At 75.1% G+C, this 57,180-nt stretch carries 48 protein-coding genes (1 of these 48 only partly in view); 23 read left to right on the forward strand and 25 right to left on the reverse strand.

What is annotated here, in order from left to right; translation table 11 throughout:
* Positions 1–88 precede the first annotated feature (88 nt).
* Positions 89–2,485 (reverse strand): ATP-binding cassette domain-containing protein, encoded by a 2,397-nt coding sequence (locus ABT048_RS32645; protein ID WP_350525180.1) that lies wholly within the window; start codon positions 2,483–2,485, stop codon positions 89–91.
* Positions 2,486–2,696: 211 nt separating this feature from the next.
* Complete coding sequence (locus ABT048_RS32650) at positions 2,697–3,110, reverse strand: VOC family protein (RefSeq protein WP_350525181.1); 414 nt, start codon at positions 3,108–3,110, stop codon at positions 2,697–2,699.
* 359 nt (positions 3,111–3,469) lie between these two features.
* Between ABT048_RS32650 and ABT048_RS32655 the strand changes: the two genes are divergently transcribed.
* Entirely contained in the window at positions 3,470–3,790 is a 321-nt protein-coding gene (locus ABT048_RS32655; RefSeq protein ID WP_350525182.1) for a hypothetical protein, read from the forward strand.
* A 187-nt stretch (positions 3,791–3,977) separates the two neighbouring features.
* Here ABT048_RS32655 and ABT048_RS32660 read toward each other — a convergent pair whose 3' ends face one another.
* The 5 genes from ABT048_RS32660 to ABT048_RS32680 all read right to left on the reverse strand — a co-directional run bounded on the left by ABT048_RS32660 (position 3,978) and on the right by ABT048_RS32680 (position 7,786).
* Positions 3,978–4,298, reverse strand: coding sequence for a hypothetical protein (locus tag ABT048_RS32660; protein WP_350525183.1), 321 nt, complete (start codon positions 4,296–4,298; stop codon positions 3,978–3,980).
* Between the two features lie 80 nt (positions 4,299–4,378).
* On the reverse strand, positions 4,379–4,606 hold the full coding sequence (locus ABT048_RS32665) for a hypothetical protein (protein ID WP_350525184.1): 228 nt from the start codon (positions 4,604–4,606) through the stop codon (positions 4,379–4,381).
* Positions 4,607–4,687: 81 nt separating this feature from the next.
* Complete coding sequence (locus ABT048_RS32670; protein ID WP_350525185.1) at positions 4,688–4,957, reverse strand: hypothetical protein; 270 nt, start codon at positions 4,955–4,957, stop codon at positions 4,688–4,690.
* Positions 4,958–4,987: 30 nt separating this feature from the next.
* A complete protein-coding gene (locus ABT048_RS32675; protein ID WP_350525186.1) occupies positions 4,988–5,179 on the reverse strand; it encodes a hypothetical protein in 192 nt (63 codons plus the stop codon).
* A 96-nt stretch (positions 5,180–5,275) separates the two neighbouring features.
* On the reverse strand, positions 5,276–7,786 hold the full coding sequence (locus ABT048_RS32680) for a cyanobactin maturation protease PatG family protein (RefSeq protein ID WP_350525187.1): 2,511 nt from the start codon (positions 7,784–7,786) through the stop codon (positions 5,276–5,278).
* A 679-nt stretch (positions 7,787–8,465) separates the two neighbouring features.
* Here ABT048_RS32680 and ABT048_RS32685 point away from each other — a divergent pair.
* The 8 genes from ABT048_RS32685 (at position 8,466) to ABT048_RS32720 (ending at position 21,394) form a co-directional block, all read left to right on the forward strand.
* Entirely contained in the window at positions 8,466–9,101 is a 636-nt protein-coding gene (locus ABT048_RS32685; protein ID WP_350525188.1) for an AfsR/SARP family transcriptional regulator, read from the forward strand.
* Positions 9,102–9,335: 234 nt separating this feature from the next.
* Positions 9,336–11,135 (forward strand): acyclic terpene utilization AtuA family protein, encoded by a 1,800-nt coding sequence (locus ABT048_RS32690; RefSeq protein ID WP_350525243.1) that lies wholly within the window; start codon positions 9,336–9,338, stop codon positions 11,133–11,135.
* Complete coding sequence (locus ABT048_RS32695) at positions 11,132–12,730, forward strand: acyl-CoA carboxylase subunit beta (RefSeq protein ID WP_350525189.1); 1,599 nt, start codon at positions 11,132–11,134, stop codon at positions 12,728–12,730. The genes ABT048_RS32690 and ABT048_RS32695 overlap by 4 nt, the downstream gene beginning before the upstream one ends.
* Positions 12,731–12,770: 40 nt before the next feature.
* A complete protein-coding gene (locus ABT048_RS32700; RefSeq protein WP_350525190.1) occupies positions 12,771–14,801 on the forward strand; it encodes an acetyl/propionyl/methylcrotonyl-CoA carboxylase subunit alpha in 2,031 nt (676 codons plus the stop codon).
* A 14-nt stretch (positions 14,802–14,815) separates the two neighbouring features.
* On the forward strand, positions 14,816–15,988 hold the full coding sequence (locus tag ABT048_RS32705; RefSeq protein ID WP_350525191.1) for an acyl-CoA dehydrogenase family protein: 1,173 nt from the start codon (positions 14,816–14,818) through the stop codon (positions 15,986–15,988).
* 364 nt (positions 15,989–16,352) lie between these two features.
* Entirely contained in the window at positions 16,353–17,951 is a 1,599-nt protein-coding gene (locus tag ABT048_RS32710; RefSeq protein WP_350525192.1) for a 4-coumarate--CoA ligase family protein, read from the forward strand.
* An 88-nt stretch (positions 17,952–18,039) separates the two neighbouring features.
* Entirely contained in the window at positions 18,040–18,660 is a 621-nt protein-coding gene (locus tag ABT048_RS32715; protein WP_350525193.1) for a TetR/AcrR family transcriptional regulator, read from the forward strand.
* 148 nt (positions 18,661–18,808) lie between these two features.
* Complete coding sequence (locus tag ABT048_RS32720) at positions 18,809–21,394, forward strand: SpoIIE family protein phosphatase (protein WP_350525194.1); 2,586 nt, start codon at positions 18,809–18,811, stop codon at positions 21,392–21,394.
* Between the two features lie 100 nt (positions 21,395–21,494).
* Here the strand turns inward: ABT048_RS32720 and ABT048_RS32725 are convergent, their stop codons facing one another.
* The 8 genes from ABT048_RS32725 to ABT048_RS32760 form a co-directional block, all read right to left on the reverse strand.
* Positions 21,495–23,138 (reverse strand): MFS transporter, encoded by a 1,644-nt coding sequence (locus tag ABT048_RS32725; protein WP_350525195.1) that lies wholly within the window; start codon positions 23,136–23,138, stop codon positions 21,495–21,497.
* A gap of 98 nt (positions 23,139–23,236) precedes the next feature.
* Positions 23,237–23,833: a TetR/AcrR family transcriptional regulator gene (locus tag ABT048_RS32730; protein WP_350525196.1), complete on the reverse strand. Its 597-nt coding sequence runs from the start codon at positions 23,831–23,833 to the stop codon at positions 23,237–23,239.
* 190 nt (positions 23,834–24,023) lie between these two features.
* Entirely contained in the window at positions 24,024–24,416 is a 393-nt protein-coding gene (locus tag ABT048_RS32735; RefSeq protein ID WP_350525197.1) for a cell division protein SepF, read from the reverse strand.
* A 283-nt stretch (positions 24,417–24,699) separates the two neighbouring features.
* Complete coding sequence (locus ABT048_RS32740; RefSeq protein ID WP_350525198.1) at positions 24,700–25,215, reverse strand: DinB family protein; 516 nt, start codon at positions 25,213–25,215, stop codon at positions 24,700–24,702.
* A gap of 74 nt (positions 25,216–25,289) precedes the next feature.
* A complete protein-coding gene (locus ABT048_RS32745; protein ID WP_350525199.1) occupies positions 25,290–25,985 on the reverse strand; it encodes a TVP38/TMEM64 family protein in 696 nt (231 codons plus the stop codon).
* 173 nt (positions 25,986–26,158) lie between these two features.
* A complete protein-coding gene (locus ABT048_RS32750; protein ID WP_350525200.1) occupies positions 26,159–26,704 on the reverse strand; it encodes an RICIN domain-containing protein in 546 nt (181 codons plus the stop codon).
* Between the two features lie 23 nt (positions 26,705–26,727).
* Positions 26,728–27,498 (reverse strand): dienelactone hydrolase family protein, encoded by a 771-nt coding sequence (locus ABT048_RS32755; RefSeq protein WP_350525201.1) that lies wholly within the window; start codon positions 27,496–27,498, stop codon positions 26,728–26,730.
* A gap of 92 nt (positions 27,499–27,590) precedes the next feature.
* Positions 27,591–28,832, reverse strand: a complete 1,242-nt coding sequence (locus tag ABT048_RS32760) for an MFS transporter (RefSeq protein ID WP_350525202.1) — start codon at positions 28,830–28,832, stop codon at positions 27,591–27,593.
* 181 nt (positions 28,833–29,013) lie between these two features.
* Between ABT048_RS32760 and ABT048_RS32765 the strand changes: the two genes are divergently transcribed.
* The 6 genes from ABT048_RS32765 (at position 29,014) to ABT048_RS32790 (ending at position 34,880) form a co-directional block, all read left to right on the forward strand.
* Positions 29,014–30,204 (forward strand): ROK family transcriptional regulator, encoded by a 1,191-nt coding sequence (locus ABT048_RS32765; RefSeq protein WP_350525203.1) that lies wholly within the window; start codon positions 29,014–29,016, stop codon positions 30,202–30,204.
* Positions 30,205–30,423: 219 nt separating this feature from the next.
* Positions 30,424–30,840: a TOBE domain-containing protein gene (locus tag ABT048_RS32770; protein WP_350525204.1), complete on the forward strand. Its 417-nt coding sequence runs from the start codon at positions 30,424–30,426 to the stop codon at positions 30,838–30,840.
* A gap of 62 nt (positions 30,841–30,902) precedes the next feature.
* Complete coding sequence (locus ABT048_RS32775) at positions 30,903–31,640, forward strand: glycerophosphodiester phosphodiesterase (RefSeq protein ID WP_350525205.1); 738 nt, start codon at positions 30,903–30,905, stop codon at positions 31,638–31,640.
* A complete protein-coding gene (locus ABT048_RS32780; protein WP_350525206.1) occupies positions 31,637–32,746 on the forward strand; it encodes a winged helix DNA-binding domain-containing protein in 1,110 nt (369 codons plus the stop codon). The genes ABT048_RS32775 and ABT048_RS32780 overlap by 4 nt, the downstream gene beginning before the upstream one ends.
* Positions 32,747–32,837: 91 nt before the next feature.
* Positions 32,838–33,920 (forward strand): AI-2E family transporter, encoded by a 1,083-nt coding sequence (locus ABT048_RS32785; protein WP_350525207.1) that lies wholly within the window; start codon positions 32,838–32,840, stop codon positions 33,918–33,920.
* Between the two features lie 72 nt (positions 33,921–33,992).
* Positions 33,993–34,880 carry a Vgb family protein gene (locus ABT048_RS32790; protein WP_350525208.1) on the forward strand — a complete coding sequence of 296 codons (888 nt, stop codon included), beginning with the start codon at positions 33,993–33,995 and terminating at the stop codon, positions 34,878–34,880.
* A 72-nt stretch (positions 34,881–34,952) separates the two neighbouring features.
* Here the strand turns inward: ABT048_RS32790 and ABT048_RS32795 are convergent, their stop codons facing one another.
* Genes ABT048_RS32795 through ABT048_RS32805 form a run of 3 tightly spaced genes read right to left on the reverse strand, consistent with a single transcriptional unit; the run spans position 34,953 to position 39,455 of the window.
* The gene (locus tag ABT048_RS32795; RefSeq protein ID WP_350525209.1) at positions 34,953–35,510 is read right to left on the reverse strand and encodes a GAF domain-containing protein; all 558 of its coding nucleotides are present in this window, start codon (positions 35,508–35,510) and stop codon (positions 34,953–34,955) included.
* Complete coding sequence (locus ABT048_RS32800) at positions 35,494–36,345, reverse strand: S8 family peptidase (RefSeq protein ID WP_350525210.1); 852 nt, start codon at positions 36,343–36,345, stop codon at positions 35,494–35,496. The genes ABT048_RS32795 and ABT048_RS32800 overlap by 17 nt, the downstream gene beginning before the upstream one ends.
* On the reverse strand, positions 36,342–39,455 hold the full coding sequence (locus ABT048_RS32805) for an adenylate/guanylate cyclase domain-containing protein (RefSeq protein WP_350525211.1): 3,114 nt from the start codon (positions 39,453–39,455) through the stop codon (positions 36,342–36,344). The genes ABT048_RS32800 and ABT048_RS32805 overlap by 4 nt, the downstream gene beginning before the upstream one ends.
* 382 nt (positions 39,456–39,837) lie before the next feature.
* On the opposite strand from ABT048_RS32805, the gene ABT048_RS32810 reads away from it, so the two are divergent.
* The 3 genes from ABT048_RS32810 (at position 39,838) to lanKC (ending at position 43,976) form a co-directional block, all read left to right on the forward strand.
* Entirely contained in the window at positions 39,838–40,011 is a 174-nt protein-coding gene (locus ABT048_RS32810) for a hypothetical protein (RefSeq protein ID WP_350525212.1), read from the forward strand.
* A gap of 164 nt (positions 40,012–40,175) precedes the next feature.
* On the forward strand, positions 40,176–41,396 hold the full coding sequence (locus tag ABT048_RS32815) for an MFS transporter (protein ID WP_350525213.1): 1,221 nt from the start codon (positions 40,176–40,178) through the stop codon (positions 41,394–41,396).
* Between the two features lie 48 nt (positions 41,397–41,444).
* The gene (lanKC, locus tag ABT048_RS32820) at positions 41,445–43,976 is read left to right on the forward strand and encodes a class III lanthionine synthetase LanKC (protein WP_350525214.1); all 2,532 of its coding nucleotides are present in this window, start codon (positions 41,445–41,447) and stop codon (positions 43,974–43,976) included.
* A gap of 50 nt (positions 43,977–44,026) precedes the next feature.
* Here the strand turns inward: lanKC and ABT048_RS32825 are convergent, their stop codons facing one another.
* A complete protein-coding gene (locus ABT048_RS32825) occupies positions 44,027–45,850 on the reverse strand; it encodes an AfsR/SARP family transcriptional regulator (RefSeq protein WP_350525215.1) in 1,824 nt (607 codons plus the stop codon).
* Between the two features lie 618 nt (positions 45,851–46,468).
* Between ABT048_RS32825 and ctaD the strand changes: the two genes are divergently transcribed.
* The 5 genes from ctaD (at position 46,469) to paaI (ending at position 50,882) form a co-directional block, all read left to right on the forward strand.
* Positions 46,469–48,328: an aa3-type cytochrome oxidase subunit I gene (gene ctaD, locus ABT048_RS32830; protein WP_502894102.1), complete on the forward strand. Its 1,860-nt coding sequence runs from the start codon at positions 46,469–46,471 to the stop codon at positions 48,326–48,328.
* A 115-nt stretch (positions 48,329–48,443) separates the two neighbouring features.
* Positions 48,444–48,977, forward strand: coding sequence for a hypothetical protein (locus ABT048_RS32835; RefSeq protein WP_350525216.1), 534 nt, complete (start codon positions 48,444–48,446; stop codon positions 48,975–48,977).
* Between the two features lie 136 nt (positions 48,978–49,113).
* Positions 49,114–49,833 (forward strand): response regulator, encoded by a 720-nt coding sequence (locus tag ABT048_RS32840; protein WP_350525217.1) that lies wholly within the window; start codon positions 49,114–49,116, stop codon positions 49,831–49,833.
* A 170-nt stretch (positions 49,834–50,003) separates the two neighbouring features.
* Positions 50,004–50,408, forward strand: coding sequence for a pyridoxamine 5'-phosphate oxidase family protein (locus ABT048_RS32845; protein WP_350525218.1), 405 nt, complete (start codon positions 50,004–50,006; stop codon positions 50,406–50,408).
* Positions 50,409–50,468: 60 nt separating this feature from the next.
* The gene (gene paaI / locus ABT048_RS32850) at positions 50,469–50,882 is read left to right on the forward strand and encodes a hydroxyphenylacetyl-CoA thioesterase PaaI (protein WP_350525219.1); all 414 of its coding nucleotides are present in this window, start codon (positions 50,469–50,471) and stop codon (positions 50,880–50,882) included.
* Positions 50,883–50,891: 9 nt separating this feature from the next.
* Here paaI and ABT048_RS32855 read toward each other — a convergent pair whose 3' ends face one another.
* From ABT048_RS32855 to ABT048_RS32880, 6 genes are all read right to left on the reverse strand, one after another.
* Positions 50,892–52,148, reverse strand: coding sequence for a phenylacetate--CoA ligase family protein (locus tag ABT048_RS32855; protein ID WP_350525220.1), 1,257 nt, complete (start codon positions 52,146–52,148; stop codon positions 50,892–50,894).
* 70 nt (positions 52,149–52,218) lie between these two features.
* Complete coding sequence (locus tag ABT048_RS32860) at positions 52,219–53,184, reverse strand: SDR family NAD(P)-dependent oxidoreductase (protein WP_350525221.1); 966 nt, start codon at positions 53,182–53,184, stop codon at positions 52,219–52,221.
* Positions 53,181–54,473 (reverse strand): MFS transporter, encoded by a 1,293-nt coding sequence (locus ABT048_RS32865; protein WP_350525222.1) that lies wholly within the window; start codon positions 54,471–54,473, stop codon positions 53,181–53,183. Before ABT048_RS32865 ends, ABT048_RS32860 begins: the two co-directional genes overlap by 4 nt.
* Positions 54,470–55,696: an AMP-binding protein gene (locus tag ABT048_RS32870; RefSeq protein WP_350525223.1), complete on the reverse strand. Its 1,227-nt coding sequence runs from the start codon at positions 55,694–55,696 to the stop codon at positions 54,470–54,472. Before ABT048_RS32870 ends, ABT048_RS32865 begins: the two co-directional genes overlap by 4 nt.
* A complete protein-coding gene (locus tag ABT048_RS32875) occupies positions 55,693–56,814 on the reverse strand; it encodes an ATP-grasp domain-containing protein (RefSeq protein ID WP_350525224.1) in 1,122 nt (373 codons plus the stop codon). The genes ABT048_RS32870 and ABT048_RS32875 overlap by 4 nt, the downstream gene beginning before the upstream one ends.
* Positions 56,811–57,180: the 3' end of a KamA family radical SAM protein gene (locus ABT048_RS32880; protein ID WP_350525225.1), read on the reverse strand. 1,154 nt of this gene lie beyond the right edge of the window; 370 of the gene's 1,524 nt are visible here — the last part of the coding sequence; the start codon falls outside the window, past its right edge; it ends in the stop codon at positions 56,811–56,813. The genes ABT048_RS32875 and ABT048_RS32880 overlap by 4 nt, the downstream gene beginning before the upstream one ends.

A 57,180-nucleotide genomic window follows, 5' to 3' on the forward strand; every position in this document is an offset into this window, starting at 1 on the left:
TCCAAGCACACCTGCTCGAACTCCTCGGCATCGACGAAACCCGACCCCGCTGGCTGGAGACCTAACTCCCCATGTGCGAAGTCCGGGGCTAGCCGACGTACGCCGCCAGGGCCTCGCCGGTCGGCGTGGAGCGGGCGGCGACCAGGTCGGCCGGGGTGCCCTCGAAGACCACCCGCCCGCCGTCGTGCCCGGCGCCCGGGCCGAGGTCGATGATCCAGTCGGCGTGCGCCATGACCGCCGGGTGGTGCTCGATCACGATCACCGACTTGCCGGACTCGACCAGCCGGTCCAGCAGCCCGAGCAGCTGCTCGACGTCGGCCAGGTGCAGGCCGGTGGTCGGCTCGTCCAGGACGTAGACCCCGCCCTTGTCCGCCATGTGGGTGGCCAGCTTGAGCCGCTGCCGCTCACCGCCGGAGAGCGTGGTGAGCGGCTGGCCGAGGCTGACGTAGCCCAGCCCGACGTCCGCCAGCCGCTCCAGGATCCGGTGGGCGGCCGGGAGCGCGGCCTCGCCCGAACCGAAGAACTCCTCGGCCTCCGTCACCGACATCGCCAGCACCTCGGCGATGTCCCGGCCGCCCAGCCGGTACTCCAGCACGGCCGGCTGGTACCGCTTGCCCTCGCAGTCCTCGCAGGTGCTGGCCACCCCGGCCATCATCGCCAGGTCGGTGAAGACCACCCCGGCGCCGTTGCAGGTCGGGCAGGCACCCTCGGAGTTGGCGCTGAACAGGGCCGGCTTGACGCCGTTGGCCTTGGCGAAGGCCTTCCGGACCGGCTCCAGCAGCCCGGTGTAGGTGGCCGGGTTGCTGCGCCGCGAACCCTTGATCGCACCCTGGTCGACCGAGACCACGCCCTCGCCGGCCGCCCCCGACCGTCGACCCAGCGAGCCGTGGATCAGCGAGCTCTTGCCGGAGCCGGCCACCCCCGTCACCACGGTGAGCACCCCGAGCGGGACGTCCACGTCCACGTCCCGCAGGTTGTGGGTGTCCGCGCCCCGGATCTCCAGCTTCCCGGTGGGCCTGCGCACGCTCTCCCGCAGCGGCGCCCGGTCGGCGAGGTGGCGGCCGGTGACGGTGCCGCTGCTCCGCAGCCCCTCGACGCCGCCCTCGTAGCAGACCGAGCCGCCGGCCGTCCCGGCACCGGGGCCGAGGTCGACCACGTGGTCGGCGATCGCGATGGTCTGCGGCTTGTGCTCGACCACCAGCACCGTGTTGCCCTTGTCGCGCAGACGCAGCAGCAGCTTGTTCATCCGGTCGATGTCGTGCGGGTGCAGGCCGGTGGTCGGCTCGTCGAAGACGTACGTGGTGTCGGTGAGCGAGGAGCCGAGGTGGCGGATCATCTTGACCCGCTGCGCCTCGCCGCCGGAGAGCGTGCCCGCCGGGCGGTCCAGCGAGAGGTAGCCGAGGCCGATCTCCACGAAGGAGTCGAGGGTCTGCCGCAGGGTGGTGAGCAGCGGCGTCACCGAGGGCTCGTCGAGTGTGCGCACCCAGTCGGCGAGGTCGGTGATCTGCATCGCGCAGGCGTCGGCGATGCTGATGCCCGCGATCCTGGAGGAACGGGCGGCCTCGCTGAGCCGGGTGCCCCCGCAGTCGGGGCAGGCGGTGAAGGTGACGGCGCGCTCCACGAAGGCCCGGATGTGCGGCTGCAGGGCGTCCTTGTCCTTGGACAGCATCGACTTCTGGATCTTGGGGATCAGGCCCTCGTAGGTGAGGTTCACGCCCTTGACCTTGACCTTGGTCGGCTCCCGGTGGAGGAAGTCCTCCAGCTCCTGCCCGGAGTACTCGCGGATCGGCTTGTCCGGGTCGAGGAAGCCGGAGTTGGCGTACACGCCGACCGTCCACCAGCTGTCGGTCTTCCAGCCGGGGATGGTGATCGCGCCCTCGGCGATCGACTTGCTGTCGTCGTACAACTGCGTCAGGTCGATGTCGGAGACGCTGCCCCGGCCCTCGCAGCGCGGGCACATGCCGCCGGTGATGCTGAAGCTGCGGCGCTCCTTGACGGTCTTGCCGGCGCGCTCGACGGTGACGGCGCCCGCCCCGCTGATCGAGGGGACGTTGAAGGAGAAGGCCTTGGGCGAGCCGATGTGCGGGGTGCCGAGGCGGCTGAAGAGGATGCGCAGCATCGCATTGGCGTCGGTGGCGGTGCCCACGGTGGAGCGCGGGTCGGCGCCCATCCGCTGCTGGTCGACGATGATCGCGGTGGTCAGGCCCTCCAGGACGTCCACCTCGGGGCGGGCCAGGGAGGGCATGAAGCCCTGGACGAAGGCGCTGTAGGTCTCGTTGATCAGCCGCTGGGACTCGGCGGCGATGGTGTCGAACACCAGCGAGCTCTTGCCCGAGCCGGACACGCCGGTGAACACCGTCAGCCGGCGCTTGGGGATGTCGACGCTGACGTCCTTGAGGTTGTTCTCGCGTGCGCCGTGGACGCGGATCAGGTCATGGCTGTCGGCGGCGTGCGGCGCGGGGTGCGCGTCCGTCCTCTTGGGCATCGTGTCGTCTCTCCCTGTCGATCGGGCGGGCCCGTCCCCGCGGCCACGGTCGGCGGTCCCCTCGATCCAACCAGAGTCGAGGGGACCGGTCCGGCCGGTGGGGGTGGGGACGGGCCCGGCGGGCTGTGGCGGGTGCCGACCCGCCGGCCGGGCGAGCCGGCGGGTCGGCGGTGCGGCGGCCGTGCGGTGCGGCAGTTCGCCGGCGGCCGGCTCAGCGCACCTCGTTGAACCGGATCAGGTTGCCCGCCGGGTCGCGGAAGGCACAGTCGCGAGCGCCCCACTGCTGCTCGGTCGGCTCCTGCACCAGCTCGGCGCCGCCGGACTTCAGCCGGTCGAAGACGCCGTCCAGGTCGGCGGTGCCGAGGACGAGCCGGGCGTAGGTGCCCTTCGCCATCATCTCGGTGATGGTCCTGCGCTCGTCCTCGGTGACGCCCGGGTCGATCGCCGGCGGCTCCAGGACGAGGGAGACGCCGGGCTGGTCCGCGGGGCCGACGGTGATCCAGCGCATCGCGCCGCCGCCGAAGTCCTTGCGGACCTCGAAGCCGAGCAGGTCGCGGTAGAACGCGAGGGAGGCCTCGGGGTCGGTGTGCGGGAGGAAGGTCCAGTGAATGGTGATGTCGCTCATGACCGCAACGCTAGGCGCGGGCCCGTGCCGGGTGCTTCTCCAAAACTGATCGACCTGATCGACCCGGTCGATCCGACCGCCCCGATCGTCGGGGCCTCGGCGCCCGGTGCAGAAGTCGGGTCCTGGCGGCCGGGGCCGGCGTCGGGGCCGGTCGTCAACCACCAGTGGTCGTGGCTGTTGCCGCGAGGACGGTCCGAGGCTGGAGAGGTGCTGACCACCAGGCGTGCCCGACGCGTCGGAGGCCGGGCCGACCGGCGGCAGGCGTGACTCCAACTCGACTGCTGCTGCCATCATGTGAACCGAGTACCTGGCACGCGTCCGGACTGCCCGGTGGGTGGTCCGGCCCGTTCGAAAGGCTGGTGCTGCATCTGATGGCCAAGCATCGGGGACAACTGGTCCTCGTGCCCGCCTCCTACAACCCCGCCGAGGTGCTGTGGGCGATGGACGGGCGGACGGTGGTGGGCATGGTGACCGCCAGCGATGTCCACAACGGCCGCTACCGTGCCGGTGTCTACACTCCGCAGACCCAGTGGCTCGGCGATCTTCCGGTGTCAGGCACCCTGTGGATCTGCGTGCAGCGGCACGGCGAAGCCTTGGTGGACAAGCCGCAGGCGGGCACGGAGGAGTTCCTGAGCGTGCAGGATGCGCTCGCCGCGATTGCCAGGAACAGGGTCGTCTAAGGGCCTGCAGATCACCAGCCCGTGGCTTCCGTCGTTGTCGCCGGTCGGTGTGCTGTGGGCGCTTCGCCAGGTCAACGAGCCTTGCCGGCAGGGAAGTTCGAAACGATCATCCCGCACGTGGACGGACCCGTACCCGGGCCCCCGGGCAGGAGCCGGGGGCCCGGGGGCGGTGCCGCGCGGCGCCGGATCAGTGGCGCCCGCCGATCACCGGCGGTGGGGGCGGCAGACAGCCTGGGGTGGGCCGTCCACCGCACGTCCACGGGGCCGGATCGCCGGGCGGGGCACCGAACAGTCCGCCGGGGCCGTCCAGCAGGACGGGGAGCGCCGTCGTCCCCGCCGGGGAGTCGGCCGGGCCGCCGAGGGCGGCCGGCAGGGGCTTCGCCGGCCCGTGCTGCACGGCGACGATGGCGTCCCCCTCGGCGGGGGTCCGGTCGCCGAACGGCTTGAGGTCGGGCTGGTAGGGGATCCTGCGGTCGATCGGCGGTAGTTGTGGCGGGTCGTGACGCATGGTTCCGCCTCTCTGGATTCATCCGCGTTCCGGTCGGCGACAGGGCTCCGGGCCCTGCCGCCGGTGTGGGGGAACGCCGTTCAGAAGATGCCTCCGAGGATGCCTCCGAGGCCCGGGACCACGGTCTTGGCCACCTTGCCCAGCCCGCTGACGAGGTCGCCCAGGCTGAAGTCGGCCTCGACGCCGGGGGCGGCGCCGAGCGCTCCGCCGCCGGTGCCGGTGCGGTCGACCGGCGGGGCCAGCCGCGGGAGCTGCGGCCCGGGCGTGGGCAGCCCGGTCGCTTCGCGCATGCCTTCGTTGATCATCATCCTTCTCCCTTCCGGGTGGTTCCCGCACCCTTCCGCCGCCGTTCACATGCGGGAGGGTGCGGGCGTCGGGAGCCGCGGGCGTCAGCTGAACCAGCCCGCGACGGTGCTGCCGATGCTGCTGACCGCGTCGCCGATGGCGTCGCCGATCTGGTCGTAGGGCAGGTCGGGCAGGCCGACGTACGGGTCGAGCGTCCTGCCGAGGTACTCCAGTGCTCCGATGCTCGGTTCCACGCCGCCACCGGCGGCGCCGCCCGGCCCGTGCCCGGCCCGCAGGACGGGCGGGGCCAGCCGGGGGATCCGTGGCGCGGGCGGCCGGAACGCCGTGGGGGCTGCCAGGGGCTGGTCGGTCATCACGGTCTCCTTCCTCAGGTGTCGGACCGGTCAGGTGCCGTACTGCGCCGCGTAGCACATCTGCCGGGCCAGGCCCGGCATGCCGGCGCACTGGGAGAGGGCCGCTTCGACCCCCGGGCCGGTCCGTTGGTGGGCGGGCTCCCCGGGGCCGTCCCGGCGGACCGGCCGGGCCTGGGCGGGGAGCGCGGGGGCGGGCTTGGGGAGCCTGTCGGGGGCGTTCATCGTGGTTCTCCTCCTCGTGGGGGCTGCCGTGCGGTCGTCCCGGGCCCGTCCGGGGCCCGCGTCGCGGACGCGACCGTGTCCGGCTCAGCCGAGGAATCAGTCGAGGAACTGGTGGGTCGGCGCCAGGCTGACCGGCATCTCGTCGCTGACGTCGATGGTGAAGAGCCAGGTCACCCGGGCCCTGCGGTCGTTCTCCGGGTCGAAGAACCGGACCGTGACGTCCTGGCAGTCCGATCCCATCCGGCAGTACGGGCTCTTCGCGACGCTGATGGATTCGAGGGTGTACAGCCGGTCGCCCGGTCCGGGCACGTGCTTGGCGGCGAGCATGCCCGCGCTGATCTGGCTGCCGAACAGGAACGCGTTGGTTCCGGCGTAGTTGAGGGCCCGGTCGGCGGAGCTCTGGCCGAGGTTGCGGAACTGGTAGTAGATCTTGTCCAGGAACGCGCGGACGGTCGTGCGGATCTCCGTCTCGTCGACCGTGATCTTGCGTGCCTTCGTGTCGTCCTCGACGGCCTTCAGCACCTCCTGGGTCAGCAGCGCCTCCGTCCAGGTGTAGAGACCACGACCCTTGACCTCGACGACCGGCACGACCTGGCCCGAGAACAGCCGGACGGTGCGGTCGGTCAGCCGACCGGGTATCGAGACCCTGGAGACGTACGTCGGGTCGCTCGTGCCCTGGGCCTGGCCGAGCAGCGCGTCCCGGAGCGTGCGGTACACCGTGGAGACCGGCGGGGAAGCGATCCGCAGCAGGACCTGGGCGAGCTCGTCGGGCCGGCCGGCCAGCTGCTGCAGCCGGGCGGTGTCGAAGGACGGGTCGAGGATCGGCGCGCTCCAGTCCATTCCGGCAGCGGGCTCCGCCTCCAGCGCGTAGAGCGGGGTGCCGTCCGCGGTCAGCGTCCAGGTGACCTTGTCGGACGCCCAGGGGTTCTGGACCAGGTAGCCGTACAGCTGCCGGGCGTCGTAGGGGTTGGCGGGCGCCTCGGTCGGACGGCCGTCCGCGGTGGGCGCGCCGCCGACCGGGCTCATCAGCTGGCGGAAGCTGTCCCGGCGGGCCTCGGTGAGGAAGTCGACGCCGACCTGTCCGATCGCGTAGACGAGCGGGCGGTCGTTGGTGGACGCGCACGAGGGGCGCACGCCGCCGCCGACCGCGGCCGCCGGCCGGGCGGGTTCCGTGCGGGGCGGGGCGAAGGTCCGGACCGGCGGCGGGAGCGGCTGGGCGGCCGACTGGGCGGCCGGGGCGGAGGCGAGGGCGCCGCCGGTGCCCGGCCCGGCCTCCTGGGGCCCGCCGCCCTGACAGCGGCAGGCGCCGGGGGCCGGGGGCGCCGGCGGAGTGGCACCGACCGCGGTCGCACCGGCGGGGGCGAGGCCGGCCGGTTCCGGTACCGGCGGCGTGGGGAGGACGGAGCCGGCCGGATCGCCGACCGGGCCGCCCGCACCCGCGGGGACGGGCGCGGCGGCCGGGTCGGAGGCCTGCTGCTGTGCGGTGACGACGGAGGCGCTCTCGGTATCCATGGTGGTGACTTCCTCGTGCAGGTCGGACGAGCCGGACTCGTACAGGTCGGACGAGCCGGAAAGGAAGGCCCCGGCCGGGACGGCGCCGGCAGCGCGGGCCCCGGACCCGGGGGAGGGTCGGACGACGAGCGCGGCGGCCTCGGTGCCGGCCGTGACCGACTCCTGAGGACCGGTCACATCGCCCCGGCTGACGAGCCGGTACGCCCGGGCGGCGTCGAGCCGCCCGGCCAGCCGGCGCCGGCAGTCGGGGGCGTCGACGGGTTGGCAGGGGACGGCGTCCGCGCCGCGCAGCACGGCCCGGCCGGCGCCCTGCGGATCGGCCCCGTGCCCCGTGCGCAGTTGCGCGCCGACCAGCAGGGCGGCGACCCCGGACACCAGGGGTGTGGCGAAGCTGCTGCCCGTGAGGGCGATCCGCCCGCCGCCCGGGGCGGCCCCCTCGATGTCCTGGCCCGGGGCGAGGACGCCGGTGGCTGCGTAGGCGGAACTCCAGTTGTTGATCTCCAGCGGCGAACCGTCGGCCGCGGCGGCGCCGACGGCGAGCACCGACGCCACGGCCGCCGGCACCTGTTGGCAGTCGCAGCCGTCGTTGCCGACGGCTGCGACGACCAGGACCCCGCTCTCGTCGCACAGCCGCAGCGCGCGCTCCAGCATGCCGTCCGCCTGGGCGTCCTGGCTGCGTTCGCCGCCGCTGATGTTGACGATGTGCGCGCCCTCCTGCACCGCCCGTTCGACAGCCCGGGCCAGATCCAACTGCGGGACCCGGCCGGCCCCCTCGTCCGTGAAGACCGGGAGGATCAGGCCCCGGCAGCGCGGAACGATCCCGACCACCGCGCTGCCGGGCTGACCGAACAGGAGGCTCGCGACGTGGGTGCCGTGCAGAGACATCGGGCCGGGCCCGGCCGGCTCCCCGACCAGGGTGTCCAGCCGGGTCAGGTCCGCACCCGCGAAGCAGGGATGGTCGAGGTCGACCGGACCGTCCAGGACGGCGATGCACACCTCGGTGTCGCCCAGCAGGTCGTCGCCCGGCAGGAGCCCGCCGGGCGGGTCGGCGCCCGTCGGCGGCTGCAGGCCCCGCAGGACCGATCTGGCCTCCATGCGGCACCGCCTTCTCGGTGGTTCGGGTCGGGTCGGGGCGCGTCAGGTGCGTCGGGGTGCGTCGGGGTGCGTCCGGTGCGTCGGGGTGCGCCCCGCCGAGGGGTGCTCCGTGCCGCTTCCGTACGGCGACGCCGTCTTCGGCGTGTGCCGGCCGGTCGCTCCGGTGCGGTGGCCCGCACCGGGTGAAGCCAGCGTCCGTACCGCCCGTCGGGCCGGTGTGCGGCGGTCCGTCGCGGGGGCGTGCGTCCTGGCGTCCCCGGGGCGTCGCGTGGCCGTGGCGTGGCGGTCGTCCGGGGTGACGGTCCGCTCCCGGGCCCAACGCTCGGACGGCCGGGGTGAGCTGGTCGCCCGGCGGGCGGGCGGGGCAGGGTTCGGTCGGCCGTGCCACGCCCGTGCGACCCCGGTGCGATGTTCGGGTGACGCCGGCGCAACGGCCGCGCGACGTCCGCCGAGCCCTGCGTGGACGGACGGGGGACGGTGCCGGGATCGGGTCGCGACGAGGCGGTGATCGTGCCGCGACGGGGCAGTGCGATGCCGGCGGCCGGAGCGGCGGTGCTCCTGACGGGGTGCGAGAATCCGCCGGGGACTGCACAGTGGTGGTGTGTCATGGATTGCTCCGGGCATCAAACTACTACGGGGCTTCGAAGCCACCAGCGCGGGAGAGCGTGTTCCCCTCCCGGTGGGCGCACAGCGCCTGTTGGCGTTCCTGGCCCTGCACAGCGAGGGCGCTTCGCGCGGCACGGTCGCCGAGCAGCTCTGGCCGGACTGCACCCGTTGCCGGGCGGCCGCCAACCTGCGGTCGGCCCTGTACCAGGTCCGGCGGTTCGGCCTGACGCTGGTCGTCGAGAGCGACGGCCGCCGGCTGCTGCTCTGCGAGGACGTCCGGGTCGACCTGTGGCGCGCCTGGGGCAGCGCCCGACAAGTCGCGGCGGGAGGCGCCCAGTTGCCCGCCGACATCGACCAGCTGGTGGACGACCTCGCCGCCGATCTGCTGCCCGACTGGGAGGACGAGTGGCTGGCTCTGCCGCGCGAACGGTGGGGCCAGCTGAGGCTGTACGCGCTGGAGGGCCTGGCCCGCCAACTCTGCGGCGCCGAGCGCTACCTCGCGGCCCTCCAGGCCGCGTTGGCCGCCATTGCGATCGACCCGATCCGTGAGACGGCGCACCGGATCGTGATGGAGGTGCATCTCGCCGAGGGCAACATGGCGAGTGCGCTGCGCGCCTACCAGCACTACCGCTCGTTCCTGCAGCGGGAACTCAACGTGGCGCCCTCGGCCAAGATGACCGGCCTGGTGCAGAACCTGCTCGCGCGGTGAACCCGCCCGCCCGGCGCGCGCGGCGGGTGGCGCGTGGCGGGAATCGGGTGCCTGAAAACAAGCAGGCATGATTGCTTTTTTCTCCGGGCGGTGCCACGCTGCTGCCCGGCGGCGCCCGTCCGGGGTCGGCGCCAACTCACCGTCAGGGGAGGCGCCTTGGTGCGCGAACGCACGGTACTGCGGATCGGCAACGCCTCGGGGTTCTACGGGGACCGCTTCGACGCGGTGCGGGAGATGCTCACCGGCGGGCCGTTGGACGTGCTCACCGGGGACTACCTGGCCGAGCTGACCATGCTCATCCTGGCGCGCGACCGGTTGAAGGACCCGGCGCGCGGCTACGCCCGGACCTTCCTGCGGCAGATGGAGGAGTGCCTCGGGCTGGCCCGCGAGCGCGGCGTACGGATCGTGGTGAACGCGGGTGGCCTCAACCCGGCGCGGCTCGCCGACGACCTGCGCGCACTGGCGCGGCGCCTGGGCGTCGAGGCGGCCGTCGCGCACGTCGAGGGCGACGACCTGTTGCCGCGCCGGGAGGAACTCGGCCTGCCGGACGGGCTGTTGGCCGCCCATGCCTACCTCGGCGGCTTCGGCATCGCGGCCTGCCTGCGGGAGGGCGCGGACGTGGTGGTCACCGGCCGGGTCACCGACGCCGCGCTGGTCGTCGGCCCCGGCATCGCCCACTTCGGCTGGACCCCGGACGCCCTCGACGCCCTCGCCGGGGCGGTGGTCGCCGGACACGTCCTGGAGTGCGGCGCCCAGGCGACCGGCGGCAACTACGCGTTCTTCCGCGAGCACGACGTGACCCGCCCCGGCTTCCCGATCGCCGAACTGCACGCCGACGGATCCAGTGTGATCACCAAGCACCCGGGCACCGGCGGCGCCGTCACCACCGGCACCGTCACCGCCCAACTCCTGTACGAGACCGGCGGATCCCACTACCTCGGCCCGGACGTCACCGCCCGGCTGGACACCGTCCGGCTCACCGGGCAGGGCCCGGACCGGGTCCGGATCGACCCGGTCAGGGGCGAGGCGCCGCCGGCCACGCTCAAGGTGGGCCTCAACGCCCTCGGCGGCCACCACAACGAGGTGGTGTTCGTCCTCACCGGCCTGGACATCGAGGCCAAGGCGGCACTGGTGCAACGGCAGTTCGCCGAGGCGCTGCCGCCCGGGGCCCGCCCCGGCGAGCTGCGCTGGACGCTGGCCCGTACCGACCACCCCGACGCCCCGACCGAGGAGACCGCCTCGGCCCTGCTGCGGCTGACCGCCCGCGACCGCGACCCGGCCAAGGTGGGCCGTGAACTCGGCAAGGCAGCGGTGGAGTTGGGCCTGGCAGGCTACCCCGGCTTCCATCTCACCGCCCCGCCGGGGCCGGGTGCGCCGTACGGGGTGTTCACCGCCGCGTACGTCGACGCGAAGGCCGTCGAGCACACCGCCGTGCTGCCGGACGGCCGCCGGATCGCCGTCCCGCCCGCGCCGGTCACCGGCCACCCGGCGTCGGCCGAACTACCCGTTCCAGAGCCGGAGTTGCCCGAGCCGGAGTTGCCCGAGCCGCTGCCCGACGGGCCCACCCGGCGGGCTCCCCTCGGCCTGGTGGCCGGCGCCCGCAGCGGCGACAAGGGCGGTGACGCCAACCTGGGCGTCTGGGCCCGTACCGAGGACGGCTGGCGCTGGCTCGTACACACCCTCACCGTGCAGCGGCTGCGTGAACTCCTGCCCGAGACGGCCGAGTTGGACATCACCCGGCATGTGCTGCCGAACCTGCGCGCGGTCAACTTCACCCTCACCGGTCTGCTCGGCCAGGGCGTCGCCGCCCGTCACCGCTTCGACCCCCAGGCCAAGGCGCTGGGCGAGTGGCTGCGTTCCCGTCACCTGGACATCCCGGCCTCGCTCCTGAGCCCGACCGCGCTCCCCGGTCCGCTCCCGACCGCGACCACGCTCCTGACCGCGACCACGCCCCCGACCCCGGAACCGCTCCCGACCCCGGAACCGCTCCCGACCCCGGAACCGCTCGCCGACAGCCCGGAGACGCCGCTGTGACCGTCCTGCCCACCCGCGTCGACCCGGCCGGGCCCGAGTACGCCGACCACCGTGCCGCGATGCTCGCCAAGCTCGCCGAGCTGGACGCCGAGCACGCCAAGGCCCTGGCCGGCGGCGGCCCCAAGTACGTGGAACGCCACCGCAAGCGCGGCAAGCTGCTGGCCCGCGAACGGATCGAGCTGCTGATCGACCCGGACTCGCCGTTCCTGGAGCTGTCCCCGCTGGCCGCCTGGGGCAGCGACCACCCGGTCGGCGCCGCGCTGGTCACGGGCATCGGCGTGATCGAGGGCGTCGAGTGCGTGATCACCGCCAACGACCCCACCGTGCGCGGCGGCGCCAGCAACCCCTGGACGCTGCGCAAGGCGCTGCGCGCCAACGAGATCGCGCTGCAGAACCGCCTGCCGCTGGTGAACCTGGTCGAGTCCGGTGGCGCGGACCTGCCCAGCCAGAAGGAGATCTTCATCCCCGGCGGCGCCCTGTTCCGGGACCTCACCCGGCTGTCCGCCGCCGGAATCCCCACCGTGGCCGTGGTGTTCGGCAACTCCACGGCCGGCGGCGCGTACGTCCCCGGGATGTCCGACCACACCGTGCTGGTGAAGGAGCGGGCCAAGGTGTTCCTCGGCGGTCCGCCGCTGGTCAAGATGGCCACCGGCGAGGAGGCCGACGACGAGTCGCTCGGCGGCGCCGAGATGCACGCCCGCACCTCCGGCCTCGCGGACCACTTCGCGGCGGACGAGGCGGACGCGCTGCGGCTGGCCCGCCGGATCGTCGCCCGGCTCGACCACCGCAAGCCCGGCCCGGGCCCCGACCCGCTCGCCGAGCCGCCGAAGTACGCCGAGGAGGAGCTGCTGGGCATCGTCCCCGGCGACCTCAAGGTGCCCTTCGACCCGCGCGAGGTGATCGCCCGGCTGGTCGACGGCTCGGACTTCGACGAGTTCAAGCCGCTCTACGGCACCAGCCTGGCCACCGGCTGGGCCCGGCTGCACGGCTACCCGGTCGGCGTCCTGGCCAACGCGCAGGGCGTGCTGTTCAGCGCCGAGTCGCAGAAGGCCGCCCAGTTCATCCAGTTGGCCAACCAGCGGAACACCCCGCTGCTGTTCCTGCACAACACCACCGGGTACATGGTCGGCAAGGACTACGAGCAGGGCGGCATCATCAAGCACGGCGCGATGATGATCAACGCCGTCTCCAACTCCACGGTGCCCCACCTGTCCGTCCTGATGGGCGCCTCCTACGGCGCCGGCCACTACGGCATGTGCGGCCGGGCGTACGAGCCGCGCTTCCTGTTCTCCTGGCCGAGCGCCAAGTCCGCGGTGATGGGCCCGCAGCAGCTCGCCGGGGTGCTGTCGATCGTCGCCCGGCAGTCGGCCGCGGCGAAGGGCCAGCCGTACGACGAGGACGCGGACGCGGCGATCCGGGCGATGGTCGAGCAGCAGATCGAGGCCGAGTCGCTGCCGGTGTTCCTCTCCGGCCGCCTCTACGACGACGGTGTGATCGACCCGCGCGACACCCGTACGGTGCTGGGCCTGTGCCTGTCCGCGATCCACAACGCGCCGGTCGAGGGCGCGCGTGGCTACGGCGTCTTCCGCATGTGAGCCGGACCCCTGTGAGCCAGACCCTGTGACGGAGCCACCCATGACTTCCACGACACTGATCGGCAACCTGCTGGTCGCCAACCGGGGCGAGATCGCCCGCCGGGTCTTCCGCACCTGCCGGGAACTCGGCATCGCGACCACCGCCGTCCACTCCGACCCGGACGCCGACGCGCCGCACGTGCGCGAGGCCGACGCGGCCGTCCGCCTGCCCGGTGCGGCGCCCGCCGACACCTATCTGCGGGCCGAGGCGATCGTCCGCGCCGCGCTCGCCGCCGGGGCCGACGCCGTCCACCCCGGCTACGGGTTCCTCTCCGAGGACGCCGGGTTCGCGCAGGCGGTGCTGGACGCCGGTCTGCTCTGGGTCGGCCCGCCGCCGGCCGCGATCGCCGCGATGGGCTCCAAGACGGCCGCCAAGCGGCTGATGGCCGAGGCCGGGGTGCCCGTCCTGGGCGCGCTCACCTCGCCCGGCGAGGCCGACCTGCCGCTCCTGGTGAAGGCCGCGGCGGGCGGTGGCGGCCGCGGCATGCGGGTCGTCCGGAGCCTCGCGGACCTGCCCGGCGAGCTGGCGGCCGCCCGGGCCGAGGCGGCCAAGGCCTTCGGCTCGGACGAGGTGTTCTGCGAGCGCTACCTGCCCGCCGGGCGGCACGTCGAGGTCCAGTTGCTGGCCGACGCGCACGGCACGGTCTGGGCGGTCGGCGACCGCGACTGCTCGCTGCAGCGGCGGCACCAGAAGGTGATCGAGGAGGCCCCGGCCCCCGGCCTCCCGGCGGACGTCCGCGCCGAGCTGCACGCGGCCGCGGTGAGCGCCGCCCGGGCGATCGGCTACGTCGGCGCCGGGACCGCCGAGTTCCTGCTCGCCGAGGACGGCCGGTTCTGGTTCCTGGAGATGAACACCCGCCTCCAGGTCGAGCACCCGGTTACCGAGGCGGTCACCGGGCTGGACCTGGTGGCCCTCCAACTCGCCGTCGCCGAAGGGCGGCAGCTGCCGCCGGAGCCCCCGGCGCTGCTCGGTCACGCGATCGAGGCCCGCCTGTACGCGGAGGACCCGGCCAAGGACTGGCAGCCCGCCACCGGCACCCTGCACTGCCTCGAACTCACCGTGCCGCACCAGGAGTTCACCGGAGCCGGGGGTCGAACGGACGCCGGGAGCCGGCCGGACACCGGGAGCCGAACGGACGCCGGGGCCCGAACGGACGCCGGGGCCGGACCGGACGCCGGTCTGCGACTGGACTGCGGCGTCGAAGCCGGCAACGAGATCACCCCGCACTACGACGCGATGCTCGCCAAGGTGATCGCCTGGGCACCGACCCGCGCGGCCGCCGCCCGCCGGCTGGCCGACGCCCTGGCCCGCGCCCGGATCCACGGGCCCGCCACCAACCGGGAGCTGCTGGTCCGCGCGCTGCGGCACCCGGCCTTCCTGGACGGGCGCCTGCACACCGGCTTCCTCGCCGAGCACGGCGCCGAACTCACCGCGCCGGACACCGGGGGCGTCGAACGCGCGGCCCTGGCCGCCGCCCTCGCCGACGCCGCCGCCCGGCGCACCGCGCTCCCGTCCGGCTGGCGCAACCTGCCCTCCCAGCCGCAGCTCAAGCGCTACCGGGCGGACGACGGCGCCGAGCGCGCGGTCCGCTACCGCCTCACCCGCGCCGGCCTGCAGGCCGAGGACCACCCGGACGTCGAGCTGGTCGAGGCCGGCCCCGACCGGGTCGTGCTGCGCGAGGGCGGGCTGCGCCGCACCTACCGCGTCGCCCGCCACGGCGACCGGGTGTACGTCGACACCCCGGCCGGCGGCACCGCGCTCACCGCGCTCCCGCGCTTCCCCGAGCCCACCGTCGAGACCGACCCCGGCGCCCTGCTCGCCCCGATGCCCGGCACCGTCGTCCGCGTCACCGCCGAGGTCGGGGACGCCGTCACCGCCGGACAGCCGCTGCTCGTGCTGGAGGCGATGAAGATGGAGCACCGCGTCACCGCTCCGGCCGACGGCGTCCTCGTGGAACTCCGCGCCACCCCGGGCCGGCAGGTCGAACTCGGCACCCTGCTGGCCGTCGTCAAGTCCACCCAAGAGGTCTGAGGAAGGACCCCCGCATGTCCGCCATCGGCAGTCAGCTCCTCGAAACCCCCGAACGCCGCGCCCTGCGCCAGGCCGTCGGCGACCTCGGCCGCCGCTACGGCTCCGCCTACTACCTCGCCAAGGCCCGCGCCGGCGAGCCCGCCGACGAACTGTGGGCGGAGGCCGGCAAGGCCGGCTACCTCGGCGTCAACCTGCCCGCCGAGTACGGCGGCGGAGGCGGCGGCATCACCGACCTCGCCATCGTCCTGGAGGAACTCGGCACCGCCGGCTGTCCGTTGCTGCTGCTCATCGTCTCCCCGGCGATCTGCGGCACGGTGATCGCCCGCTACGGCACCGAGGAGCAGAAGCGGCGCTGGCTGCCCGGCCTCGCCGACGGCAGCCGCCGGATGGCCTTCGGCATCACCGAGCCCGACGCGGGCTCCAACGCGCACCGGATCTCCACCGTCGCCCGCCGCGACGGCGAGGACTGGCTGCTCACCGGCCGCAAGGTGTTCGTCTCCGGCATCGACCACTGCGACGCCGTCCTGTTCGTGGCCCGCACCGAGGACGCGCGCACCGGCAAGCTCAAGCCCTGCCTGTTCGTCGTCCCGCGCGAGACCCCGGGCTTCGAGTACCGGGCGATACCGATGGAACTCGTCGCCCCCGAGAAGCAGTTCCAGGTCTTCCTGGACGACGTGCGGCTGCCCGCCGACGCCCTGGTCGGCGACGAGAACGCCGGCCTGCTGCAGCTGTTCGCGGGCCTGAACCCGGAGCGCATCCTCACCGCCGCGTTCTCGCTCGGCCTGGCCCGCCAGGCCCTCGGCAAGGCCGTCGAGTACGCGAAGACCCGCACCGTCTGGTCCACCCCGATCGGCGCCCACCAGGGCCTGGCCCACCCGCTGGCCCAGTGCGCGGTGGAGATCGAGCTGGCCCGGCTGATGACCCAGAAGGCCGGGCTGCTCTACGACGAGGGCGAGGACCTCGCCGCCGGGGAGGCCGCCAACATGGCCAAGTACGCCGCCGGCGAGGCCGCCGCCCGGACCGTCGACCAGGCGGTGCAGACCCTCGGCGGCAACGGCCTCACCCAGGAGTACGGGCTGGGTGCCCTGCTGGCCGCCACCCGGGTCGGCCGGGTCGCCCCGGTCAGCCGCGAGATGGTGCTCAACTACGTCGCCCAGCACACCCTCGGCCTGCCCAAGTCGTACTGAGTCACCGGCCGGGGACGGCCGTGCGAACACCGCGCTGCCTCCCGTACGCGGCGCCCGGGCCGGTGCGGGACGGCCGGCCCGCGGCGGGTGACGGCCCGGTGTGGGTGACGGCCACCGGAGTGGTGTCGCCGGGCCGGCGGCGGGGGAGGGACGGGGGCGCTCCGGGGCCGGGACCGCGCCAGGGGGCGGGCGGGCGTGGTGCGGCGGCGTCCGGGCGGGCGCCCCCGGGAACACACGTGCCACGCGAGCTCCGCCCCCGGTTCCCCACAATGGCCCAGCCTGCCCCCTGACTGTCCGTATGCTCCTGAACGCGCACCGCACGCAGGTTTAGTTGCCGCGTCAACTTCCTTACTGGAGGCATGCCTTGGTGTTCCGAAGCGAGTTCCCGGACGTCCCCGTGGTCGACCTGCCGGTCCATGACGCGGTCCTCGGCGCCGCGGCCCGGTACGGCGACCGCCCGGCCCTGATCGACGGCCTCACCGGGGAGCACGTCAGCTACGCGCAGCTCGCCGCCGCCGTCGAGCGGGTCGCCGCCGGCCTGGCCGAGCTGGGCGTGCGCCGGGGCGACGTCCTCGCCCTGTTCAGCCCCAACTCGACCGTCTACCCGATGGCCTACTACGGCGCCACCCGGGCCGGCGCCACCGTCACCACGGTGTCCTCCCTGGCCACGCCCGCCGAACTGGCCGGCCAGCTGTGCGACAGCGGCGCCCGCTGGCTGGTCACCGTGTCCCCGTTCCTGCCCACCGCCCGTGCGGCCGCCGAACTGGCGGCCGGGCAGGGCCGCCCGCTGACCGAGATCGTCGTCCTGGACGGCGCGAACGGCCACCGCTCGCTCGCCGACCTGCTCGCCGCGCCCGGCCCCGCCCCCGAGGTCGCCATCGACCCGGGCGAGGACGTCGCCGTGCTGCCCTACTCCAGCGGCACCACCGGCCTGCCCAAGGGCGTCATGCTCACCCACCGCTCGATCGCCACCAACCTCGCCCAGTGCGACGCCCTCTACCGCCCCGCCGAGGGCGAGCGGGTGCTCGCCGTCCTCCCCTTCTTCCACATCTACGGCCTCGCGGCGCTGCTCAACCAGCCGCTGCGCTGCGGCGCCACCGTGGTCGTGCTGCCCCGCTTCGACCTGGAGCAGTTCTGCCGGGCCGTCGAGGAGCACCGGGTGCAGGCCCTGGTGGTGGCGCCGCCGATCGCCCTGGCCCTGGCCAAGCACCCGGCCGTGGACCGGTACGACCTCTCCTCCGTCGAGTACCTGCTGTGCGCCGCCGCCCCGCTCGACCGCGAACTCGCCGACGCCTGCGCCCGGCGCCTCGGCCTGCCGCACCTGCTCCAGGGCTACGGCATGACCGAGCTCTCCCCGGTCACCCACGTGGTCTCCCCCCGGGAGGGCGACCCCCCGCGCGGCTCGGTCGGCCGGATCGTCCCCTCCACCGAACTGCGGGTCACCGCCCTGGACGGCTCCGCCGGGGACCTCGGCGCGGGGGAGCGCGGAGAACTGCTGATCCGCGGCCCCCAGGTGATGAAGGGCTACCTCGGCCGCCCCTCCGCGACCGCCGCCGTGATCGACGCCGACGGCTGGCTGCACACCGGCGACGTCGGCTACGTGGACGAGCGCGGCTACCTGTACATCGTCGACCGGGTCAAGGAACTGATCAAGTACAAGGGCTACCAGGTCGCCCCCGCCGAACTGGAGGCCGTGCTGCTCGGCCACCCCGAGATCGCCGACGCCGCCGTGATCGGCGTGCCGGACGCCGACGGCACCGAGTGCCCCAAGGCCTTCGTGGTCCGCACCCCGGGCAGCGCCCTGACCGCCGAGGAGGTCACCGGGTACGTCGCCGGGCTGGTCGCCCCGTACAAGAAGGTCCGCGCGGTGGAGTTCGTGGACGCCGTCCCCAAGTCCGCGGCCGGCAAGATCCTCCGCCGTGAACTGCGCGCCCGCGAGGCCGAGCGCGCCGCCGTCAACTGAGCGGGCGGGCCCCCGCGGACGAAGACCGGTGCCCGTCTGTGAGGATCGACCCACCGCGCCCCCACCGGAACAGGAGCCGCCCGCAGCCATGGCCAGCCACGCCGCCGCCCGCACGCCCCAGCAGGACCGCAGCCGCGCGACCAGGGCCCGGCTGCTCGCGGCGGCCGTGGACTGCCTGGCCGAACTCGGCTGGAACGGCTCCACCGTCACCGTCGTCGCCGAGCGCGCCGGCGTCTCCCGCGGCGCCGCCCAGCACCACTTCCCGACCCGCGAGGACCTCTTCACCGCGGCCGTCGAGCACGTCACCGCCGAGCGGCTGGCGGCCGTCCGCGCGCACGCGGACGAGCTGCCCGCCGCCGGCCCCGACCGCACCCGCGCCGTGGTCGACATGATCGTCCGCCTCTACACCGGCCCGCTGTTCCGCGCCGCCCTGCACCTGTGGACCGCCGCCGCCACCGAGGAGGCGCTGCGCGAGCGGATCATCACCCTGGAGGGGCACGTCGGAAGAGAGGCCCACCGGGCCGCCGTGGAGTTCCTGGACGCCGACGAGAGCCGCCCCGGCGTGCGCGAATCGGTGCAGGCCACCCTGGACCTCGCCCGCGGGCTGGGCCTGGCCAACCTGCTCACCGACGACAGCCTCCGACGTTCCGGAGTGATCCGGCAGTGGGCGGGCGTTCTTGAGAGTACGCTGCGCCCGGTACGCCCATGACGCCCGTACATCCGGAGCGGCCGGACAACCCCTGACCAAGGGGTCGCCGGGCGGCTGATGTCCGTGCAGTCTGGAGAAGAACCCCGGCCGGCACGGACCGCGAGGCCCACCCGGCCGGGCACGAGCCGAACCGGGGTGCTGCCTGATCATGCACGGACACGAGTGGGACGCGACCGACGCCGCGCGCACGGCACCGGGCGGCACTCCGGCACGTCCCGAGGGCGGCGGCCACGACGGCGAACGCCACGAGGGCGAACACCCCGGAGGTGAGCACCGCGGGGGTGATCACCACGGGAGTGAGCGCCACGAGGACGAACACCTCGAAGGCGTACTCCCCGAAGGCCACCGGCTCGTCCCGCTCGCGACGGCCCTGCTCCAGGACGACGGCCTGATCCTGCACTGGAGCGAGGACGCCGAGGCCCTGCTCGGCTACACCAGCGAGGAAGCCGTCGGCAGCTACGCCGCCCAACTGCTCACCGACGGCGGCGACCGCGCCGAGGTGCTGGACCTCTTCGAACGGATCATGACCGGCAGCGGCTGGTCCGGCGTCTTCCCGGTCCGCCACCGCGACGGCCACAAGGTCGACCTGGAGTTCCGCACCTACCCCATCGCCGGCCCGGCCGGCACCCTGCTGCTCCTCGCCACCGCCTCCGACACCCGCGCCCTGCACGCCGTCGAGGCCGACCTCGCGGTGCTGGACGGCATCTTCGGCCGCTCCCCGATAGGGATGGCCGTCTACGACACCGACCTGCGCTACGCCCGGATCAACGAGTCGCTGGCCCGGATGAACGGCGTGCCGGTCGCCGCGCACCTGGGCCGCCGGATATCCGCGGTGCTCCCCGGCATCAACACCGCCGAGATCGAGCAGATCATGCGCCAGGTGCTGCGGACCGGCAAACCCGTCGTGGACGCCCGTTCGCACGGCCGCGTCCCCGGCGACCCGAAGCGGGACCGCGCCTGGTCCGCCTCCTACTTCCGCCTCGAAGACTCCACCGGCCGGGTCTTCGGCGTCTGCTCCTCGATCATCGACGTCACCGAGCGCTTCCAGGCCGAGGCCCGCGCCTCCCGGGCCCAGGAACGGCTCAGCACCATCGCCGAGGCCACCGCGCGGATCGGCACCACCCTCGACCTCCAGCGCACCGCCGAGGAACTGATCGAGGCCGTCGTCCCCCGGTTCGCCGACTTCGCCACCGTCGACCTGCTGGAGCCGGTGCTGCGCGGCGCCGAGCCCACCCCGATCCCCACCGACCGGACCGTCACCCTGCGCGCCGTCGCCGTCGGGGAGAACTACGAGACCGGGCTCGCGCACGCCGTCGACGTCGTCGGCGAGACCTCCGAGTACGCCCCCGACCGCAGCTACACCCAGTGCCTGCGCAGCGGGAGGCCGCTGCTGCGGGCCCAGGTGGACGAGGAGGTGCTGCGCGGGCTCGTCTCCAGCGAGGACCGGGTGGCCCCCGGGATGGCGGCGGGCATCCACTCGTACCTGATGGTGCCGATCACCGCCCGGGGCATGGTGCTCGGCGGCTCCGAGTTCATCCGGATGCGCAACCCCGAGCCCTTCACGGCCGCCGACGTCGCGCTCGCCGAGGAGCTGGTCGCCCGCACCGCGCTGGCGCTCGACAACGCCCGGCTCTACCGGCGCGAACGGGAGACCGCCCTCACCCTGCAGCGCAGTCTGCTGCCGCAGGAGGTGCACCGCACCCTCGGCCTGGAGATCGCCTACCGCTACCTGCCCAGCAGCGTGGTCAGCGAGGTCGGCGGCGACTGGTTCGACGTCGTCCCGCTGTCCTGCGGGCGGGTCGCCCTGGTGGTCGGCGACGTGATGGGCCACGGCATCCGGGCCGCCGCGACGATGGGCCAGCTGCGCACCGTCGCCCGGACCCTCGCCACCCTGGACATGCCGCCCGAGCAGGTCCTCACCCGGCTGGACGAGACCGCCTCCGGAATCGGCGAGGGCCAGTTCGCCACCTGCATCTGCGCGGTGTACGACCCGCTGGAGCGCACCGTCCAGGTCGCCTCGGCCGGGCACCTGCCACCGGTGCGGGTCGCCCCCGACGGCACCGCCGAGCGGGTCGACGTGCCGCCGGGCGTACCGCTGGGCGTGGGCGGGGTCGCCTTCGAGTCGATCGAGTTCACCATCCCCGAGGGCGGCATGGTCGCGCTCTACACCGACGGCCTGGTCGAGCGGCGCGGCCAGGACCTGGACGACGGGATCGACCTGTTCGCCCGCACGCTCTCCGGGCCCGGCCGGACCCTGGAGGAGAGCTGCGACGCCGTCCTCGCCGCCCTCGTCACCGACGGCACCGAGGACGACATCGCGATGATCATGGCCCGGGTGCTGCCGCTGCCCGCCGACCGGATCGCCACCCTCCCGCTCAGCGGCGGCGGCCGGCTGCCCGGCAAGGCCCGCCGCTTCACCCGCGCCACCCTGGAGGCCTGGGGCCTGTCCGCGCTCACCGACTACGCCGAACTGCTCGTCAGCGAGCTGGTGACGAACGCCCTGCTGCACGCCGACGCGCCGCGCCGGCTGCGGCTGTTCCGCGACCGGGTGCTCACCGTCGAGGTCTCCGACGCCGGCGGCCAGACTCCGCAGCTGCGCCCGTTCGCCGAGCAGGACGAGGGCGGGCGCGGGATGTTCCTGGTCAGCGAGCTGGCCCAGCGCTGGGGCAGCCGGCTCACCCGGGACGGCAAGGTCGTCTGGGCGGAGCTGGAGCTGCCCTTCGGGGCGAAGTAGCGGCGCCCGACCACGCGGGAACGGCCGCTCCCCTCGGGGGGAACGGCCGTTCTGCCGAGCTACGGAGGGGGTGTCACGCGCCGGTCCTCGGGAGGGCGGGTCAGGCGTGGACCTTCTCCGCCGCCCCGGCAGGCGCGTCGGCAGCCTGGGCAGGCGCCTCGGCCGGCTCGGTGGGCGCGCCGGCCGGCTGGGCAGGCGCGCCGGCCGCGTCCGCCGTCTCGGCCGGGCTGCCCGCCGCGCCGTCCGGCCCGGCGAGTCCGCGCAGCAGGCGCCAGGCCATCACGGCCGCGCCGACCAGCAGCGCGGCGGCCAGCAGCCCGGCACCGTTCATGCCGCCGACGAAGACCTGCTTCGCGCTCGCCAGCAGCGGCTGCGCCACCTCCGCCGGCAGGCCCTGCGCCACCTCGACCGCCGAGCCGAGCGACTCGCCGGCCCGGGCGGCGGCCGCCGGGTCCGTCCCGGCCGGGACGACCAGACCGTTCGCGAAGACCGAGCCGACCACCGAGCCGACCAGGGCGATGCCGAGCGCGGTGCCCAGCTCGTACGCGGTCTCCGAGACCGCCGAGGCGGCACCGGCCTTGTCGGCGGGCGCGGCGCGCAGCACCAGGTCGGCACCGAGCGTGTAGACCACGCCCTCGGCCGTCCCGACCAGCAGGAAGGAGGCGGCCAGCAGCAGGTAGGTGGTGTCCTGCTCCAGCCAGCCGAGGGCGCCGACGCCCAGACCCATCGTCAGCAGGCAGGCCGTCAGTGCCGTGCGGGCGCCGAAGCGGCGGGCCACCCGGGCGGTCAGCAGACCGCCGACCACCGAGCCGGCGAAGGCCGGCAGCTCGGCCAGGCCCGCCTGGAGCGGCTGGTAGCCGCGGACCAGCTGCAGGTACTGCGAGACCACGAAGATCACGCCGGAGAGGCCGACCAGGGAGATCAGCGAGGCCGAGACCGCCGCGGTGAACCGGCGGTCGCGGAACAGCCGGACGTCGAGCAGCGGGGTCTCCAGTCGCAGCTGGCGGCGGACGAAGCCGGTCAGCGCGGCGGCGCCCAGCACGAAGGCGACCGGCACGTCCCAGCGGGTCACGCCGTGTGCGGCGGCCTCCTTGGTCGCGTACACCACGCCGATCACGCCGGCCATCGACAGCACGACGCTCAGCACGTCCCAGCGGCCCGGCTTCGGGTCCTTGGACTCCGGCAGCAGCCAGGCGCCGAGGCCCAGCAGCAGGAGCAGCACCGGGATGTTCATCAGGAACACCGAGCCCCACCAGAAGTGCTCCAGCAGCACCCCGCCGACCACCGGCCCGAGCGCGGCGCCGGCCGTGGCGGCCGCACCCCAGATGCCGATCGCGGTGGCCCGCTCCCGGTCGTCCGGGAAGAGGCTGCGGATCAGCGACAGGGTGGACGGCATGATCGTCGCCCCGGCGACGCCGAGCAGCGCGCGGGCCAGGATCAGCCAGCCCGGACCGGGTGCGTAGGCGGCCAGCAGCGAGGCCGCGCCGAAGGCGGCGGAACCGGCCAGCAGCAGCTTCTTGCGGCCGATCCGGTCGCTCAGCGCGCCCATGCTCACCAGCAGGCCGGCCAGCACGAAGGAGTAGGAGTCGCCGATCCAGAGCAGCTGGGTGCCGCTGGGGCGCAGCGTCTCGCTGATCGACGGGATGGCGAGGGACAGGACGGTCGCGTCCAGCGCGACCACGGTCACGGCCAGGACGAGGACGGCGAGGCCGGTCCAGCGCTGGCGGGCGGTCAGGGAACTCATGGCGTATCGGTGTCCGGTCTGCAGTCGGAGGTGCTGCGGTCCGTGGCTGTGGGATGAGGTGCGGTGGTGCGGGTGGTGCGGTGCGGGGCGCTGCGGCTTCAGGTGCTGCGGGGTGAGGTGTCGGTGGTGGTGGGAGCCGGGGAGGGGGCGTCCGGTCTGCGCAGTGCGCCCCCGAGGAAGAGCTCGGCGAGCGAGAAGGCGGCGTCGCGCGGGGCGAGCCGGCCGTCCTGGATGGACCAGCCGACGCCGGCGACGAGGTCGAAGAAGGCCTCGCTCAGCCAGGCGGCGCTCAGCTCGATGCGGAACACGCCCTGCTGCTGGCCGCGCAGGAAGAGCGCGTGCAGCCGGGCGATCTGGAGCTCCCAGAGGTCGTTGATCTCGTCGTTGTCGTAGAGCTGGTTCTCGCCGGCCAGGAAGGCGCAGAGCATGGCGTCCGGGACGGAGGCGTCCACCAGGCGGCGCAGCGCGGCCTCGGCGTCGCCCTCCTCGACCCCGGCGGTGTCCAGCGCGGCGGCGAACCGGCGCAGGCCGAGCAGGCCGACCTCGCGGATCAGCGCCTCGCGCCCGGGGAAGATCCGGTGCAGCGTGGCGCGGCTGATGCCGGCGGCGCGCGCGATCTCGTCCAGGTGGGCGGTCGGGCGGCGGGAGAGCACGCCGACGGCGGCTTCGAGGACGGTGTCGCGGTCGGTGGCCATGAGTCGAGTGTAGTTCATGTGAGACATGGATGTCTCAGAATTATGTGGAGCGTCTCAAGCGAGCCTCGGATGACCCTCGACCGACCCGCCGACGATCGGGTTCCGGGCAGCAAAAAACCGGGGACGGCGGGTGCCGTCCCCGGTCGGGGGTGCCGCCGCGCCGGGGCGCCGCGGCTCAGCTCTGGTCGGCTCAGCTCTGGTTGTAGAAGCCGGTCTCGTCGAGCGGGCGGTCGATCACCATCACCTCGACGTCGGCCGGGGTGAGCAGGAAGACCCGGCGGGCGATCCGCTCGATGCCGCCCCGGGTGCCGAAGATCAGACCGGAGGCGAAGTCGACCATGCGCTTGGCCTCGGCCTCCGCCATCTCGGTGAGGTCCATGACCACCGGGGTGCTCGCCCGGATGTGCTCACCGACCGTGCGGGCCGCCTCGAAGCCCGTCGGCCGCAGGGAGACGATCTTCGCGGGCGCGGCGACGGACGGCACCGTCTCCTGGTCCACCCACTCGTCGTCGTACACCGCGGCCGGGTAGTTCCCCGAGGGCATCAGCCACCCGTTGTGGTGCTCGTCGCGAAGTGCTCCCATGCCGCGCCTCCCTGTCCCGTCCCGTCTGGTCCCCCGGGGTTGCGTGCCGTTTCTTGACACGTCATCCACTCGTCGGAACTGTCCGAGTATCGCACTGTTCACCGGTCCCGTGCCCGCTCGCGACCCCCGTACGAGTCGTGCCGCGCCGGAAACCCGGGCGGACCCGGGCAAAAAGAGCGGACGCGGCGCAGCGCCGTACGGTTGCGCGCGTAGACCATATCGGTCGCGGTCACCGCTTAATTGACCTTCTGTCAACAATGCGGAAACGATTTCACACGGCGGATCACTCGCCGGTCGAGCCGTCCACCAATTCGCGCAGAAGATCGGCGTGGCCGTTGTGCCGCGCGTACTCCTCGACCATGTGGGCGAGGATCCAGCGGAGCGTCACTTCCTCGCCGCGGCGCGGTCGCTTGCCGACGGTGTCGAGCGGCAGACCGGCGGCCGCGCGGCGGGAGGCCTCGATCTCGGCGCGCCAGGTGGCGAAGTCGGCCGCGACGTCGGCGGTGTCGACGTTGTCGAAGTCGCCGTCCGGGTCGGCCTCGGTGCAGTAGTGGCCGCCCTCGACCTCCTCGCCGCGCAGGATGCACTGGAACCAGTACCACTCCACCTCGGCCATGTGCCGGACCAGGCCGAGCAGCGAAAGGTTGGACGGCGGGACGGAGCGCAGGCGCAGCTGGTCGTCGGTCAGCCCCTCGCACTTGAGCGCGAGGGTGTGGCGGTGGTAGTCGAGGAAGGCGGTGAGGGTGGCGGCCTCGTCGGCGGCCATCGGCGGGTCCACCCGCGGATCGATGTCGGTCATGCGGGCCATCCTGGCGCCCGGCGCGGCAGGGGCGCGAACGATTTGTTCCGCCGGTCGGCCGGCCCGTCGGCCGCTCAGGCGGCCGTCGCCCGGCGGCGGGCCCTGGCCGCCCGCCAGAGCCCCGCCGCGCTGCCCAGGCCCAGCAGGGCGATCAGGCCCGCCGACACCAGGAACGCCGCCGAACCGGGCTCGCCCGCGCTGGCGGCCGCCGTCACGTACACGGCCGTGGTCGGCACCGCGCCGATCGCGGTGGCGAGGACGAAGGGCAGCGCGCCGGTCCCGGAGAAGGCGGCGCCGAAGTTGATCGCCTGGAACGGCACGCCGGGCATGAGCCGCAGCACCAGCACGCTGCGGAAGCCCTGCTCGGTGAACCGCCGGTCCAGGGCGGCGAGCACCTTGCCGCGCAGGTGGGGGCGCAGTGCCTCCCGACCGAGGCCCCGGCCGAGCCCGAAGGCCATGGCGGCGCCCAGGGTGGTGCCGAGCACCGCCATCGCGAGGCCCTGCTGGATGCCGAGCAGCAGCCCGGCCGCCGCGTTCAGCGCCGGCCGGGGCACGAAGGCGAGCGTGCCCACCGCGTACACCAGGGCGAACAGCGGCGCGAACCAGTACCCGGGCATCCGGTCCGCCAGCCCGCCGGAGAGCAGCTCCGTGGGGCTCCACAGCAGCAGCGAGCCGGCCGCCGCGCCGAGCAGCGCGATCAGCAGCGCCAGCCGCCACCAGGCGGAACGCGGGGCGGCGGGGGGCGCGGGGGTGGAACCGTGCTCGGACATCCGCCCGAGCCTAACCGGGCCGACCGGCTCCCGGGCCACCGGGCCGTGCTGCCGCCGGGTGGTGCTGCCGCCGAGTCACCGGGCCGTGGGCCCGCCGCGCCGCAAGGCCGTCGGCGGCCGGGCCGACCGGCCGCCGACGGAACGCGGGATCACGGGATCAACGGATCACGGGATCAGCTGTACGGGTCCTTCTCGGGGTTGTAGTGCCAGAACTGATTGGGGGTGCCCTGGTACCCCCACTGGATCACCGGGGTGCCGGGGGTCAGGGCGCCGCCGTAGACGTCGAGGACGAGGCCGCTGTGGGCGTTGACGATGCCGCGCGGGGTGCCGGGGTGGCCGGCCGGCGGGTCGCTCCACTTCTGGTTGCTGCGGCCGTCGCAGGTCCGCTGGTCGGCCTGGGTGCCCCAGGCGGTGCTGTCGTCGGGGATCTCCAGGCACTTGCCGCTGTGCAGGTTGATCCAGCCGGCGGCGGTCTGGGTCCACTTCTGGTAGTCGCCGCCGGTACAGGTCCCGATTTGGACCGGGGCGTCGTCGTCGATGCTCCCGTCGGCGACCTCCAGGCAGAGGTTCGGCGGCCCGGCCAGGGGCCGGATCTCGGCGGGGCCGAAGTCGCCCGCGGCCGCGGGGGCCGCCGGGGCGGCGTGGGCGGCTGCGGGGGCGGCGAGGGCGGTGGCGGCGAGGACGGTGGTGGCGGCGAGGAGCCGCGTACGACGGAACATCGGTCGACCTCCGGTGGTGCGGTTCAGCGCGACCGGGCGAGGAACTCCAGCAGACGGTGCCAGGAGTCCCGGGCAGCGCCGAAGTGTTCGACTGCCGACATTTCGAAGAAGTTGTGCGGGGCACCCGGATAGGTGACGAACTCGTGCGGGTGGCCCGCTCCGGTGAGGGCCGCGTCGAAGGCTTCGACCGCGGCGGACGGGATGTGCTCGTCGGCGCCGCCCCAGAAGGCCAGGATCGGGGCGGTGAGGTCGGCGGCGAGCTGGGTGGGCCCCGGGGCCCCGTTGATCGTGTCGGGGTAGCCGTAGTACCCGACCGCGCCGGTCAGGCCGAAGCGCGGTGCGGCGGCGCGGAAGGCCTGGCGGCCGCCGAAGCAGAAGCCTAGCGCGACCACTTCGGCCGGGCCATCCGTGCGCAGTCGCTCCACGGCGGCGGTGAGGTCGGCGTCCAGGCCCTCGGGGGTGAGCGCGAGCAGGTGGGGGAGCAGGTTCGGCAGTTCGCCGAATTCCGTCGGGCGGTTTTCCGGAAAGGCCCCGGCGGTTCGGCCGTAATAGTCGAGGACGAGCGCCGGGTGCCCCTGTTCGGCGAGCCGTTCGGCGGTCTTCCGGTAGAAGCCGGAAAGGCCCTTGTTGTCCGGGAGGACGAGCACGCCGACCCCGGTGGTGACCTCCGGGCGGGCCAGGAAGGCACCGAACTCGGTGCCGTCCGCGGAGGTCAGGGTGAGCGGTGCGGCTTCGGCCGGGGGCCGGGCGGCGGGGGAGAAGGCGGGCGGGGCGGCGTCCGGGTCGTAGCACACGGGAATCCCTCTCGCGGATCGCGAAAACCGCCGGGCGCGGCTGCGCCCGACGGTCGGTGATGCTAGCGGGGAATTCCTTCCGGAATTCGCCATCATATCGTTGAGAGATCTTTTCCGGAAGGCCTTTTCGATTCCGGTGCGGTCACGTTTTCGTCGGCGGGATTCCGCTCGGCCCGGCGCAGCGCTCCGGCGCTCAGGAGCAGGGCGAGGGCGAGGGCGGTGACCAGGCCGAAGGAGGCGGTCAGCGAGGTGGCCTGGGCGAGGGTGCCGATGACCGCGGGGGCGATCAGGCCGGAGGTGTAGGTGACGGTGGCGACGCCCGCGATGGCCTGGCTGGGGTTGCTGCCGATCCGGCCGGCGGCGGCGAAGGCGAGCGGGACGATGACGGCGATGCCGATGCCGATCAGCGCGAAGCCGGGGATGGCGAGGGCGGGGCGGTCGGCGGCGACCACCAGCAGGCCGCCGACGGTGGCGACGGCGCCGCCGATCCGGGTGGTCCGGACGGCGCCGAGGCGGTGGATCGCGGTGTCCCCGGCGAGGCGGCTGACGGCCATGGTGAGCGAGAAGGCGGTGTAGGAGGCGGCGGCGACGGTGGCCGAGGCGCCGGTGACGTCCCGCAGGTAGACACCGCTCCAGTCCATCGAGGCGCCCTCGGCGAAGACCGCGCAGAAGCCGACCAGCCCGATCACCAGCGAGCTGCGCGGCGGCAGCGCGAACCGCGGCGGTTCCTGGGCGTCCTCGTGCGCCCGCAGGTCGGGCAGGCCGCGGCAGACCGGCTGGGCGAGCGCGAGCAGGACCAGTGCGGTGACGGCCAGCTGCAGCCGGGCGTCGAGGGCGAGGTGGGCGGCGAGGATGCCGAAGCCGGAGGCCAGCAGGCCGCCGGCGCTCCACATGCCGTGCAGGCCGGACATGATCGAGCGGCCGAGGCGCTCCTCGATCTCCACGCCCTGCGCGTTCATCGCGACGTCCGCCATCCCGGCGGCGGCCCCGTACGCCAGCAGCGCCACGCACAGCAGCGGCAGGGAGGGGGCGAGCGCGGGCAGGGCGAGGGCCAGGCACCAGAGCGAGAGCAGGCCGCGTACCGCGGCCCGGCCGCCGTACCGGTGGACGAAGCGGCCGGCCAGCGGCATGGCGAGGGAGGAGCCGATGGCGGGCATGACCAGGGCCAGGCCGAGCTGTCCGGTGGACAGGTCCAGGCGGTCCTGGAGCCACGGGATGCGGGTGACGAAGCTGCCGCTGACGGCGCCGTGCACGCCGAAGACCAGGGCGATGCTCGCCCGGGCCCGGCGCGGGGCGGTCAGCGGTCGCGGCGGTGGCGCGGTGGTGCGGTTCATCGGCGTTCCCTCCCGGTCGCGCGGTGCGGGGCGCGACGGTGCCCTGTGGGTGGCCTTGTCGGTAGTCAAGCGCAGGTGCGCGCAGGACGGGCCGCGCGGCGGAGGCGCGACCGGCCGGCGACGGTTCGATAAACTATCAGGAAGGGACCCTGATAGAAACACTCTGGAAGGATGAGCGGCCATGACCACCGCGCGTACGGCCACGCCGAGCACCGCCCGGGCGATCAACGACCGGCTGGCGCTCAACCTCCTGCTCGAACAGGGCCCCCTGACCGCGACCGAGCTGCGCGACCTCACCGGCCTGTCCCGGCCGACCGTCGCCGACCTGCTCGACCGCCTCCAACGCACCGGCCTGGTGGCCGTCGTCGGCGAACGCGGCGAACAGCGGCGCGGCCCCAACGCCCGGGTCTACGCACTCGTCGCCTCCCGCGCGCACATCGCCGCCTTCGACGTCCGCGCCGGCGGCGTCAGCCTGGTCGTCGCCGACCTCGCCGGGCAGGCCCTCGCCACCGCCGAGATCCCGGTCGAGGGCGCGGGCGGGCCCGGCACCGCCGCGGTGATCACCACGACCCTGCTGGAGACCGCGCGCGGCGCCGGCGTCGAGCGGCTGCACACCGTCGCGGTCGGCGCCCCCGGCCTCGTCGACCCCGCCACCGGGCGGCTGCAGAGCACCGGCAACCTCCCCGCCTGGCACGCCGAACTCCTCGCCGCACTGGAGCAACTGCCCGGCACCGACGTGATCCTGGAGAACGAGGTCAACCTGGCCGGGCGGGCCGAGTACCGGGTCGGCGCCGCGCGCGACCGCGACACCTTCGTACTGATGTGGCTCGGCCACAGCGTCGGCGCCGCCGTCATCCTGGACGGGCGGCTGCGCCGCGGCTTCTCCGGCGGCACCGGCGAGATCTGCTTCCTGCCCGTCCCCGGGACCGTCGGGCTGCCCAGCGCCGACAGCTGCGAGGGCGGCTTCCACGACCTGGTCGGCAGCGCGGCGATCTGCGACCTCGCCCGCGCGCACGGGCTGCCCGCCGCCCCGGCCGGGGACGCCGCCGCGGCCGAGGCCGTCGTCCGGGCGGCGGTCGCACCCGGGGCCGGCGAGGCCGACGGGCGCTTCCTGGACGAACTGGCCGAACGGATCGCCATCGGTGCGGCGAGCGTCTGCGTGGTGCTCGACCCCGGCTGCGTGGTGCTCGGCGGGGAGATCGGCCGGGCCGGCGGCGCCGAACTCGCCGGCCGGGTGGAGCGGCGGCTCGCCCGGCTCTCGCCGCTCAGCACCGAGGTGCGGGCCGGCACGGCGGGCGGCGGCGCGGTGCTCGCCGGGGCGGTGCTGACCGCCGGGGACGCGGTGCGGCGGGACCTCTTCGGCGAGCCGTAGGGCCCGTCCCCGAACCCCCGTCGCCCCGCGGGCGAGGCGGCGGACGGGCGCCGGGCCGCTCCGCGCACCCGACCCGGCGGCCCTGGCTTTCCCGCCGCCGCACCCGGTACGGCAGGATGGCGGCGGGGCCGCGCACCGCCGGAGACCCCGGTGCTCCGAAGCCCCCCGAAGTCCCCGAAGTCCCCCCGAAGACCTTCGAACCACCGTCAGGAGTCGCTCATGGGCCAGCCCGAGGCGCCGGCCAACCCGTACCGCATCGGAGAGGCCGCGGCGCTGCTCGGCGTCAGCGCCGACACCATGCGGCGCTGGGTGGACGCCGGGCGGCTCGCCGCCACGCGGGACGAGCACGGTCACCGGATCATCCCCGGCGCCGAGCTCGCCGCCTTCGCCCGCGAGCTGGCCCGGCCGGAGAACGCCGAGGCCGAGGGCCGCCCGTCCTCGGCCCGCAACCGCTTCCCGGGGATCGTCACCGACGTGCTGCTCGGCGACGTGGCCGCCCAGGTGGAGATCCAGGCCGGGCCGTTCCGGGTGGTGTCGTTGATCAGCCGGGAGTCGGCGGAGGAGCTGAACCTGGTCCCCGGCGCACCCGCCACGGCGGTCATCAAGTCCACCAACGTGATGATCGAACGGCGCTGACGCCGTACCGAACGGCGTCGACGCCGCACCGACGAGTCCCGGAACCGCAACGAGAGGCCCGGATGCCACACCTGCCGACCACCCCGAGCGCGAGCACCGACCGCCGCCCCCGGGTGCTGGCCGTCGCCCACCGCGGCGACCCCTACCGGTACCGCGAGAACACCCTGCCCTCCGTCGAGTCCGCGCTGGCCGCCGGCGCCGACGCCGTCGAGGTGGACGTCCAGCTCACCCGCGACCGGGTGCCCGTCCTGCTGCACGACCGCACCCTGGAACGGCTCTGGGGAGACCCCCGGTCGATCGACCGGGTCACCACCGAGCAGCTGGACGAGCTGCGGCAGGGCCCGCTCGCCGTCCCCACGCTCGTCGAGGCGATCAAGGCGGTGAGCGGCTTCGACGGCCGCCGGCTGCTCATCGACCTGGACGAGCCCGGCCCGGCCGCCGCGACCTGGTCCGTGGTCACCGAGCTCGGCGCCGAGCGGCTGGTCGCCTTCTGCGGCCCCGTCACCGCCATGCTCGCCGTCCGCGAACAGACCCCGGACGCCGAGATCGCGCTCACCTGGAAGCAGCCGCGGATGCCCGTCCGCACCCTGCTGGACGACCTGCGCCCGCGCTACCTCAACCCGCCGTTCGGCCTGGTCACCCCCGCGTTCACCGCCGCCGCCGCGGACGCCGGGCTCGCCGTCTCCACCTGGACCGCCGACCGGCGCCGCACCATGCGCCGACTGCGGGACACCGGGGTCGCGTCCATCACCACCAACCGGATCGACGTGCTGCGCTCGGTGCTGGACGGCCCACGGTGACGGAGCCGCAGCCGGTGCTCGGCACCCGGGCGCTCGGCCGGGCCCTGCTGGCCCGTCAGCACCTGCTCGCCCGCACCGACCTGACACCCGCCGCGATGGTCCGCCACCTCGGCGGCCTCCAGGCCCAGGCAGCGCCCCAGCCGCCCTACCTCGGGCTGCTCGCCCGGCTCGACGGCTTCACGCCCGAAGCGCTGAGCACCCTGCTGGAGGAACGGGCGGCGGTCCGGATCGCCCTCCAGCGCGGCACCATCCACCTCGTCACCGCCCAGGACTGCCTCACCCTGCGCCCCCTGCTCCAGCCCCTCCTGGACCAGCAGCTGCGCACCACCTACGGCAAGCGGCTCACCGGGCTCGACCCGGCCGCGCTCGCCGCCGAGGCCCGGGAACTGGTCGAGGAACGGCCGCGGACCTTCCAGCAGCTGGGCGCGCTGCTCGCCGGGACCCGCCCGGACCGCGACCCGGCCGCGCTCGCCCAGGCGGCCCGCTGCCTGCTGCCGCTGGTCCAGGTGCCGCCGCGCGGCCTGTGGGGGCGCGGCGGCCCGGCCGCGCACACCACCGCCGAGGCCTGGCTCGGCCGCCCGCTCGACCCGGCGCCCACCCTCGACGACCTGGTCCTGCGCTACCTCGCCGCCTTCGGTCCGGCCACCGCGGCCGACGTGAAGAAGTGGTGCGGCCTCAGCGGGCTCACCCCGGTGCTGCGCAGGCTCGCGCCGCGGCTGCTGACCTTCCGGGACGAGCAGGGCCGGCTGCTGTACGACCTGCCGGAGGCGCCCCGGCCGGACGGGGACACCCCGGCGCCGGTGCGGCTGGTCGCGCCGTTCGACAACCTGCTGCTCTCGCACGCGGACCGCACCCGGGTGCTGCCCGAGGAGTACCGGGGGCGGGTCATGACGCAGAACGGGATCGTGCTGGGCACGCTGCTGGTGGACGGGCTGGTCGCCGGATCCTGGCGACTGACGGACGGGGAGGGCGTCGTCGTGCAGCCCTTCACGGCGCTGCGGCGGGCCGACCGCCAGGCGGCGGAGGCCGAGGCGCAGCGGGTGCTGGACTTCGCCGACGGGGGCGCCGGCGGGAGCGGGACCGTACGGGTCGAGGCGGCGGAGTAGCCGGGGCGGGGGCGCAGAACGGGCGGACCGTCACATTCTCTGCTGAGATGGGTCGGTTCGGACCCGAAGACGATCCCCCGCGGAGGTGGCCGTGTCCGTGGAGCGCCCGCCCGGTCCGCAGCCCGACCGCCGCAGGCCGTACCAGATGCTGCCGCCCGCGCTGCGGCAGGCGGCGGCCTGGTCGGCGGCCGTCATCCTGCTGATCGCCGTCGCCTCGCTGGTGGTCTTCGCGCTGGTCGAGCTGCGGGCCGCGACCGTGCCGTTCATCCTGGCGCTGCTCGGCGCCTCACTGCTCTACCCCGTGGTGCCGTGGCTGGTACGACGGGGCGTCGGGCGGGGGCTGGCCGCCGGACTCACCTGCGCGGTGCTGGTCGTCGCCGCCGGCGGGGTGATCGCCCTGCTGGTCAACTCCCTGGTGCACAGCGCCCCGCAGATCGCCGAGGCACTGCCCACGGCCGGGCGGCGGCTGGAGCAGTGGCTGGGCCCGCTGGGGAAGAAGGTCCAGCACGCCCTGAGCAACGCCAAGGGCGAGACCAACTCACTGGTCTCGACCCTGACGAACAGCGTGCTGTCCGGCCTCGGCCTGCTCACCCAGCTGATCACCGGCGGGGTGCTGGCGCTGGCCCTGGTCTTCTTCTTCCTCCGCGACGGCCACCGCACCGGCGAGGCCATCCGCTCCTACCTGCCCGGGCGCAGCGCCGACACCGTCATCGCCTGCGCCGAACGGGCCTTCGAGGCGATGGCCGGCTTCATGCGCGGCACCACGCTGATCGCCCTGATCGACTCGGCCTTCATCACCATCGGCCTGCTCGCCCTGGGCGTGCCCGGCGCGCCCGGCCTCGGCGCACTGGTCTTCATGGGCGCCTACATCCCCTTCGTCGGCGCCTTCCTGTCCGGCACCGTGGCCGTCCTGGTCGCCCTCGCCGACGGGGGCCTCGGCACGGCGCTCTGGGCGCTCGGCGTGGTCCTGACCGTCCAGATGATCGAGGGCAACATCCTGCAGCCGGTCATCCAGAGCCGGACGGTCGAGCTGCACCCGGCCACCATCATGGTCGCCGTGGTCGCCGGTTCGGGCATCGCGGGCATCATCGGCGCCCTGCTCGCCGTCCCGGTCTGCGCGGCGGCCACCGGCGTCGTCTCGGTCCTGCGCGGTCTCCCGGGGCGGGGTGCGTAATCGGCTTGCCGTGGCCGGTCGGGGCGTGGCAGCATCACTAATGCGACCAGGGTCGCGATAGTGCTCGGAGGGGTGGACGTGGAACTGTTCGAGGTGGCGGGCGAGGGTGCCGGGCCGTACGGGGTCGCCGTGGGGGCCGACGGGGCGGTGTGGTTCACGCTGGTGCACGCCGGGGAGGTCGGGCGGCTGGCTGCGGACGGCACCGTGGAGCGGTACGGGCTCGGGGCGCCGGAGTGCGGGCCCGCCGTGATCGCGGCCGGCCCCGACGGGGCGATGTGGTTCAGCCGGATGCGCGATCACCGGATCGGGCGGATCGACGCGGACGGGACGGCGAGCTCCTTCGCACTGCCGGGCGAGGGCGCCGGGCCGTACGGGATCGCCGCCGGGCCGGACGGGGCGGTGTGGTTCACCGAGATGACCGCGAACCGGATCGGGCGGATCACCGTGGACGGAGACGTGACGGAGCATCCGCTGCCGGTCCCCGGGGCGTTCCCGTCGCTGATCACCGCCGGGCCGGACGGCGCCCTGTGGTGCACGCTCAACCAGGCGGACGCCGTCGCCCGGATCACCGTGGCGGGCGAGGTGACCGTCCACCGGCTGCCCACCGGCGGCACCGCGCCGGTCGGGATCACCGCCGGGGCGGACGGCGCGCTCTGGTACGTCGGCATCGGCGGCGGGCTGGTCGGGCGGATCACCGTGGACGGAGACGTGACGGAGCACCCGCTGGCCGACCGGGCGGCCAAACCGCACGCGATCGCGGCGGGCCCGGACGGCCGGCTCTGGTTCACCGAGTGGGGCGCCGGCCGGATCGGGGTGCTCACCCCGGACGGGCGGTTCGACGGCCACCCGATCCCGGGCGGGGGCGCCGAGCCGCACGGCATCGCCCTCGGCCCGGACGGCGCGGTGTACGCGGCGCTGGAGCGCGGTCAGATCCTCCGCCTCGACGCCGCCCGGGGCTGACGCCGCCGCCGCCGCCCGGGGCTGACGGCTCCGTCCAGGGTTGACGGCTCCGTCCGGGGCCGACGGCTCCGCTCAGGGCTGACGGCGCAGCAGCTCCTCCAGGTCGGCGAGGAGGCCGAGGGCGGCGGCGCGGTCCGGGGCGGGCTCCGGGGCCGGGGTGCGGTCGGCGATCACCCGCAGGGCGGCGGCGGCCTGGCGGGCGAACATGGCCAGCAGGTCCAGCTCGGGCAGGCTCGCGCGGGCCTGCGGGGCCGGGTCCAGGACCTCCAGCACGCCGAGGACCCGGCTGCCGTGGGTGAGCGGCGCGGCCATCAGGGCGTCGGGGACGTACGCGGTGGACTCGGCGAAGTCCCGGTCGAAGGTGCGGTTCGCGCCCAGGTCGTCGACCACCATCGGCTCGCCCGAGGCGGCGACCCAGCCGGCGATGCCCCGGCCGGCCGGGAAGCGGCGGCCGACCAGGGACTCCTCGCCGCGCCCGGAGACCGCCTGGAACACCAGCTCCCCGGCCGTCTCGTCGAGCAGGCAGACCGAGCCGGCCTGGGCGCCGAAGATCGCCCGGGCGACGTCCACCACGGACTGCAGCAGCTCGCGGGCCAGCGGATCGACGGCGGGGTCAGTGCTGAGGGTCATCGGGCGCCTCCGGGGTGGGGGTGGTCGGGACCTGGACGTTGGCCGCGGTGAGGTAGAGCGCGCTCTTCAGCTGGAAGGTGGTCAGCCTCGGCCGCCGGGACAGGATGCGGGCGCAGAGCCCGGCCACGTACGGGGTGGCGAAGCTGTTCCCGGTGGTGCGGATGGTCGCCCCGCCGAGCCAGGGCACCCGGACGTTCTGGCCGGGGGCGAAGAACTCGACCGGCGGCGCCGGGTTGTACAGGTGCAGCGCCGGGTCGTCCTCCTGGTGGCTGCCCACCGAGATGACCGAGGAGAACCGCCACGGGAAGCTCTCCACCGGGGTGTTGTGGGCGGAGGCGACGATCGCGGTGCGGGCGAAGAAGGCGTCGTCGGCGATCGCGTGCAGCTCCTCCAGGAAGCGGGTCCGGGTGGTGGAGAGGCTGAGGTTGACGACGTCGAAGCCCTGCCGGACGGCCCAGCGCAGGCCTTCGATCAGCATGTCGCCGGTGCCGGTGAAGCGCTCCCCGAGCACCCGGACGCTGTAGAGCTCGCAGTCCGGGGCGGTGCGGCGGATGATGCCGGCGCAGGCGGTGCCGTGGCCGCAGGTGTCGCCCGCGGTGTCGGGGCGGACGGTCAGCTCCCGGGTGACCGGGTCCTTGACCACCGCCCAGGAGCCCTGCAGCGGGCCGACCAGCGGGTGGTCCGGCTCGACCCCGGAGTCGACCACGCAGACCCGCACGCCCTTGCCGGTGCCGTCGCCGTCGTCACCGCCGTCGGTGAGGCGGTCGGCCAGGACCGGCAGGTCGGCGGGGCCGCGGTCGCGCAGGCTCCAGGTGAGGCCGGCCGGGCCGCTCACCGGGTGCCCCCGAGCCGCTCGGCCCGCCGGACACCCGGCAGGTGGCCCTTGGCGGCGAAGTGGTCCCGGGCGAGGGTGGCGGCCACCGCGGCCTCGGCGGGGCGGTCGAGCAGCAGCAGGGCGTGCGCGCGGTCGAGCGCGGTGAGCGCCCGGAGCAGCAGCGACTCGGTGGCCTCGGCCGCGTCCAGGGCGGCCGCGGTGAGGTCCAGCGCCGGCAGGGCCTCGCCCCGGGCGGCGGCGAGCCGGCCGCGCAGCGCGTCCAGCTCGACAGCGAGTACCGGCGGCAGCGAGGCGACGGCGTCCGCGCCGTCCAGGTGCCGGGCGGCCTGGGCCGGGCGGTCGGTGTCCAGCAGGACCCGGGCGGTGGTGAGGGCGAGGCGCGGCAGCGGGGCGGCGGTGCCCTGGTGGCGCGCGATCTCGGCGGCGTCGGCCAGCAGGTCCAGCGCCTGGCCGGACTGGCCGGTGGCGGCGGCGGCCTGGGCGGTCAGAGCCGGCAGCGCGACCATGGCCTCCGCCAGGGACAGTTCGCCGGCCAGCCCGTTGGCCTCGGCGAGCAGCAGCTCGGCCTCCTCGGGGCGGTCCCGCAGGGCCAGCAGGACGGCCAGCGGGCCGTTCAGCGCGACCCGCACGGTCCGGCGGCCGGTGCCGTGCTCGGCGAGCAGGGCCCGCAGCCGGAAGGTGGCGTTCGGCACGGGCTCGGGGCCGGCCAGCAGCGAGGCGGCCAGCGCGGCCAGCACGGCGGCCCGGTCCAGCTCGGCGTCGGTGCGGGAGACGTGGTCGAGCGCCTGCTCCAGCAGCTGCTCGGCTTCGGCGTGCCGGCCCGCCAGCAGGCGCTCCTCGGCGAGGCGCAGCCGGGCGCGGGCCTGGCCGAGGTCGTCCCCGGTGTCGGTGAACAGGGGCAGGACGGCGCGGGCGGTGGCGGCGGGCTGGTCCTGGCCGGGCGGCAGGCCGCGGGAGGCCAGGGCGAGCCGGGCGTGCGCGGCGTCCAGCGGGTCGGCGGCCGCGTCCCGCACCTGGGCGAGGACGGGCAGGGCCTCGTCGGCGCGCCCGACGGCGAGCCGGGCCTCGCCGAGGCGGCGCAGGACGGGGCCGGCGGCGCGCTCGTTGGGGTAGTGCAGCCGGACGGCGCGCTCCAGCAGGTCGACGGCGGCGGGCAGGTCGGCGCGGGCCAGGGCGCCGGCCCCGGCGGCGCCGAGGGCGGCGGCCGCGCGGGTGCGCAGGGTGTCGGTGCGGGCGTCCAGCAGGCCGAGTTCCAGCCGGTAGCGGTGGGCGCGCTCCAGGTGGCCGCCGACGGCGCCGTCCCCGGCGGAGCGGACGGCGGGCAGGTCGGCGGCGCGCTCGTGGCGCTCGGCGCGGGCCCGCTTGGACATGGACTGGTAGACCGACTCCTGGACCAGGCCGCTGCTGAACCGGTAGCCGGGGCCGGTGGGTTCGACCAGGCGGCGCTCGGCCAGCCGGGCCAGCGCGGCGTGCAGCCGCGGCGGGGTGGACTCGCCGTCGGCGGCCGGGCCGGCCGGCAGGCCGTCGATCGGGCCGGTGAAGACGTCGTCCTCAGGGTCCGCGAAGGTGTCCTGATCGCTGCCGCCGTGGGCGAGTTCGGCCAGCTCGGCGGCGGTGAAGGCGCGGCCGAGCACGGCGGCGAGGTCCAGCGTGGCGCGCTCGTCGCGCTCCAGCCCGTCGATCTGGGCGCTGAGCAACGCCCGTCCGGTGGGCGGGAGTTCGTCGTGCGCGGGGCCCTCGGCCTCGGTGAGGGCGGCCAGCAGCTCCTCCAGGTGCAGCGGGTTGCCCTCGGCGCGCTCCAGCAGCCGGGACGGCACCGTGTCCTGGTGGGCGCTCAGCTCGGTCAACTGGGCGGCGAGCAGGGCGGATTCGTCCCAGGACAGGCCGCCGACCGGGAGCGCCGGCAGCTCCGGGCGGGCGGCCGGGAGCTCGGGGCGGGCCAGGCAGAGCAGCAGCACGGGGGCCGTGCCGAGCGCTTCGGTCAGCCGCTCGGCGGCGTCCAGCAGGGCCGGGCCGGCCCACTGGCAGTCGTCCAGGACGAGGACGGCGGGGCGCTCCACGGTGCGTCCGCGCAGGATCGCGGCCAGCAGCTCCAGCGACTGCCCGGCGCCGACGCCCGGCGCGGTCGCCTCGTCCAGCCGGGCCAGCGCCTCGGCCGGGGCGGCGCCCTCGGGCTCGTCCAGCAGGGTGCGGACGGCCTCGGCGAGCGGCGCCAGCACGCCCTGCTCGCCGAAGCTGCGGCAGCGGGCGGTGCCGCAGCGCGCGGTGCGCCGGCCCACCCGCTCGCGCCACTCGCGCACCAGCCGGGTCTTGCCGATCCCGGGCTCGCCCACCACCAGCAGCAGCTCGGCGCCCGAGCCGCCCGCGACCCGGGCCAACGCGGCGTCCAGCTCGGCCAGTTCGCGTTCGCGGCCGACCAGCGGGACGTCGAAGCGGCGCAGCAGCTCCGGGTCGTCCTCGTCCAGGCCGACCAGCCGGTAGGCGGTGACCGGTTCGGCCTTGCCCTTGAGCTGCAGCGGGCCGACCTCGTCCACCTGGGCGGCCGGGCCGGCTGCCCGCAGCGTCTGCGGGCCGATCAGCACCTGGCCGGGGGCGGCCCGGGTCTGCAGCCGGGCGGCGATGTTCACGGTCTCGCCGGAGATCAGCGCCTGGCGTGCCGAGGCGTCCGAACCCGCCACCACCTGGCCGGTGTTGACGCCGATCCGGACGTCCAGGCGGACCCCGAGGGTGGCGTCCAGCTCGGTGTTGAGGTCCTCCAGGTCCTCCAGCATGGCGAGCGCGGCGGCCAGCGCCCGGTGGGCGTCGTCCTCGCGGATCACCGGGACGCCGAAGACGGCCATCACGGCGTCCCCGATGAACTTCTCCAGGGTGCCGCCGTGCGCCTCGATCTGTCGGTGCATCCGCTCGAAGTAGCGCAGGATCACCTCGCGCAGCGTCTCCGGGTCGAGCGCACCGGACAGGGCGGTGGAGTCGACCAGGTCGCAGAACACCACCGTGACCAGCTTGCGCTCCTCGGCGGCCAGGTCGAGGGCGGCGGCCCGCGGGGTGCCGCAGGAGGGGCAGAACTGGTCGTTCGTGGCGACGAGTTGGGCGCAGAGTGGGCAGGGCATGGGGCCGTCCTTCGGTCGTCCTCCGCTGTGCGGGGCGTACGGGGCGCGGGCGCTGCGGGTGCTCGGGCGAGGCCGGTGCCGCGTGCGTGGGCGTTCGGGCGTTCCGGGTCAGGGTCGCGGGGGCGGCTTCGGGCCCGGTTCGGGAACGCCTGGCGGCCGGTATGGCCGCAGGTGGGGCCGGGTGCGGGGGCGTCGCGCGGCGCCCCGCCTGGCCCGGCCGGCGGTGTCGGCGGCGCCCCGGCCTGCGGCCATACCGGTACCCAACCGCCTCCGAAGCCGGGCGCAGCCGGCCGCGCCCACCATGGTCGGCACGGCGGCCGGCAGTCGGTCACGACGCCGCCGTCACCACCGCGACAACCCACCTGTGGAAGGGAGTTCGACCATGGCTGAGAACATGGACCAGAACCTCGGCGAGAACGGCGAGGAGACCCCGGAGGTCGAGGCGCACGCGGCCAACGTCCTGGACCTGCAGTCGATGAAGGTGCTCTCCGAGGCCTCGGACGGCAACTGCTTCAGCCTGATCAGCTACGTCGCCGGCGCCGAGACCTCCGCCTGACACCGGCTGTCACCGGGCCGGCCTCCGGACCGGTCATCAGGCCGAGCGCGGGGGCGGGCGCACCACCGGTCCCGGCCGCCGGCCGTAGCGCAAGGCTTCCGGGGCGGTCCCGTCACGACGGGGCCGCCCCGGCCCGATGCCACCACCCACCACGGAGGACGGCCATGGAGCCCACCCCGCTCGCCCGCAACCGGGACTTCCGGCTGCTCTGGGTCGGCGGCCTGCTGGCCTCGCTCGGCTCCCAACTCGCGTCGATCGCACTGCCGTTGCTTGTCCTGCGGGAGACCGGATCGGCCGCCCGGGCGGGCGCCATCGGCACCGTCTCGGTCGGTGCGCTGCTGCTCACCATGCTGCCCGGCGGCGTGCTCGCCGACCGGATCGAGCGCCGCCGGCTGATGCGGATCTGCGACGTCGGCAGCCTGCTGGCGGTCAGCGCCCTGGTCGTCGCCGTGCTGCGCGGGCACACCCCGCTGCCGCTGGTCCTGCTGGTGGCCGCCGCCGGGGCGCTGATCTCCAGCGTCTACGGACCCGCCGCCGGCGCCCTGCTGCGCGCGGTGGTGCCGCGGGAGCAGGCCCGGGAGGCCTCCTCCCGGATGCAGGCGCGCGGCGCCGCGGCCCGGCTGGTCGGACCGCTCGGCGGTGGCGCGCTGTTCGCCTGGCACCCGGTGCTGCCGTTCCTCGCCGAGGGCGTCGGACTGCTGCTGTCGACGGTCTGCGTGGCCCTGATGCGGACCCGCTCGACGCCCGCCGAGAAGAGCGGATCGGTGTTCAGCAGACAGGAGTTGACCGCCGGGCTGGCCTTCATCTGGCAGCAGCCCTACCTGCGGACCCTGCTGCTGATCTTCGGGCTCGGGATGAACTTCGCCTTCAGCGCGCTGATGTTCGCCACCCTGGCCGTCGCCTCTGACGGCGGGCACTCCGGGATCGGCGGCGGCACGGTGGTCTCCTGCACCGCGGCCGGCGCCCTGGCGGGTGCGCTGCTCGCCCCCCGGCTGGGGAGTAGAGCACGGGACGGCAGCCTGGTGGCGCTGGCCTGTTGGGCCTCCGCGCTGACGGCCGGGGTGCTGACGGTGACCAGGGCGCCGCTGGTGATCGGGCTGCTCTGCGCCGCCTGCATGTGCCTGTCCACCGTCGCCAGCATCGGCTTCGTCTCCGGCATGCTGCTGGCCGCGCCGCCGGACCGGATCGGCCGGGTGCAGAGCGCCGCCGGCTTCCTGTCCACCCTGATCCAGCCGTTCGGCCCCCTCGTGGGCGGCACCCTGCTCGGCTCGGTCGGCGGCACCCGGACCTTCGGCCTGCTGGCGCTCGCCATCGCGCTCTGCGCGGCCGTGGTCACCTGGGCGCCGCCGGTGCGGCGCGGACCGGCGCCGGTGCCCGCCGTCTGACCCACCCCGCACCGCTCGCCCCGGAGTGACCGGAAGAGGAGGCGCGCCATGGCCGGCGCCCACGAGACCCAGCTGTACTGCCTCGCCGACCCGCTGTACTACGACACCCCGGGGCGGCTGCGCGACCGGGCGAGCCGCTACGCGCAGGGGCTCGGCGAGCCGCCCGAGGGCTGGCGGCGCGAGCAGCGGGGCCTGTGGACCGTCCTGCGGCCCGACGGCGTCCGGCTGCCGGAACAGGGCTGGAAGCTGCACGTGTCGGCGGTGGAGGACGGCGCCGAGGAGACGCTGGCCGTCGTCGCAGGGATCTGCACGGCGCGCCGGGTGGCGTTCAAGTTCCAGCGCAGCGCGGCGGCACTGCGGGTGGCGAACGGCAAGTTCATCGGACGCGGGAGCAGCGGCAAGTTCGTCACCGTGTACCCCGTCTCGCCGGAGCAGTTCGTCGAGCTGGCCGAGGAGTTGGCGGCCGCGCTGGACGGGCGCCCCGGGCCGTACGTGCTGACCGACCTGCGGATCGGCAATGCCCCGGTGTACGCGCGCTACGGCGCGTTCGTCGAGCTGTGGTGCGAGGACGGGGCCGGCCGGCCGGTGCCCGCGCTGCGCGATCCCTCCGGAACGCTGGTCCCGGACTCGCGCGAGCCGGTGTTCCGGCTGCCGGAGTGGGTCGAGCCGCCCGCGGCGCTGCGCCCGCACCTGGCCGCGCGGGAGGCGGCCGCCGGCCACCTGCCGTACCGGATCACCGAGGTGCTGCAGTTCTCCGGCGCCGGCGGGATCTACCGGGCCGAGCGGGCGGACACCGGGGAGCGGGTGGTGCTGCGCGAGGCCCGCCCGTACGCCGGGCTGGACTCCGCCGGGGCGGACGCGACCACCCGGCTGCGGCGCGAGCAGTGGGCGCTGGAGCGGCTGGCCGGGCTGGAGTGCGTGCCCCGGCTGCACGAGGTGCGCACGGTGTGGGAGCACACCTTCCTGGTGCAGGAGCACATCGAGGGCGTCCAGTTGTTCGCCGAGGCGATCCGGCGCTACCCGCTGGTGCACCAGGACTGCACGGCCGAGCAGCGCGCCGAGTACGCGCAGTGGGTCGCCGGCGTGGTCGCGGGGCTGGAGAAGGCGCTCGGCGCGCTGCACGAGCGGGGCGTGCGGTTCGGGGACCTCCACCCGGCCAACGTGGTGCTCCGGCCGGACGGCTCCGTGGTGCTGGTGGACTTCGAGTACGCGGCGGAGCTGGACGACCGGCGGGTGCCGACGGCCGGCCCGGCCGGGCTGCGGATCCCGCCGGGCCTCGACGGCGCCGAGGCCGACCGGTTCATGCTGTGGGCGACCTGGCTGATGCTGCTGATGCCGGTGCTGGAGCTGGCCGACCGCGACCCGGGCAAGCTCGCGGCGCTGGAGCGGCGGGCACGGGAGTGGTTCGGACTCGGGCCGGAGGAGGGGCCGGTGCGCCCAGGCGTGTTGACGGCGCGGACGGACTCGGTGAGCGAGCGGCGGGGCCGGGAGCTGCTGGCCGGCCCGTCCTGGACTGCGGCGCGGCGCGAGCTGGTCGCGGGCATCCACGCGGGCGCCACCCCCGACCGGCCGGACCGGCTCTTCCCCGGGGACGTGGCCGGGTTCGCCGACGGCGGTACGGGCGTCGCGCACGGCGCGGCCGGGGTGCTGTACGCGCTGCAGCGGGCGGGCGCCGACCGGCCGCAGGAGTACACGGACTGGCTGGTCGCGGCGCTCCGCCGGCGCGGAGCCCGGCCGGGCACGGGCGGGCTGTACGACGGCCCGCTCGGCGTCGCCGTGGTGCTGGCCCGGCTGGGGCGGCCGGAGGCGGCCGAGGAACTGCTGGCCGGGGCCCGTGCGGCGCGGCCGGCGCGTCAGGCCGGCCTGTTCGGCGGGCGGGCCGGCGCCGCGCTCGCCCGGCTGCGGCTGGCGGACGCGCTGGGCGGCCGGCGGGAGGAGGCGGCCGCGCTGGCCGACGCCTGCGAGCTGGCGGCGGTGGTCCGCGGCGAGCCGGTGGACGGCCTCGACGCGCCCGCGGCGGCCGGGCTGCTGTACGGCCTGGCGGGCATCGCGCTGCTGCAGCTGCGGCTGTACCGCCGGACCGGCGAACGGTGGCTCCTGGACTCGGCGCGGCTGGCGCTGGAGCGGGCGACGGCGCAGTGCGTCCGGGTGCCGGACGGCTCGCTGCAGGTGCTGGAGGCCGGACGGCGGCTGGCGTACCTGGACCGCGGGAGCAGCGGGATCGCGCTGGTGCTGCGGGAGTACCTGGAGACGGCCGAACTGCCCGGCGGGGAGGCGTTCCTGGCGGACGTGCGGAAGGTTTGCGCGCCCGGGTTCATCCGGGAGCCGGGGCTGTTCCGGGGGCGGGTCGGCCTGACGCTGGCGCTGGACCGGCTGGGCGGGGCACCGGAGGCGGTGGCCGGGCAGGTGGCGCGACTGCAGTGGCACCTGGTGGCGCGGCCCGAGGGGCTGCTCGTCCCCGGGATGCGGCTGCGGCGGTTCTCGGCGGACCTGCACACCGGGGCGGCGGGCGTGCTGCTGGGGTTGTGGGGGCTGGAGGAGGAGCACGGGGGCGTGCTGGACCTGCTGACCCTGGGGTGAGGCCCCGTCCGGCGGCCGCAGGGCCCCCGGCGGAGGGGCCCGGCGCGGCGTCAGGAGGCGGCGGTGAGCGGATCCGCGGCGCGTTCGCGGGCGTGCAGGTGGGTCAGCCGGGGCAGCGCGTAGAGCGCGGCGTGGGCGGTGACCTCGCCGGTGGGCGAGGTGACGGCCCCCGTGTCGGTCAGCGCCTCCAGGGTGCGCAGGGCCAGGCGTTCGGGGCGGCCGAGGGCGGCGGCGGCCTCGGGGAGGGTGAAGAGCAGCGACAGCGGCAGCGCGGCGAGCCGGGCGAGGGCCAGGCGGCCGTGGTCGGTGAGGTCCCGCCAGCCGGAGTCGAGGCGGGCGCGGACGGTGACGTCCCCGGCGACCAGCTCGTCCAGGGCGCCCGCCGGGTCCTCCAGCCGGGCCGCGTACTCGGCGAGCGGGAGGTGGCGCAGCACGGCGAGCCGGGTGCCGGCCACCCGGACGGCGAGCGGCAGCAGCCCGCAGGCGGCCACGATCCGGGCGGCGGCCGCGCGGTCGGTGCCGATCCGGCCGGTGCCCACGATGCGGCCGAGCAGTTCCAGGGCCCCGGCGGGCGTCAGCGGCGGGACGGTGATCCGGTGCACCGAGGCCAGACCGGCGAGCTGGCTGCGCGAGGTGACCAGGACGGCGCTCGGGCCGTGGCCCGGCAGCAGCTCGCGGACCACCGACTCGTCCGGCGCGTCGTCCAGGACCAGCAGCATCCGGCGTCCGGCGAGGGAGGCCCGCCACAGGGCGGCGGCCGGGGCGGGGTCGGCCGGGGTGGTGCCCGGTCGGCCGGTGAGGGCGGCGAGTTCGGACAGCACCTCGGGCAGCGGGCGCGGGGCGCCGTCGGCGGTGCGCAGCCGGACGAGCAGCCGGCCGTCCGGGAACCGGTCGGCGAGCAGGTGGCCGGCGTGCACGGCGAGCGCGGTCTTGCCGCTGCCGGCCGGGCCGGAGAGCACCGTGACACCGCCGCCCGTACCCGACTCGTCCACCAGCTCGCGCAGTTCGGCGCTGCGTCCGGTGAAGTCGGCGGTGTCGGCGGGCAGCAGGACACCGTGCGGGGCCGCGCCGCGCTCGGGGCGGGCCGAGGCGGGCCCGGAGCGGCCGCGGGCGAGCAGTTCGCGGTAGCGGGCGGTCAGGGCGGGGCTCGGCTCCAGGCCCAACTCGCGGGCGAGCAGCTGGCGGTGGGTGTCGTAGACGGCGAGCGCCTCGGCCTGCCGGCCGCACAGGTGCAGGGCGTTCATCCGGGCCGCCTGGAGGCGCTCGCGCAGCGGGTGGCGCTCGGCGGGCTCGGCCAGCTCCTCGGCGACGGCGGCGGCGTTGCCCAGCTCCAACTCCGTCTCCGCCCAGTCCTCGTGGACGCCCAGGCAGCGGGTCTCCAGCCGCTGGGCCTCGGCCGCGACGGCGGGGGAGGAGCGCAGGTCGGCGAGCGGCGGGCCCTGCCACAGGTCGAGGGCCTGGCGCAGCAGCCGGGCGGCCGGGGCGAGCGCGCCGCCGTCGGCGGCGGCCCGGCCGGCCCGGGCGAGGGCGCGGAACTGCAGGAGGTCCAGCTCGGGTTCGGCCGCCCGGAGCAGGTAGCCGCCGGCCGAGTGGACCAGCCGGTCGGGCCCGTACTCGCGGCCCAGCAGGGTGCGCAGGGTGCAGATGTAGACCTGGAGGTTCTTGCGGGCGGTGCGCGGCGGCTCCTCGGGCCAGACCGCGTCGGTGAGCAGGTCGACCGGGACGGCGGTGTTGGCGCGGCTCAGGAGGACGGCCAGCACCAGTCGCTGCTTCAGCGGGCCGAGGGCCAGCGGGCGGCCGTCGGCGGCGCCGGTGAGCGGGCCGAGGACGGAGAAGCGCAGCAGCGTGGGGGCGGCGGGCTGGGCCAGGGGCATCGGCGTACCTCCGGGGCGAGAGCGGTTCTGCGGTGGTTCTGCGGCGGTTCCGGGGCGGTGCCGGCGGTTCCGGCGGTGCGGATGCGTGCGGGCGTGGTGCCGGGTGGTGCGGTGGCGGTGCGGCGTCGGTGCGGGACGTTCGATCGCGGTCGTCGGTGGGCGCAGGCTACTTGACGGTCGATCGGCACTGAAGGGCACGGGATCGGGCGGGTTCGCGCACGCCGCCCTCACAATCCGGGCGTCCCGGGGTGGGATCGGCGGGTGGATTCGCACCGGTGTGCGGATGGCGTTCCGGCAGGTCGGGCGGGCCGTGCGGCAGGGCCGGCACCCGGCGCGGGGGCGGCCCGCCGTCGCCCGCCGGCTGCCCGCCCGGGGGCGTGGGGAACGCGCCGTTCCGGTGGTTCTCGACCGGGCCTCCGCGGCCGGGTGAGCGCGGCCCGAGCGGGACGGGGGTGGCCGGGAGGTCCCGGTCCGCCGGTCGGGAGGTCCCGGTCGGGGCCCGGGAACTCGGGCCCAGCGGCCCCGGCCGGGCGGGCCCAAGGGCCCTGGGGCGGGGAGCCGGCCTGTTCGGATCATGGAGCGCCAATCATTCGCACGACGTTCCTAAGGAGCGGGTCCTTGAGCGCCACCCAGGCACAGGGCGACCCCGTACGACCGCCGACGGCCGTACCGGCCACGGCGGTTCGGGCCAGGCGGCCCGGTTCGGCCCTGGTCAGGCTGCTGACCACCACCGACCACAAGACGATCGGCACCATGTACCTGGTGTCGTCGTTCGCGTTCTTCCTGATCGGCGGCATCCTCGCCCTGGTCATGCGCGCCGAACTCGCCCGGCCGGGGACGCAGATCCTCTCCAACGAGCAGTTCAACCAGGCCTTCACCATGCACGGTTCGGTGATGCTGCTGCTGTTCGCGATGCCGCTGTTCACCGGCTTCGCGAACTGGATCATGCCGCTGCAGATCGGCGCGCCGGACGTCGCCTTCCCGCGCCTGAACATGCTGTCCTACTGGCTGTTCATGTTCGGCTCGCTGATCGCCGCCGCCGGCTTCGCCACCCCGCAGGGCGCCGCCGACTTCGGCTGGTTCCTCTACGCGCCGCTGTCCGACGCCGTCCACTCGCCCGGTGTCGGCTCCGACATGTGGATCATGGGTGTGACGCTCTCCGGCTTCGGCAGCATCTTCGGCGCCGTCAACTTCATCACCACCATCATCTGCATGCGCGCCCCCGGACTGACCATGTTCCGGATGTCCATCTTCTGCTGGAACGTGCTGCTCACCTCGGTGCTGGTGCTGCTGGTCTTCCCCGTGCTGGCCGCCGCGCTGCTCGCCCTGGAGGCCGACCGCAAGTTCGGCGCCCACGTCTTCGACCCCGCCAACGGCGGGGCGATGCTCTGGCAACACCTGTTCTGGTTCTTCGGCCATCCCGAGGTGTACATCCTGGCCCTGCCGTTCTTCGGCATCGTCTCCGAGATCATCCCGGTGTTCAGCCGCAAGCCGATGTTCGGCTACGCCGGCCTGATCGCCGCCACGGTCGCCATCGCGGGCCTGTCGGTGACGGTCTGGGCGCACCACATGTACGTCACCGGGCAGGTGCTGCTGCCGTTCTTCTCCTTCATGACCTTTCTGATCGCGGTGCCGACGGGCGTGAAGTTCTTCAACTGGGTCGGCACCATGTGGAGGGGCTCGCTGAGTTTCGAGACCCCGATGCTGTGGACGGTCGGCTTCCTGGTCACCTTCCTGTTCGGCGGCCTGACCGGCGTGCTGCTCGCGGCGCCGCCGATCGACTTCCACGTCTCGGACTCGTACTTCGTCGTCGCCCACTTCCACTACACGCTGTTCGGCACCGTGGTGTACGCGATGTTCGCCGGCTTCCACTTCTGGTGGCCCAAGATGACCGGCAAGAAGCTCGACGAGCGCCTCGGCCGGATCACCTTCTGGACGCTGACCGTCGGCTTCCACGCGACCTTCCTCGTGCAGCACTGGCTCGGCGCCGAGGGCATGCCCCGCCGCTACGCCGACTACCTGGCGTCCGACGGCTTCACCACCCTCAACACCGTCTCCACCATCGGCTCGTTCCTGCTCGGCCTGTCGATCCTGCCGTTCCTCTACAACGTCTGGAAGACCGCCAAGTACGGCGAGAGGGTCACCGAGGACGACCCGTGGGGCTGGGGCCGCTCCCTGGAGTGGGCCACCTCCTGCCCGCCGCCGCGGCACAACTTCGTCAAGCTGCCGCGGATCCGCTCCGAATCCCCGGCCTTCGACCTCCACCACCCGGACATCGCCGCCCGGGACGTGCTGGAGAACAGCGGCAAGCCCGCCACGCACCTGGGCGACGTGGAACCGGCCAAGTACGACCGGCCGCTGAGCCGGGCGGACCGCGCCCGGGTGGCGTCGGCCGCCCCCGTCCCGGCCCCGGCCGGAGGCGCGGCCGCCGGTGCGCCGGCCGACTCTCCCACCGGTTCGCCCACCCCCGGCGGCTGAGGCCGCCCCCGGAACGCCGTCCCCGCCCGCGTCGCTGCCCCCGGGCGGGCGGGGACGGCCCGTCAGCTCCCTCCCCTCACCCCTCTCACCCCTTCGTGACCAGGAAGGCCGGGTCGTGAACCACACCGTTCTCGCCATCGGCACCGCTGCCCTCACCGCGAGCGGCTGTGTCTGGTACCTGCCCGCCATCGCCGACCTCCAGGCCGGCGCCGACCGCCCCCGCTCCACCCGCACCGCCGCGGCGGCGTGCGTGCTGTGGTGGGCGGCGCTCGCGCTGGCGGGCGGACTGCTGCTCGTCGTACCGGACTGGCAACCCGCCGCGCAGATCGCGCTGGCCGGCCTGGTCGGCGGTGCGGCGCTGCGGGTGCGCGCGCAGTGGGACCGTCGGCAGGAGGTGCGGGAGACGGCGGCGCGGTGGGCCGCGCTGGACACCGGCCCCGCCCCGCGCACCGGCCGGCCCCTCGCCGTCGCCCTCGCGGGCTGGCTGGTGGTCGGCGCCGCCGTCGGCTCGCTGGGCGCGGCGGCGATCCTGCTGTCGGGCGACGGCGGGATCGGCCCGCGCGTGGTGCCGGCGGGGGTCGGCGGCGCGGCCGTCGCCCTGGGGTTCCTGCTGGTCGGGCTGGGGAACGTGCGGCGGCAGGGCCGCTGAACGCGAGGACGGAGGACGCGCGCCACGCCGCCGGCGCGAATGGGGCCGTTCGGCCCTGGGAGACGGCCGCACGGTGGGCGATGATGCCCTGGGCCCCGCTGGGAGTGTGCGGGGGTGACGAAGGTGGAGCCGAGTGATGGCGACCAAGACGGAGGGTACCGGGGCCCCGGCACCGGTCCGGGTGTTCCTGCTGGACGACCACGAGGTGGTGCGCCGCGGGGTGCACGACCTGCTGGACGGCGAGCCCGACCTGGAGGTGGTCGGCGAGGCGGCGACCGCCGAGCAGGCGCTGGTCCGGGTGCCCGCCCTGCGGCCCGACGTCGCCGTGCTGGACGTCCGCCTGGGCGACGGCGACGGCGTCACGGTCTGCCGCGAACTGCGCTCCCGGATGCCCGACCTCGCCTGCCTGATGCTCACCTCCTTCGACGACGAGGAAGCCCTGCTGGACGCCGTGATGGCGGGCGCCGCCGGGTACGTGCTGAAGCAGATCAGCGGCACCGACCTGGTCGCCGCCGTCCGCACCGTCGCCTCCGGCCGCTCGATGCTCGACCCCGGCGCGGCGACGCGCCTGCTCAACCGGCTGCGCAGCGACGCCGAACCCGCCCAGCCGGTCACCACCGGCCCCGGGCTGACCGTGCGCGAGCAGGAGGTGCTGGCGCTGATCGGCGAGGGCCTGACCAACCGGCAGATCGGCGAGCGGCTCTACCTCGCCGAGAAGACGGTGAAGAACCACGTCTCGCGGCTGCTCGCCAAGCTCGGTGTGGAGCGGCGGGTGCAGGCCGCGCTGATCGCCACCGAGCTGCGCCAGGCGTCCGCCGCCGCCCAGCCGTCCCCGCTGCGCGGCGGCCGGGGCTGACGGCGGCGGGGCTGACGGCGGGGCCCCGGGCTGACGGACCGGGGCGGAGGGGCCGGGGCTCAGGGGCTGACGGACAGGCCTGACGGGCCGGGGCGGAGGGGCCCTCGGCGGGCGTCGCCGGGACCATCGGCCCTCGTGAGCGGGCCCCGGGCCGGGCGAGCATCGCCGGTATGAACCGCGACCACGTTCCGGCCCCCCGGCCCTCCTCGTACGACCGGCCCGCGCTGCCCGGGCTCCGTGAACTCGACCCGGAGCGGGCCTTGGAGCTGCTGGCCCGGGCCGCCGTCGGCCGGGTGGTCTACACCGTCGGAGCCCTCCCGGCCGTCCTGCCGGTGCCCTTCCGGCTGGTGCCCGCCGGCGTGCTGGTCTCCGCGCCCGCCGACTCCGAACTGGCCCGGGCGGTCGACGGCGCCGTGATCGCCTTCGAGGCCGACGAGGTGGACGGCCGGGACGGCTCCGGCTGGTTCGTCACCGTCCTCGGCCACGCCCACGTCCGCCGGGCCACCGCGACCGCCCCCGACGCCCTGCGGATCCGCATCCGTCCGGAGCTGGTCATCGGCCGCTGCCTGGCGTAGCGTCCGAGGGCGCCGGACCCGGGCCGGGCCGGACATCGCCGACGGAGGGACCGCGACGCCGTGTTCGACCCCGTGATCGCCGCACTGTACGAGCGGGACGAGACCAGCCGGTCGCTGGGCATCGCCCTGGAGGAGGTGTCCGCCGGGCGGGCGGTGATGCGGATGACGGTGGCCGCGACGATGGTCAACGGGCACGGTACGGCGCACGGCGGCTTCCTGTTCCTGCTGGCCGACGCGGCGTTCTCGTACGCCTGCAACAGCCACGGCCCGGTGACCGTCGCCCAGGCCGCACAGGTCGCGTTCCTGGCCCCGGCGGCCGTCGGGGACGAGCTGGTCGCCGAGGCGGTGGAGCGTTCGCGGGCCGGGCGCGGCGGGATCTACGACGTGACGGTGCGCCGGGTGGACGGCAAGGTGATCGCCGAGTTCCGGGGGCAGAGCGTGACGATCGGGGGCCGGCCGCAGCCGGCGGCCTGAGTCGGGGCCTCAGTCCTTCGGGCGCTCGTCCAGGACCTGCTGGAGCTTGCCGGTCCGCGGGTTGGTGACCAGCTCCGAGCGCGGCACCCACTCCACCGCGAGGTCGTGCAGGCTGCCGAGGGCGACCTCCGAGGGGTAGAGCGGCAGGGCCGCGTAGACGGCCTCGACCAGCCGGTCGGCGAGGTCGGCGGGCGGCAGGCCGAGGTGGCCGAGCCGCAGGATCAGGCCGTCCCGGCCGTCCCAGCGCCGCTGCACCAGCTGCATCCCGGCGATGTGCCGGTCCGGGTCGGCGGCGATCAGGACGGCCCGGACCTCCTCGGTGGGCAGGGTGACGGTGCCGACCCTGGCGCCCTCGGCGGAGCGGCCGAGCAGCCGGAAGCGGCGGCACCCGTCGTCCGTCCACTCGGCGCGGTCGCCGGTGGGGTAGCGCAGGATCGGCATCAGGGTGCGGAACAGGTTGGTGACGACGACCCGGCCGGGCCTGCCGGGGGCGGTGATCGCCTCGCCGGTGGCCTCGTCGAGCAGTTCCACCACCGTGCGGTCGGCGAAGGCCTCGTGGACCCGGACGTCGTCCCCGGGGACGGGGGCGCCCACCAGCCCGGCGTCGTTGGAGGCGTAGCCGACCGACGCGACGGCCGCCTTCGGGAAGGCCCGGGACAGCAGCGGGCGGAGGTCGGCGAAGAGCAGGTCGCCGCCGAACAGCAGGAGTTCCACCCCGTCGGCGCGCTGCCCCCGCTCGATCAGGCACTCGGCGACGGCGCTGAGCTTCATCGGCTCGCCGGCCAGCACCTGCACGTCGAAGCCGACGATCAGGTCGGCGATGTACGGGTTCGGGGCGGCGCCGCCCACGCCGAGCCGGACGTTGTCCACCGGCGCGTGGTGCAGGGCGTTCTCGATGTAGAGGAAGCCGCCGTAGAGCTCGCCGGCGGTGAAGAGGTTGGCCACCCGGTGTCCGGGCCGCAGGCCGGACCGGACGAGCCCGGCGCCGAAGGCGGTCACCGAGTCGGCGTGTTCGGTGCGGGTCCACGGCGAGAACTTGGGGACGCCAGTGGTGCCGCCGGTCTTGTAGACGCCGGCGTCGGTGAGCGGGCCGGTCAGCACCCGGTTGTCGGGCCAGGTGTTGGCGGCCCAGAACGCAGCCTGGTCGATCACCGGGAGCAGCTCGATCCGGTCGGCGTCCGGGGGCAGGTCGCGGTAGAGCTCGGCGTAGAACGGGGAGTTGGCGCGGGCGAACCGGATCAGCTCGGCCAGGGGCTTCGCGGGCATGGGGGCTCCGTGGGGCAGAAGGCGGGGCGGGCGACAGGCAGGCAGACGGGCAGACGGGCGGACAGGCAGGTCAGGAGGCGGCGGGTGCGGGCTGCCCGAGCCAGGTCCGGGCGAGGGCCTGGACGGCGGAGCCGTCGGGGTCGGCGAGCTTGGCGGCCAGGTACGCCGCGGCCCACGGGTCGGTGGGCACCCGGAACGGCGGCCGCCGCTCGCGCAGGGTGCGGACCACGACGTCGGCGACCTCCCGGGCGGGCCGGCCGGCCGACTCCCAGCCCTGGCCGCCGACCCAGTCCAGGTAGCCGGCGAAGGTGGGCGCGTACGGGCCGGAGGCGGCGTGGATGGTGGTCCGGTCGATGTCGGGGAAGACGCCGAACGCGGTGTCCGGGACGAAGCCGGGCACCACCACCGAGACCCGGACGCCGTGCGCCGCCGCGACCGGGGCGAGCGCCTCCATGAACCCCTCCACGGCGAACTTGGCCGCGCAGTAGGCCTCGTTGAACGGCTGGCCGACCACTCCGTGCACGCTGCCGACGGTGACCAGCCGCCCGCTGGCGGCGCGCAGCAGCGGCATCGCGGCCCGGCTGACCGCGGCGACGCCGAAGAAGTTGACCTCCAGGTTGGCGCGTAGCGCCGCGTCGGTGGACATCTCCAGGGTGGGGTCGGAGTTGGACACGCCCGCGTTGTTGACGACGGCGTCGAGCCGCCCGTACGAGCGGTGCACGGCGTCCAGGCAGGCGGTGACCGAGCCGGGGTCTGTGACGTCCAGCCGGCGGACGTCCACGGTGACCCCGGCGGCCCCGGCCGCGCTGCGCAGCGCGGCGGCCCGGTCGGGCTCGCGCATCGTCGCGACCGTGGTGTAGCCCGCGCGGGCCGCGGCGACGGCGGTGGCCAGGCCGATGCCGGAGGAGGTGCCGGTGATCAGCAGGACCCTTCCGGCCGGGTCGGCGAGTTCCTCCCCCTCGGGCGCGTTCATGCTCTCCTCGGGCTCGCTCGTGTTCCCCTCGGGCGCGTTCATGCTCTCCATGGGCTCGTTCATGCGGTGCCGCCCTCCGTCCGCGGTTCGGCGGCGTCCAGCAGCGGCTGGAGGCCGAGGGCGGGGAGGAAGGAGCAGGCGGCGAGCAGGGTGCCGCCGGCCATCACCGCCCGGGCGGCGTCCAGGATTCCGAGCGGCCCGGTGAGCAGCGAGACGGCCAGGCCGCCGACCAGTGCGGCGAGCGGGATCACCCCCCAGGTGACGGTCCGGAAGGCGGCGTGCATGACGCCCTGGTTGTGGGCGGACATCCGGGACTGCCGGCACGGGGCGCTGCACACGTTGATGCAGGACATGAAGAAGCCGTAGCAGCCCATGGTCACCGCGATCACCGGTCCGGCGGGCAGGGCGGGCGCGGCGAGCACGCCGAGGCCGACCAGGCAGTGCAGCAGCAGCGACCAGGCCATCGTCCGCCCCAGGCCGAACCGTCGGGAGAGCCGGGGCGCGACCACGGCTCCGGCCAGTGCGCCGAGCGCTGCGACCGACATGGCCGCACCGAAGACGCCGACCTGCACGCCCAGGCCGCGGTAGGCGAGGACGGGCAGCACGGTGACGAAGACCGGCCCGCCGCAGTTGAGCGTGACGGCGGCCAGGACCACCCGGCGCAGCACCGGGTCGGCCCAGTTGAGCCGGAAGCCGCGGGCGAGCCGCTCCCGGATCGCGCCCTGCTCCACCGTCCGCTCGCCCCACGGGCGCATGGCGCGGAAGCAGACCGCCGAGACCAGGTAGCTGGCCGCGTCGACCAGCAGGGCGGCGACGCCGAGCGCGCTGTAGAGCGCGGCGGCGACGGACGGCCCGGCGACCTCGGCGACCGAGCCGCTGCCCTCCAGCCGGGAGTAGGCGCGAACCATGCCGTCCTCCGGCACCACGGCGGGGACGGCGACGAGGTAGCCGACGTTGAAGAAGATCGTCGCGCCGCTGATCACCGCCACGCAGCCGAACAGCAGCGGGGTGGAGAGCGCGTCCAGGGCGTAGGCGAGCGGGATCACCGCCACCGCGACCAGCCGGACCAGGTCGCAGACGAGCATCGTGCGGCGCTTGTCCCAACGGTCGACCAGCACCCCGGCGACCGGCCCGAGCAGCGGGATGCCGAGGTACTGGGCCATCGCCACCACGCCGACCTGGAGGGCGGAGGCGTGCAGCACGAAGATCATCAGGGTGGGGACGACGAAGACCGTGACCTTGTCGCCGACCAGGCTGACGGTCTGTCCGGCCCAGAAGAGCGAGAAGCTCCGGCCGAGCGGCGCCGGGTGGGCCGGGTCCGCGGTGGCGGCACGGGCGGAGTCCGCCGTCACGACTCCTCCCGGACGACCAGGGCGGCGGTCTTGCCGGTGCGGCCGTTGCTGACCAGCTCCGCCACCGGGCGCACCCGGAAGGACCCCGGGTCGTGCTGGAAGGCCGTGCTGAGGGTGAAGGTGGCGGCGAACAGCTCCTTGCGCAGCCGCTCGACGTCCGGGGCAGCCGTCGGGTCGGTGGCCAGCAGCAGCAGCTCCACGGCTGTCGCCCGGCCGCCCCGCTCGGTGAGCACCACCTGGGCCCGGGCCACGCCCGGTTCGCGTTCCGCCCGGGCGATCAGCTCGTCCACGTCCAGCCCGAGGCCGCGGACCTGGACGACACTGTCGCGCCGGCCCAGGACGCGCATCGCCGGCTCCGGGCGGCCGCACGGGCAGGCGGTCAACTCGCCCGCGTCGCCGGTGCGGTAGCGCAGCACCGGGTTGAGCACCGCCGGGTCGAGGCAGGTGAAGTCCAGCAGGCCGTCGGCGTCGGCGTGCACCAGCTGGGTCGGCAGCGGGTGGAAGACGTCCGCCGGGCAGTCCGGGGTGTTGGTGCCCACCACCCAGGTCTCGGTGCTGCCGAACATGCCCCAGCGCCGCGCCCGCGGGGCCACCACGGCCAGGTCCTCCGCCAGCTGGTCCTGCCAGGCCTCGCCGAGCCACAGCACCTTGCGCAGCGACGGCAGTTCGAGGCCGGCGGCGCGGGCGTGGGCGAACCAGAGCCGCAGCACGCTGGGCGTGCCGCCGATGGCCGTCACCCGGCGGGCGGCCAGGAAGTCCAGCCAGTCGCCGTACTCCTCCGCGGCGACCGAGCCGAGCGCGATGATCCGGCAGCCGGAGAGGTCGGCGAGTGCGGCGGCGAGGAAGTGCGCGCCCCACATCCGCCCGGCGCCCCAGGCGTTGACGAAGACGTCGGTGCGGTCGAGGGGCTGCCAGTGGGCGTGCACGCCGGCCATGTAGAAGCCGGTGGGGGCGTAGCCGACCTTGGGGGCGCCGGTGCTGCCGCCGCTCTGGAACAGCCAGGTGGCGGACTGCTCGGCGGCCGGCTCCAGGTGGGCGAGGGCGGTGTTGAGGTCGTCCTTGGCCAGCGGCGGGAGTTCGGCGAGCCGGTCCAGGGTGTCGGCGCCGAGGCGGTCCGGGTAGCGCGCGGCCAGGTCGGGGACGCTCCGCAGCCGCTCCAGGGTGTGCCGGGCCACGTGCAGCCGGGGCCCGGCGGCCTCGGGGGACAGCGAGAAGGCGCTCATCGGGGGTCCGTCCGGTGGTCGGTGGAGGTGACGGGTGAGGCGGGGGCCGGGGCGGGGTCGGTTTCGGTTTCCGGTGCGGGTGCGTGGACGTCGGTGGCGACGGAGAGGTCGAGGGTGAGCGGGCGGGCGCCGTCGGCCAGCCACTTGGCGTGGCCGTCCCGGTAGGCGGCGAACCGGGCCCGGGTGACGTCCCGCTGGAGGGTGCGGTCCGGGTCGGTGAGGTCCGGGGCGATCACGCCGTCCGGCTCCAGCTCGGAGAACCAGTACCGCTCGCCGTCGTGCAGGAAGTCGACGCAGAAGAACGGGATCGGCAGCCGTTCGGCGAACCAGGCGGTGGCGGCGGCGAGTTCGGGCGGCACCGGCGGGAACTCCATGGCGCCGCCGCGGCTGGCGTTGGCGACCGGGGAGCCGGGTTCGGGGGTGCGCTTCATCACCGCGTACGGCCGGCCGTCGACCACGTAGACCCGGTAGTCGACGGTGCCGTCGCCCAGGTACGGCTGGATCACCAGGGTGGTGTCGCCGCCCTGGGCGAGGCTGGCCAGGCCCCGGACGTCCTCCGGGCTGCGGGCCAGGTTGATCCCCCCGCCGCCGCACCAGCCGGCGGGCTTGACGATGGCCGGGTAGGTCATGTTCCCGAGCGCGACCTCGTAGCCGTGCTTGGCGGTGTCCCGGCCCGTCCCGATCCGCACGGTCGGGACGGCCGGCACCGGGGAGCCGGCCAGGAACAGCAGGGTGGCCAGCTTGTCGTTGCCGATCAGCGACACCTGCGGCGGGAACGGCAGGTAGAAGCCGGCCTGTTCGAGCACCGCGTACAGCGCGTACTGGTTGAAGACGTCCATGGACTGGTACGGCAGCGAGTAGAGCGCGGTGATGAAGAGGGTGTCCTCGGGGGTGACGGGCTCGTCGTCCACGTACACCCGGGGCCGGCCGGGCGCGGTGGCGTCCACGGTGACCGCGTCCGGGGCGTGCCGGCTCCAGCGCAGCCCGAGGTCGGCGGCGCTCTCGGCGTAGAGGTCCCAGAAGAAGCCGTGCCACATCTGCGCCATCCGGGAGGACTCCCGGTCGGGGAAGATCCAGCACATCCGGCGCAGACCGTCGGCCGGGGGACTGCTGCTCATCGTGCTCCTCGGGCTGCTCGGGGCGCCTGCGCCGCGGCGGGTTCCGGTGCTGCGGTGGGTTCCTGTGCTGCGGGGCGTGTCGGTGCCGCGGGGGGTGCGTGTGCTGCGCGGGGCGCCGGTACGGCGGGGGGTGTCCGTGTCGCTCCGGGCGGGGCGGAGGGCCCGGCCCACCAGCGGCGGCCGGCCTCGGGGAGGGTGTCCACCGGGTCGTAGTAGGGGCGGCGCCGGTCGAGCGCGGCCTGCGGGCCGCCGCCGGCCTCCAGGCTGGTGCGGTAGTTCTTGGTCCAGTACGAGATGCCGCGCTCGCGGTCGTACTCCACCGCCTGGTGCACCCAGCGCTTGCCGACGTGCGGGACGTCGCAGACC

Source organism: Kitasatospora sp. NPDC096140 (assembly GCF_040303045.1).
Classification (GTDB): domain Bacteria; phylum Actinomycetota; class Actinomycetes; order Streptomycetales; family Streptomycetaceae; genus Kitasatospora.

Coding starts and splice junctions, on each gene's coding strand:
- ABT048_RS32650 (WP_350525181.1), bottom strand. CDS start 3,110: ATGAGCGACATCACCATTCACTGGACCTTCCTCCCGCACACCGACCCC.
- ABT048_RS32725 (WP_350525195.1), bottom strand. CDS start 23,138: ATGAGTTCCCTGACCGCCCGCCAGCGCTGGACCGGCCTCGCCGTCCTC.
- ABT048_RS32745 (WP_350525199.1), bottom strand. CDS start 25,985: ATGTCCGAGCACGGTTCCACCCCCGCGCCCCCCGCCGCCCCGCGTTCC.
- ABT048_RS32875 (WP_350525224.1), bottom strand. CDS start 56,814: ATGAGCAGCAGTCCCCCGGCCGACGGTCTGCGCCGGATGTGCTGGATC.
- ABT048_RS32675 (WP_350525186.1), bottom strand. CDS start 5,179: ATGAACGCCCCCGACAGGCTCCCCAAGCCCGCCCCCGCGCTCCCCGCC.
- ABT048_RS32815 (WP_350525213.1), top strand. CDS start 40,176: ATGGAGCCCACCCCGCTCGCCCGCAACCGGGACTTCCGGCTGCTCTGG.
- ABT048_RS32645 (WP_350525180.1), bottom strand. CDS start 2,485: ATGCCCAAGAGGACGGACGCGCACCCCGCGCCGCACGCCGCCGACAGC.
- ABT048_RS32670 (WP_350525185.1), bottom strand. CDS start 4,957: ATGACCGACCAGCCCCTGGCAGCCCCCACGGCGTTCCGGCCGCCCGCG.
- ABT048_RS32840 (WP_350525217.1), top strand. CDS start 49,114: ATGGCGACCAAGACGGAGGGTACCGGGGCCCCGGCACCGGTCCGGGTG.
- ABT048_RS32660 (WP_350525183.1), bottom strand. CDS start 4,298: ATGCGTCACGACCCGCCACAACTACCGCCGATCGACCGCAGGATCCCC.
- ABT048_RS32860 (WP_350525221.1), bottom strand. CDS start 53,184: ATGAACGAGCCCATGGAGAGCATGAACGCGCCCGAGGGGAACACGAGC.
- ABT048_RS32765 (WP_350525203.1), top strand. CDS start 29,014: ATGACCACCGCGCGTACGGCCACGCCGAGCACCGCCCGGGCGATCAAC.
- ABT048_RS32715 (WP_350525193.1), top strand. CDS start 18,040: ATGGCCAGCCACGCCGCCGCCCGCACGCCCCAGCAGGACCGCAGCCGC.
- ABT048_RS32870 (WP_350525223.1), bottom strand. CDS start 55,696: ATGAGCGCCTTCTCGCTGTCCCCCGAGGCCGCCGGGCCCCGGCTGCAC.
- ABT048_RS32680 (WP_350525187.1), bottom strand. CDS start 7,786: ATGGAGGCCAGATCGGTCCTGCGGGGCCTGCAGCCGCCGACGGGCGCC.
- ABT048_RS32735 (WP_350525197.1), bottom strand. CDS start 24,416: ATGGGAGCACTTCGCGACGAGCACCACAACGGGTGGCTGATGCCCTCG.
- ABT048_RS32720 (WP_350525194.1), top strand. CDS start 18,809: ATGCACGGACACGAGTGGGACGCGACCGACGCCGCGCGCACGGCACCG.
- ABT048_RS32805 (WP_350525211.1), bottom strand. CDS start 39,455: ATGCCCTGCCCACTCTGCGCCCAACTCGTCGCCACGAACGACCAGTTC.
- ABT048_RS32770 (WP_350525204.1), top strand. CDS start 30,424: ATGGGCCAGCCCGAGGCGCCGGCCAACCCGTACCGCATCGGAGAGGCC.
- ABT048_RS32665 (WP_350525184.1), bottom strand. CDS start 4,606: ATGATGATCAACGAAGGCATGCGCGAAGCGACCGGGCTGCCCACGCCC.
- ABT048_RS32750 (WP_350525200.1), bottom strand. CDS start 26,704: ATGTTCCGTCGTACGCGGCTCCTCGCCGCCACCACCGTCCTCGCCGCC.
- ABT048_RS32825 (WP_350525215.1), bottom strand. CDS start 45,850: ATGCCCCTGGCCCAGCCCGCCGCCCCCACGCTGCTGCGCTTCTCCGTC.
- ABT048_RS32740 (WP_350525198.1), bottom strand. CDS start 25,215: ATGACCGACATCGATCCGCGGGTGGACCCGCCGATGGCCGCCGACGAG.
- ABT048_RS32705 (WP_350525191.1), top strand. CDS start 14,816: ATGTCCGCCATCGGCAGTCAGCTCCTCGAAACCCCCGAACGCCGCGCC.
- lanKC (WP_350525214.1), top strand. CDS start 41,445: ATGGCCGGCGCCCACGAGACCCAGCTGTACTGCCTCGCCGACCCGCTG.
- ABT048_RS32795 (WP_350525209.1), bottom strand. CDS start 35,510: ATGACCCTCAGCACTGACCCCGCCGTCGATCCGCTGGCCCGCGAGCTG.
- ABT048_RS32855 (WP_350525220.1), bottom strand. CDS start 52,148: ATGCCCGCGAAGCCCCTGGCCGAGCTGATCCGGTTCGCCCGCGCCAAC.
- ABT048_RS32775 (WP_350525205.1), top strand. CDS start 30,903: ATGCCACACCTGCCGACCACCCCGAGCGCGAGCACCGACCGCCGCCCC.
- ABT048_RS32730 (WP_350525196.1), bottom strand. CDS start 23,833: ATGGCCACCGACCGCGACACCGTCCTCGAAGCCGCCGTCGGCGTGCTC.
- ABT048_RS32810 (WP_350525212.1), top strand. CDS start 39,838: ATGGCTGAGAACATGGACCAGAACCTCGGCGAGAACGGCGAGGAGACC.
- ABT048_RS32760 (WP_350525202.1), bottom strand. CDS start 28,832: ATGAACCGCACCACCGCGCCACCGCCGCGACCGCTGACCGCCCCGCGC.
- ABT048_RS32690 (WP_350525243.1), top strand. CDS start 9,336: ATGCTCACCGGCGGGCCGTTGGACGTGCTCACCGGGGACTACCTGGCC.
- ABT048_RS32700 (WP_350525190.1), top strand. CDS start 12,771: ATGACTTCCACGACACTGATCGGCAACCTGCTGGTCGCCAACCGGGGC.
- ABT048_RS32845 (WP_350525218.1), top strand. CDS start 50,004: ATGAACCGCGACCACGTTCCGGCCCCCCGGCCCTCCTCGTACGACCGG.